Origin of the sequence: Pseudomonas tohonis, assembly GCF_012767755.2 — a bacterium.
GTDB lineage: Bacteria > Pseudomonadota > Gammaproteobacteria > Pseudomonadales > Pseudomonadaceae > Metapseudomonas > Metapseudomonas tohonis.
In genome coordinates, this window is the sequence record NZ_AP023189.1 from 2257433 (window position 1) to 2313987 (window position 56555).

Sequence of the window (56555 nt, forward strand, 5' to 3'; positions counted from 1 at the left end):
GGCGCTGGCTCTGCAGGTCGATCACCTGCTTGAGCTCCTTCTTGCTGGTGGAGAACTGCGTCTTGGCTTCCTTGATCAGCGCCGGGTCGTCGCTCTTGCGCGGCTCCGGCAGGGCCTTGACCACCTTGCCCTCGGGGTTGCACAGCTCCAGCTTGAGCGCGGCATCGAGGCGCGCGGTGAACAGGCGCTCGCCGTACTGCAGGGCGAGCACGCCGTTTTCGTCGAAGCCGGCGCTGGGGATGGTGCGGTCGGCCAGTTCGTCGGCGCTCCAGCCGTTGCGCTGGGCGATCTGCTCCACCAGCTCGCGGGCGCGTGTCTGTACCGAGGCGGTGCGGTGGCGGCGGGCGATGGACAGCAGCAACTGGATCACCAGCGGCTCGTTGCTGTTGGCGGCGGCGCTGAGCATGGCTTCGATCTGCGAGCGGCGCGGGTAGTGGTCGCGCATGTAGGCCTGGATCAGGCTCACCTGCTCGTGGCCGGTGGTGTGCCAGGTGAGGGCGAGGATGCCCTTGTCGGCGATGGCGCTGCCCAGGTAGGTGCCCAGGTGCTCGCGCTTGAGCGATTCGAAGGCCTGTTCCTGGGTGATGTCGGCGTACTCGGGCGAGTACTTCGCCCAGGCCTGGTAGTTCTGCATCTGCCGCGCGACATTGGCCTGGGCGTAGGCGATGGCCTCTTCCAGGGTCGGGTTGCGGGTGTCCTGGGCGATGAAGGCCAGCAGCAGGCTCTTGCCCAGGGCGTTGCGGCTGGCAGGGGCGAGGCGCTCCAGGTAGCGGTTGAGCAGGCCGTTGCCGGCGGGCTCCTTGAGCTTGCAGGCGAGGATCACCCACCAGCGCAGGATGGCCGGCTCCACCGGGGTGCCGTCGAGCCACTGGCAGGCGGGCAGGTGGTCCAGGTCGAGCCAGGCGAGGCTGGCGGGCGGCTTGGCCTGCAGGCCTTTGTGCGCCTCGGCCAGCAGCACGTCCGGGGCCAGGTGGCCGGAGATGTCTTCGCCGAGGCTTTCCAGGGTGGTGAGCAGGGCGGCGCGCACGGTTTCGCGCTTTTCCTTGGCCAGGGTCGCCTTCAGCGCGGGAATCGCCTCGCGGTAGCCCAGGCGCTGCAGCCATTCGGCGGCCAGGGTACGGATCTCCTGCTTGCTCGAGGCCAGGGCTTCCACGGCGCGGTCGCCGATGTCCGGCAGGGTCTCCAGCAGTTGCTGGGCTTCGGCGCGGTTGGTCTTGCTGCTGCCCAGGGCCAGCTCCAGCAGCACGGGGATGAAGCGCACCGGCAGGACGGGGAACTGCTCGAGCAGGGTCAACGTGGTGGCCACGCTGTAGCTGTAGCGGCCCGGAGCGGGGCGCAGGCCGAAGGCCTCTTCGATAAATTCGGGGTGCTCGGCGAAGAAGGGCCAGACGCGCTCGGGGTCGATCTGCCCGAGAGGCGAGTTCCAGGCGAAGCAGATATCCGCCGTGGCCCGGGCGGGGTCGTCGTGGCCGCAGCGCTGCAAGGCGTCTTCCAGGGTGCGCAGGTCCAGGCGTTGCAGGGCGTCGCCCTTCAGCCAGTCGGCCACCTGGTACCAGTTGAAGTGGCGGTTGCTCGGGGCGCGGAGGACATGCAGCAGGTTGACCTCGGCGTTGGCGGCCAGGCGCCCCTTGTACTGCAGCACCGCGTCGATGCCGGCCGGGGTCTTGCCGCGCGCGCCGCCGTTGAGGCGTTCCAGGGCGTCACGCAGGTCGGACTCGCCGAGTGCCTGGAGCGACTTGTAGGTCTTCTGCCGCCAGTCCCACTTGCGCTTGTGCTCGAGGTTCTGGCGCACCTCCTCCTCGGCGGCGAGGCGGCTTTCCTCCAGCAGCTCGGCGAGGTTCTGCCGCAGCAGCTGGAGGACGGCATCGCCGAGCCGGACTTCGGGGCAGCGCTCGAAGTCGCCGGCCTCGGGCAGCTCTTCCTGCTGGGCGCGGGTCTGGCTGTCCAGGCGTGCCAGGGCATTGGCCAGTGCCTGTTGCACGGGCTTGGAGCTCTCCACCTCCAGGCGGGCCTGCAGCAGGGGGCGGGCTTCTTCGCCTGCGCGGGCGAGCATGTCGGCGGCCTGGGCGCGTTCGGCGTTGTTGCCTGCTTCCAGCAGCTGCTGCAGGTGGGTGAGCTTGACCTGCAGCGGCAGTGTCTCCACCTGGGGCGCGGCTTCGGCGCGGACGCTCTTGGCGGCGCTCACTGCCAGGCGCACCAGTACGTCGGCGTAGGCGTCGGCGAGGGTGCGCTGGCTGCCGAGCAGCTTCACCAGGGTCAGGCAACCGCTCGCCGACAGCCGCGAGGGCAGGGCGCGGGTGCTGGAGGGGTGCTGCAGCAGGTATTCGCCGGTGCCGGGCAGGTTGGGCAGCCCGGCGAGGTCGCGCCAGTGGTATTCGTTGAGGTCGCGGCGGTCGAGGATCAGCAGCAGGGCGTCGTCGGCCGGCAGGTCGTCCACCGCCAGCAGGCGTACCAGCAGGTCGAGGTTCCAGTGCTTGCGCAATTCATCGCCGTGCTTGTTGCCGAGGTTCTTCAGGGTCGTATGCAGGGCATCGACCACCAGGTAGATGAGCCAGTCGGGCACCTTGGCGACGCGCACCAGGTTGGCGCCCTGGCAAGCGGCTTCGAGCACCTTGCCGAAGCGGGCGAGGGCGAGCACGTCGGTCCCGGGGGTTACGACATAGAGCCGGGCGCGGGCGTTGACGGCGGCGTTGATGCGCTTCTTGTGCTTCTGCGCGTCGTTGCGCAGGTTGCCGGAGGGGTGCCACCAGCCCAGCGTGGCGGGCATGTCGAGGAGCACGACGGCCTCCTCGGCCGGCACCTTGCGCAGGTCGAGCAGGACGCCTTCGTCCTGGCCGCTGAGCACGTGGGTGGCGGCGCGCTCGGCCAGGCCGGGCACCAGGATGTCGAGCACCTCGAGGCTTTCGACGACGTGCTTGGCAAAGGGCGTGGCCGGGGTGGAGGCGGTGGAAAGGCCGATTTTTTCCAGCAGCTTCTGAAACATGGTGAACCTGTCCTTGGCGATGCGGTGCCCGATGGTAATTCATCGGGGCGGTTCAAGGCCTCTGCCACGGGCGGTCCAATGTGCATTTCTGTTGCTCAGCTCATGTTTTTCCGGCGCGGGGCCATCCTGGGGATGTGCGAGGTCGATGGGGTGGCTTGAGAGGTTGTCGGTCCTGGTCTTAACTCGTGGACGTAGCGCCCATAACCACAACAAGGGGATGCCATGAGCGATCACACCGAGCAATCCAGTTCTGACAGCGGCATCGACGCCGTCGCCATCTTCTGCCTGATCCTGATCGCGGTGGCCACCGCGGTGTTCTGGGTCAGCCACCAGTAACCGACCCGCCGCCGCCCCCTCTGGCGGCCCGCCACGGAACCCCGCAGGGCGACGCCGTTCTGCGCGGGCTGCGGGCCGTAACCATGGGCTCCGTCTGTGTTGGCTGTTGCGGATTCAACAAGCTCAAGCACGGCGCCCTGCCACGGCCACCGCGTGGGTTTCGCTTCGCTCTACGCCACCCTACGGATGCGGCGCGCGCGCATCGATGACGACCCTGGTCAGGCGTGAGGGCTCCCGATGCAGTCGGTCGGGGCGTCAGAGCCCGGCGAGGTGCAGCACCAGCTTGACCACGCCGAACAGCGTCAGCGCGAAGACCAGGGTGAAGAGCACCCCGAGGATGATGAAGTGGCTGGGCTTGCCGCGGCTGAAGTCGCGCGAGCGATTCTTGCCGCTCTGTACCCCGAAGGCGGCGGCCGCGACGCTGTGCAGCATCTCGCGGAACGTCAGGGGGCGTTGGTTTTCGTCGTTGCTGTCGTCCATGGTGCACCTCCGTGGGGCACAAGCTTAGCTCGCCCCCGGCAGGCTGCCCGGATCAACGTGCGCGATGCAGCAACTGGCGGGTATCGAGCGTCCCGGCGCGGGCGCGCAGTTGGCCGCAGCCTCCGTCGATGTCCTGGCCGGCGGAGTTGCGCACCTTGGTCAGCACGCCACGGCTGTGCAGGTAGCGCACCAGTTCGACGATGCGTTCGCCGCCCGGGCGCTGGTAGTCGTCGGCTTCCAGGCTGTTGTAGGGAATGAGGTTCATCACCGCGAACTTGCCCTTGAGCAGGCGCAGGATGCCGTCCGCTTCCTCCAGGCTGTCGTTGATGCCGGCGAGCAGCGTCCACTGGTACTGGATGGGGTAGTCGGTGGTGCGGGCGTAGGCCTCGCCCAGCTCGACCAGTTCCTCGGGGCTGATGCGCGGGGCCTTGGGCAGCAGGCGCTCGCGCAGCTCGGCGCGGCTGCTGTGCAGCGACAGCGCCAGGGCCGGCTTCACCCGTTGCTGCGGCAGGCGCTCGAACACCCGCGGGTCGCCCACGGTGGAGAACACCAGGTTCTTGTGGCCGATGCCGCCGTCGGTGCCCAGCAGGTCGATGGCCTCCAGCACGTTGTCGAGGTTATGGGCCGGCTCGCCCATGCCCATGAACACCACCTTCTTCACCTTGCGATAGCGTCGCGCCAGTGCGACCTGGGCGACGATCTCCAGGCTGCCGACCTGGCGCAGCAGGCCGCTCTTGCCGGTCATGCAGAACACGCAGCCCACGGCGCAGCCGACCTGGCTGGAAACGCACAGGCCGTCGCGCGGCAACAGCACGCTTTCGACCATCTGGCCATCGGCCAGGCCTACCAGGAGGCGCGCCGAACCGTCGGCGGCGGGGTGTTCCGAGCGCAGCCGCGCCAGGTTGTCCAGCTCCTCGGCCAGGGCCGGCAGGCCTTCGCGCACGCTGATGGGCAAGAAGTCCTGGGCCTGCTGGCGCAGGGTGCAGGCGTCGAGGGGCTTGCCCTGCAGCCAGGCGCGTATCACCCGGCCCTGGTGGATGGGCTTGGCGCCGAGGGCGGCGAGGCGGTCGTGCAGGTCTTGGATGCGCATGGGGCGCGAATCCTACCACCGGCATCGGCGCTTAAGTAGGGGCGCCCCGCCGGCGCAGGCGCCCCTCCGTGCATGGCGGCCTTCAGCGGCCCCGGCTCAGCTCCGCCAGGCGCGTCGCCGACTGGCGCATCGCCTGGCCGAGGGCGTCGAGGTCGACGGCATCGCGGGCGTTCTCCTCGCTGGCCGAGTGGATGCGCACCGCCAGTTCGTTGATTTCCTGGGTCACGTGGCTCTGTTCCTGGGCGGCGACGGCGATCTGCTGGGCGCGCTGGGAAATGTCGTCGAAGCTCTGCACCGTGGTCGACAGCGCCGCGGCGGCGCCTTCGGCTTCCTCCACTGCGTGGCGGGTGCGTGCCTCGCCGGCCTGCATCGCCTGTACCGCCTGGCGCGAAGCCTGCTGCAGGTTGGCGATCATGCCGCTGATCTCGTTGGCCGAACTCTGGGTCTTGGCCGCCAGGGAGCGCACCTCGTCGGCCACCACGGCGAAGCCGCGCCCCTGCTCGCCGGCCCGCGCGGCCTCGATGGCGGCGTTGAGGGCCAACAGGTTGGTCTGCTCGGAGATGGCCTTGATCACGTCCAGCACGGCGCCGACCTGCTGGCTGTCCTGCTCCAGGCGGGCGATCACCGTGGCGGCCGCCGCCATTTCGCTGGACAGCGACTGGATGGAGCGGCTGTTGGAGGCGACCTTCTGCTGGCCGTCGTTGACCACGGCCTGGGAGCGTCGCGCGGTGTCGGCGCAGTCGTTGGTGTTCTGCGCCACTTCGTTGGCACTGGAGGACATCTCGGTGATGGCCGCCGCCAGCTGGGTGTTCTCCTGGCGCTGCTGTTCGGCGCGCTGGAGCAGGGCGCCGCTGAGGCGGCCCAGGCTGGTGGCTTCGTCCTGCAGGCGCCGGGATTCGTCGGCGATCACCTGGAGCATGCCCTGCAGCCGGCCGGCGTACTGGTTGACCGAACGGCGCAGGCCGCCGATCTCGTCGTCGCGGAGGATGGTCAGTGCGCCGCCATGGCCCTGGCCGCTGCCGAGTGCGTCGATCTGTGCGGTGGTCTCGCCCAGTTGCTCGAGGATCTTGCGCCCGGCCAGCCAGACGAAGAACAGCAGCAGGCCGAGCAGAGGCAGGAGGAAGGCCAGCAGTTCATAGGTGAGCGCCTGGGCGAGCCCGGTGACCCGTGCCCTGGGCGTGACCAGGCCGACGGTCCAGTGGGTTTGCGGCATGACGAAGAGATTGGCCTGGCTGGCTTCGCCGAGCACCGCGTCGTCATCCAGGGTCACGGCGGCGGTGCCACCGGAGCCGAGCTTGCGGCGGGCTTCAGCCAATGGCGCCAGCCAGGCCTCGCGACCGGCGAGTTCGTCGAACTTCTGCATGCTGGCTTCGGCGGCGCTGCCCGGCAGGGGGAAGAACAGGATGTTGCCGGCCGGGTCGAGGGCGAAGGCGTAGCCCCCGGTGACCTTGCCCTGGTCGCGGAGGAAGGCGGCCAGGTCGTCGAGGCGCAGGTCGATGGTGCTGACTCCGGCGAAGCGGCCCTGCAGCTTGTACGGCACGCTGCAGGTGACCATGGGCACCTTGCTCACCGGGTCCTGGTAGGCCTCGGACCAGACGCAGGCATTGCCGGCTGCGCTGCGCGCGCCGGTGTACCAGGCGTCGTTGTGGTAGCCGGGGCCGTCGGGCTTGTTGTAGTCGTCGGAGTATTCCAGCGCGCCACCGGCGCCACGGGCCCAGAAGAAGCTGCGGCGGTCGGTGCCGTCGGCGAAGGCGTTCGGCTCCGGCCAGATGCCGCCGCCGGCGATGGCCGCATCGCCGCCGTTGTCGATCAGGTTGGGGAAGTTGTCGCGGTACAGCGCCTCTTCCCGGGGCAGGACCTCGGCCAGGTGCGCCATGCCGACGGCCAGGCCTTCGATGCCGGCCAGCTTGAGGCCGAGCTGGCGGACGATGGCGCTGCCCGTCTGCTCGATCAGGGCGTTGCTTTCCGCCACCACCCGCGGCTGGCCGCGGAACACCATGATGGCGAAGACGGCGAGTGCGGTGAGCAGCAGGAGAAAGATCGCGCCCAGGGTCAGGCGGCTGGAGATGCGGTCAGGCAGCAGAGACATTCGGTACTCCTCGATTCCCGAGCTGGAAGGCGGCACACGGCAGAGGCGCGGCAGGCTCTTCTTATGCAATAGCAGTGCCCGCGCGGTTGCGCCTCTAGAAGGCGTGTCGGCAGATGTCGGGGTTCCTGCAGCGATTTCGGAGGAGCGGTCGTTTCTGGGGGCGTTCAGGGAGTGGTCGAGCGTGCCTTTGGCATCGCGGTGATGGGTTTCGCTTCGCTCGCGGAACGCCGCCCGACCCATCCTTGTATCTCGACTAATACCTCCACAGGGGTAATAGTCCCCGACTGATCATCGGGGGAGGGGCTGGAAGTCGTATCCATCCTTAGGCCACGAGCCTGCAACGTAGATAGTGCTCCGCCCCTCCACACTCACTCGAACAGCCCGAACGGTATCCAGAGCCTCGAGCTCGCATCTACAAGGTTGGGTCGGGTGCAGTGATGATCGCGTCTGAACGGATCGAGAGGAGAATCCATGCCCAGCGTCATCGGCATCGACATCGCCAAACACACCTTTGACCTCGCCACCCTGCAGCCCAACGGCAAGTACCGCACCAAGGCCAAGCTGGCCAACGACAAAGCGGGCTTCGCCGTCTTGCGCGACTGGCTGAACAAACACAGCGAACCCGGAGCCTGGGTCGTGATGGAGGCCACCGGCATCCACCATGAAGCCCTGGCCGAATGGCTGTTGGAGCAAGGCTATCGGGTCTGTGTCCTCAACCCGGCACAAATCGCCCACTACGCCCGTAGTCAGTTGCAGCGGGTGAAGACCGACAAGGTCGACGCCAAGCTGATCGCCGAATACGGCGAGCGCCATCAGGACAGTCTGCGTCCCTGGCAACCCGAGCCCCGTGCCGTGCGGCGTTTGAAAGCCCTGGTACGGCGCCTGGAGGACCTGCGCGAAATCGAGCAGATGGAGCGCAACCGCCTGGAAGTGGCCGATGCCAGCGTCCAGGCCTCGATCCAGTCGGTGCTGGAACATATCGGTCAGGAGATCGAAGAGACCCTCAAGGCGATCGACGACCACATCGACAACGACCCGGATCTGCGCGGCAAGCGCGACCTGCTGACCAGCATTGACGGGATCGCCGACAAGACCGCCGCCCTGCTCCTGGCGGAGCTGGGCGACCCACTGCGCTTTGCCAACAGCCGCGCCGTCACTGCCTTTGCCGGGCTCAATCCGCGGCTGCAGGAGTCCGGGAACCACCGGGGACAGACACGTATCTCCAAGACGGGCTCATCGCGCCTGCGGGCCGGCTTGTTCATGCCCGCGATCAGTGCCCTGACGTACAACGAGGCTGTCAGGGCCCTGAGCGAACGATTGAGGGCGAAGGGCAAGACCGGCAAGCAGATCGTCTGCGCCGCCATGCGCAAGCTGCTGAGCATCGCCTACGGCGTCTTGAAATCAGGCCGGCCATTTGACGCAAAACTGGCCCTTGCTCACTAGAAATCAAGACGGTATCTACGAAGAGCGCCAAGCCGCGCGGACTGGGCACCCGTGGGGTGGCTAGAGCCCCGCGAAACCCATCGTTGCGCCGCTGGGCGCCAGAAAGAACCGGGCCCGCATTGCGCGGGCCCGTTCGTGATCAGTAGTCGTAGCCGAGGTTAGGCGCCAGCCAGCGTTCGCTCACGGCCTGGTCCTGGCCCTTGCGCTTGCTGTAGCTCTCCACCTGGTCGCGTTCGATCTTGCCGACGGCGAAGTACTGCGCCTCGGGGTGGGCGAAGTACCAGCCGCTGACGGCCGCCGCCGGGAACATGGCGTAATGCTCGGTGAGGAACACGCCGCTCAGGCCGGCCTTGTCGAAGCTGGCGCTCGGGTCCAGCAGGTCGAACAGGGTGCCCTTCTCGGTGTGGTCCGGGCAGGCCGGGTAGCCGGGGGCGGGGCGGATGCCGTTGTACTGCTCCTTGATCAACGCCTCGTTGTCCAGGTGCTCGTCGGCGGCGTAGCCCCAGTACTCCTTGCGCACGCGCTCGTGAAGCCACTCGGCGCAGGCTTCGGCCAGGCGGTCGGCGAGGGCCTTGACCATGATCGAGTTGTAGTCGTCGCCCTTGGCCTCATAGGCCTTGGCCACTTCCTCGGCACCGATGCCGGCGGTGGTGATGAAGCCACCGACGTAGTCGACCACGCCGCTCTCCTTGGGCGCGACGAAGTCGGCCAGGCACAGGTTCGGCTTGCCGTCGGGCTTGATGGTCTGCTGGCGCAGGTGGTGCAGGGTGGCCAGCGGCTTGCCCTGGTCGTCGCGCACTTCGATGTCGTCGTGGTTGACCTGGTTGGCCGGCCAGAAGCCGAACACGGCGCGGGCCTTGATCAGTTTCTCGTCGATCAGTTTCTTCAGCATCGCCTGGGCGTCGGCGAACAGCGCGGTGGCGGCTTCACCCACCACCTCGTCGGTGAGGATGCGCGGGTATTTGCCGGCCAGGTCCCAGGAGATGAAGAAGGGCGTCCAGTCGATGTATTCGGCCAGCACGGCCAGGTCGATGTCTTCCAGCACGCGCACGCCGGTGAAGCTGGGCTTGGGCGCGCGGTAGCCGGCCCAGTCGAAGTCCGGCTTGTTGGCGATGGCGTCGGCGTAGGCCAGGCGCTCGGTGCGGGCGGCGCGGTTGGCGGTGCGCTCGCGGGTTTCGACGTAGTCGGCGCGGGTGCGCTCGACGAAGCCGGCCTTGAGCTCCTTGGACAGCAGCTGGGTGGCCACGCCCACGGCGCGCGAGGCGTCGGTGACGTAGACCACGGCGTCATTGCTGTACTGCGGGTCGATCTTCACCGCGGTGTGGGCCTTGGAGGTGGTGGCGCCGCCGATCATCAGCGGCAGGTTGAAGCCCTGGCGCTGCATCTCGCGGGCGACGTGGACCATTTCGTCCAGCGACGGGGTGATCAGGCCGGAGAGGCCGATGATGTCGCACTTCTCGTCGCGGGCGGTCTGCAGGATCTTCTCCGCCGGGACCATCACGCCGAGGTCGACGATGTCGTAGCCGTTGCAGCCGAGCACCACGCCGACGATGTTCTTGCCGATGTCGTGGACGTCGCCCTTGACGGTGGCCATGAGGATCTTGCCCTTGGCTTCGGGCTTGTCGCCCTTCTCCGCTTCGATGAAGGGGATCAGGTGGGCCACCGCCTGCTTCATCACGCGGGCGGACTTGACCACCTGCGGGAGGAACATCTTGCCCGAGCCGAACAGGTCGCCGACCACGTTCATGCCGGACATCAGCGGGCCTTCGATCACCTCGATCGGGCGCGCGCACTGCTGGCGGCACTCCTCGGTGTCTTCGACGATGAAGGCGGTGATGCCCTTCACCAGCGCGTGCTCCAGGCGCTTGTCGACCGGCAGCGAACGCCACTCCTCGTTCTCCACTTCCTTGGCCGCGCCATCGCCCCGGTACTTGTCGGCGATGGCCAGCAGGGCCTCGGTGGCGTTGGGGCTGCGGTTGAGCACCACGTCCTCGACGGCATCGCGCAGCTCTTTGGGGATCTCGTCGTAGATCTCCAGCTGGCCGGCGTTGACGATGCCCATGGTGAGGCCGTTCTGGATGGCGTAGTAGAGGAAGACCGAGTGGATCGCCTCGCGCACCGGGTTGTTGCCGCGGAAGGAGAACGACACGTTGGACACGCCGCCCGAGCTCAGGGCGTAGGGCAGGTTGTCGCGGATGTAGGCGCAGGCGTTGATGAAGTCGACCGCGTAGTTGTTGTGTTCCTCGATGCCGGTGGCCACGGCGAAGATGTTCGGGTCGAAGATGATGTCTTCGGGTGGGAAGCCCACTTCATTGACCAGGATGTCGTAGCTGCGCTGGCAGATTTCCGCCTTGCGCGCCTCGGTGTCGGCCTGGCCGGCCTCGTCGAAGGCCATCACCACCACGGCGGCGCCGTAGCGCTTGCACAGCTTGGCGTGGTGTTTGAACTGCTCGACGCCTTCCTTCATGGAGATGGAGTTGACGATGCCCTTGCCCTGGATGCATTTCAGGCCCGCCTCGATCACCTCCCACTTGGAGGAGTCGATCATGATCGGCACGCGGGAGATGTCCGGCTCGCCGGCGATGAGGTTGAGGAAGCGCACCATCGCCGCCTTGGAGTCGAGCATGCCCTCGTCCATGTTGATGTCGATGACCTGGGCGCCGGCTTCCACCTGCTGCAGGGCGACTTCCAGCGCCTCGGTGTAGTTCTCCTCGCGGATCAGCCTGGCGAACTTGGCGGAACCGGTGATGTTGGTGCGCTCGCCGACGTTCACGAACAGCGAGCTGCGGTCGATGGTGAAGGGCTCCAGGCCCGACAGGCGGCAGGCCTTGGGGATCTCCGGGATCACGCGTGGCGGGTGCTTGGCCACGGCCTTGGCGATGGCCTCGATGTGCCCCGGGGTGGTGCCGCAGCAGCCGCCGATGATGTTGAGGAAGCCGCTGGCGGCGAACTCCTCGACCACCACGGCCATCTCGGCCGGGGTCTCGTCGTACTCGCCGAAGGCGTTGGGCAGGCCGGCGTTGGGGTGGGCGGAGACGTGGGTGCCGGCCTTGCTCGCCAGCTCGGCGAGGTAGGGGCGCAGTTCCTTGGCGCCGAGGGCGCAGTTCAGGCCCACGGAGATCGGCTTGGCGTGGCTCACCGAGTTCCAGAAGGCTTCGGTGGTCTGGCCCGAGAGGGTGCGGCCGGAGGCGTCGGTGATGGTGCCGGAGATCATGATCGGCAGCTCGACGCCCAGTTCCTCGAACACGCCCTGCACGGCGAAGATCGCCGCCTTGGCGTTAAGGGTGTCGAAGATGGTTTCGATGAGGATGAGGTCGGCGCCGCCTTCCATCAGGCCACGGGTGGCCTCGGTGTAGTTCTCCACCAGCTCGTCGAAGGTGACGTTGCGGTAGCCCGGGTCGTTGACGTCGGGGGAGATGGAGCAGGTGCGGCTGGTCGGGCCGAGGACGCCGGCGACGAAGCGCGGCTTGTCCGGGGTTTCCAGGGTCTTGGCGTCGGCCACTTCACGGGCCAGGCGCGCGCCCTCGACGTTCAGCTCGTACACCAGGGACTCCATGCCGTAGTCGGCCTGGGACACCTGGGTGGCGTTGAAGGTGTTGGTCTCGAGGATGTCCGCGCCGGCGTCCAGGTAGGCCTTCTCGATGGCCTGGATCACGTCCGGGCGCGACAGCAGCAGCAGGTCGTTGTTGCCCTTGACGTCGCTCGGCCAGTCGGCGAAGCGCGTGCCCCGGTAGTCCTCCTCCTGGAGCTTGTAGCTCTGGATCATGGTGCCCATGCCGCCGTCGAGGATCAGGATGCGTTCCTTGAGGGCTTTGTGAAGGGCGTGCAGGCGAGCGCTGCGATCGGTGAGCGGGCTGGACATGGAGGACCTGACTAGCTGGGCGGAAAAGGTCGCAAAGCATAGCAAAGATGAAGGGGATCGACCGCCCGCCGGCTGTTGCATGAATATGGCTCATGTTGCTGTGGGCCGAAGCCGGGCGGCGCCCTGGTGGGCATGGAGTGCGGGGATGCGGGCGGGGCGGGGGCGTGCGGGGAGCGCGGCCGTGGATGAGGCGGGGTCATCCACGGCGCGGGGGGATCAGCCGCGGCAGCTGGCCGTGGCGTAGACGAAGTACTTCACCAGGTCGCGGTCGGTGCGGTTCCAGACCTCGCCCACCGAGCGCAGGCCCTGGCTCTGACCGACCGCGCCGGCGATGCTGCCGCACCAGACGCGCGGGTACTTGCCGTGGTACAGGGTGCCGCCGATGACCACGGCGACGTGGCCGTTGTTGCGCGCCGGGTTGTGGTCGCTGCCCTTGATGCCGGCGATCACGAAGTAGCCCTGGGAGGCCTTCTGCGCGGCTTCGTCACCGCTGGCCAGTTCCTTCCAGCCGGTGGCCTGGGGCAGGCCGCCCATGATGGCGTCGGCGTTGCCGCCGGGAATCGGTACGCCGAGGGTGGCGGCCACCGATTGCAGGAAGCCGGAGCAGTTGTTCTTGTTCTGGGTACCGGCGATGAAGCTCTGGTCCCAGGCCGCGGTGCAGGCGTTGACGATGCAGGTGTCGAGGCTCATTGACTATCCCTATCAGGGTTTGCAGAAAGGCTGTACGGGTTGCTTTGCTTGGGTCTTGCAGCTGCCGCTGTCGTCGCAGTCGGCGCCGAGCACCAGCTCCTCGCCCTCGACGCTGGCGCGCTTGCCGGTGATGTCCTGGCGGTGCAGCACCTTGCAGGTGGCGGTGTCGTAGGCCACCAGTTCACCGTTGGAGCCGCTGAACTCGTAGGTCACCAGGCGCTTCTCGTCGCGGCTGAGGAACAGCGGGTCACGGGCCCAGATGCCCCCGTCCTCGATGTTGCAGCTCTTGCCGCTGGCCTTGTCCAGCAGCACCACCGGCGGCTCGGGGAAGGCGTCGGGTTCGGCGATGTCCGGGTTCTCGTTGACGAAGCGCACCTGCAGGCGCTGGCCGTCGCCAACGAATGTGCTGGGCGCTTCGGGGCTGGCCACCAGCTTGAGCGGGGCGAAGCCGCAATCGGAGGCCTGGGCGCAGGCGCTGAGGGTCAGGGCGGCGAGGGCGCCGGCGAGGGGTTTCATGGTCAGGATCTCCTGTGGCATGGCTGGGGCCGGCCCGAGGGGCGATCGGTTGCAGTCAGGAGGGGCGGGCGCGCCGGACGGCGGCCCTGGAGCACGTTCCCTGTAGCTGCGCCGACATCATCCCTGGTGGCCTGGCGTGGCGGCAGGATACGCCGGTGGCCCGCCACGGGGGATGACGGCGTTCACGTCTGCGCGGCTTGGCGGGCCCCGGCGGACGGACGGCGGCGCTGCGGAGTGAGGCCTGCGGGGTGCGGATTGTCGATGTGGGTCACGAAAGCCCGTTCCTGCGCTTCACAACGGGGGGGTGGCTGTTGCAGATTGATGGTGGCACCTCGCTAGTGCAGCAGGCGAGGCCCTCGACGTCGCGATTGACGTCCTCCCGCACGACAGACTGAACGCATACAAGGAAGCAGTTCGATGGAACACGCGAAGAAAGTGATGGAAATGGCCGGCTACTTTGCTGGACATGCGGTACAAGGCGTCGCCAGCGGCGAGATGCTGATCCCCATCGTCGGCTACCTGGGCACCGACCAGCAGACCAGCATGGTGCGGCTGCTATCGGACAGCTCCGTGGAGGCCATGCAGCAGGGCGAGGCGCGCATCACCAGCCTGGACGAGGACAAGCTGGGCGCGGTGTTCATCCGCGACGGCCTGGTCACCCTGCCCACCGGCAAGACCGACTGCCTGATCGTCGACATCCGCTTCGCCTCGGACAAGCAGCGCCATTTCCAGTGGCTGCTGCCCTACCGCAACGCCGGCCATGAAGCCGGCTTCGCCGTGCACAAACCCAAGGCCTCGGCTGGCGCGGGTTTCTCCAACGACCAGCTGCAGGAGCTGGCCGCAGCCTTCTTCGATGGCCTGGAGAACAACGAGGAAGCCCTGGAGGTGTGGAATAGCAACTTCGTCGAGCAGGCGGGCGAAAGCTCCGGGTTCCAGGGCCAGGAGAACACCCAGTTCACCGCCGAGGAGTTCCAGGCCCTGCGCCGGGCGCCCTTCATGGTGTTCCTGCTGGTGGCGGCCGCCGACGGCAAGCTCGACAACAAGGAGGCGCAGGCCTTCGTCAAGCAGCTGGGGGAGTCGGCCAAAAACGGCGGCCAGTTGTATTCGCGCATCATCACCAACGTCATCACCGACGTGCCGCAGCTGCTGACCGAACTGCTGACCACCCCCCTCAACCATGCCCAGGAGCTGCTGCGCATCCGCCTGATCGTCGAGACCAAGGTGGCGCCGGAGGAAGCGCAGGCGTTCAAGCAGGCGTTGCTGGGCCTGGGCAAGGCGGTGGCTTCGGCCTCCGGCGGCTTCCTCGGCTTCGGCAGCAAGATCAGCAAGGAAGAGAAGGCCACCCTGGAGCGCATCGCCGCCGGCCTGGGCCTGACCTACAGCTGAGCCGCCCCGGCGGCGGGGCGATGGGCTGCGCCGCGAGGGGCCGCCCATCACCACCCTGGCTGCCGCTTCGCTGCAGCGCAGCGCGGATGCCGGTAGAATCGGCCGATTCGTTCGCCAAGGAAAAGGTCCATGCCGTATCGCGCGTTGTTCGCCGCCGCCCTTCTATTCATGAGCGCTGCGGCGTATGCCGAGGGGATCTCCTACACCCGCGACATCCAGCCGATCTTCACCGAGAAATGCGTGGCCTGCCATGCGTGCTACGACTCGCCCTGCCAGCTCAACCTGGGCAGCGGCGAGGGTGCGGCGCGCGGGGCGACCAAGCTGCCGGTGTACGACGGCACGCGCACTCGCGCACAGGCCACCACGCGGCTGTTTTTCGACGCCCAGGGCGAGGCGGCATGGCGCGACAAGGGGTTCTACTCCGTGCTGCAGGGCCAGGCCCCGCAGGCAGCGCTGATGGCGCGCATGCTGGAGCTCGGGCACAGCGCGCCGCTCACGCCCAATGCCAAGCTGCCGGAAGACCTGGACATCGGCATCAATCGCCAGAACCAGTGCCCGACCCCGGACGAGTTCGACGACTATGCGAAGAAATTCGCCCACGCCGGCATGCCCTTCGCGGTGACCGGCCTGGACGACCAGCAATACCAGACGCTGCAGCGCTGGCTCGCCGCCGGTGCGCCGGTGGAGGCGAGCGCGGTGACGCCGACACAGGACGAGGCGCGGCAGATCGCCGAGTGGGAGGGGCTGCTCAACGCCCGGGGTGCCCGCGAGGTGCTGGTGGGGCGCTGGCTGTTCGAGCACCTGTTCCTTGCCCACCTGTACTTCGACGAGGGCAAGAGCGGGCATTTCTTCCAGCTGGTGCGTTCGCGCACGCCCAGCGGCAAGCCCATCGATCCGATCGCCACGCGCCGTCCCAACGATGACCCGGGCACCGATTTCTACTACCGCCTGTGGCCCATCCAGGGCGTGATCGTGCACAAGACGCACATCACCTACCCGCTGAGCGATTCCAGGCTGGCGCGGGTCAACGAGCTGTTCTTCGGCAGCGACTGGACCACCGACAAGGTGCCGGGCTACGGCGCGCAACGCCGGGCCAACCCGTTCGAGACCTTCGAGGCCATCCCGGCCCAGGCGCGCTACCAGTTCATGCTGGATAACGCCGAGTACTTCGTGCGCACCTTCATCCGTGGCCCGGTGTGCCGCGGGCAGATCGCCACCGACGTGATCCGTGACAACTTCTGGGCGCTGTTCCAGGACCCGCAGCACGACCTCTACGTCACCGATGCCGCCTACCGGGGCGAGGCGACGCCCTTGCTGGCGATGCCCGGGCAGTTCGACGAGATCGGCGGGTTGCTGAGCCTGTGGCACAGCTACCGCGACAAGCGCAACGCCTACGAGGAGCTGCGGCGCGACGCCTACGCCGATGCCCCGGTGCCCACCTGGGCGGATATCTGGAGCGGCAACGACAACGCCCTGCTGTCCATCTATCGCCAGTTCGACAGCGCCTTCGTGCGCAAGGGGCTGATCGGCGAGGTGCCGCAGACGATGTGGCTGCTGGACTACCCGCTGTTCGAGCGCACCTACTACCAGTTGGTGGTGAACTTCGACGTGTACGGCAACGTTTCGCACCAGGCGCAGACGCGGTTGTATTTCGACCTGATCCGCAATGGCGCCGAGGTCAACTTCCTGCGCCTGATGCCGGCCGAGTCGCGCACCGCGATCCTCGACGACTGGTACCAGAACAGCGGCAAATTGAAGATGTGGCTGGACTACGAGGACATCGACGACGACACGCCCACCGGGCTGTTCCTGCCGGTCGAGCGCGCCAAGGGCTCCTTCGCGGCGCAACTGCTCAAGCGCTACGCCGACCTCAATGCAAGGCCCGACCCGATCAACCGCTGCACCACCGGCAACTGCTACCGCCTGGGCATCGACCCGGCGCTGCAACAGGCCGAGCAGGCGCTGAGCCAACTGGTCAGCCGGCCGGCGGCGGGGCTCAAGGTGATCGACCAGATGCCGGAGGCGACGCTGTTGCGCGTCGAGCTGGCGGACGGGCACCGCGAGGTCTACAGCGTGCTGCGCAACCGCGCGCACAGCAACGTGGCCTTCATGATGGGCGAGGAACTGCGCTACCAGCCCGGGCTGGACACCCTGACCATCTACCCCGGCGTGCTGACCAGCTACCCCAATTTCATGTTCAACCTGCGCGCCGAGGAGGTGCCGGCGTTCGTCGCCGCGCTCGGGCAGGTGAAGGACACGCCGGCCTTCGACAAGGTGGTGGAGCGCTGGGGTATCCGTCGCAGCCATCCGCAGTTCTGGCGTTACTTCCACGACCTCTCGGCCTACATCCACGAGACCGACCCGGTGGAGGCGGCCGTGCTGGACATGAACCGCTATCAGAACTTCTGAGGATTTGTCGCGAATTATTCCTACTAAAACACTAGGACTTTATCCGTAGGACCTGATTGGCGTACACTGCGCCCCATGTTTGCGAGGAGTTGCCATGAGCGCCATCACCATTACCCAGGCAGCCGAAGACTATCTGGCTGACCTGCTGTCGAAGCAGAACACCAGCGGTATCGGTATCCGTGTCTTCATCACCCAGCCGGGCACCCAGTACGCCGAAACCTGCATCGCCTACTGCAAGCCGGGCGAGCAGAAGCCCGAGGACACCCCGCTGGCCCTCGCGTCCTTCACCGCGTGGATCGACGGCCTGAGCGAACCCTTCCTCGAGGACGCCGTGGTCGACTACGCCACCGACCGCATGGGCGGCCAGCTGACCATCAAGGCCCCGAACGCCAAGGTGCCGATGGTCAACGAGGACAGCCCGCTGAATGAACGCATCAACTACTACCTGCAGACCGAGATCAACCCCGGCCTCGCCAGCCACGGCGGCCAGGTGAGCCTGGTGGACGTGGTCGACGAAGGCATCGCCGTGCTGCAGTTCGGCGGCGGCTGCCAGGGCTGCGGCCAGGTCGACCTGACCCTCAAGGACGGCGTCGAGCGCACCCTGCTCGAGCGCATCCCCGAGCTGAAGGGCGTGCGTGACGTGACCGACCACAGCAACCGTGAGAACGCCTACTACTGAGGCGTTGAAGCGGTAAGGAAAAGGCAGCCCCCGGGCTGCCTTTTTCATGTCCGCAATTCCCCCCCGTAGGGTGGCGTAGAGCGCAGCGAAACCCATGTTGCCCGACGCCCGGGGACGCACCGGATCGATGGGATTCGCAGGGCTCATCCAATCCTGCGATCGGTCATTTCCCGGGCTGAAGCCTGGGCGGGGGTCGGTCTTGCGGGGGTAGAGCTTCGCGAGCAGAGCTCGCTCCTACGGGGAAGTGCCGTGATGTGGGGCGGCGATCACGGTGCCGCTTCTGCCTGGGCGGCCCTGCCGCGACGCACCATGAACAGCGCCAGCAGGACCACCGCCACCAGCGGCAGCATGCCGAGGTTCACCGCGCTCCAGCCGAGCCCGGTGATCAGGGCGCCGGAGGCGAAGGAGGCGCAGGCGGCCACCAGGCTGTTGCACAGCTCCATCAGCGCCTGGGCTTGGCCGCGCTCCTCGGTGGCGTGCCCTTCCGCCAGCAGCGTGGTGCCGGCCACCAGCATCAGGTTCCAGCCCAGCCCGAGCAGGAACGAGCTCATCAGGAAATACGCCATGCCCAGCCCGGCCAGGGCGATGCCGGCGCTGAAGAGCAGCAGCACGGCGCCCGACAGGGCCACGCGGCGGCTGCCGAAGCGGTCCACCAACGGGCCGGCGGCGAAGGCGGGGAGGAACATGCCGAGCATGTGCCAGCGGATCACCTCCGACCCGGCTTCCAGCGGCAGGCCGCAGAAGCTCATGGCCAGGGGCGTCGCGTTCATCACCAGGATCATCAGCCCGTGGCCGATGGCGGTGGTGGCGATGGCGGCGCGGACCAGCGGGCGCTTGAGCAGGGCCTGGGTGGCCGCCCAGCCGGCCTTGGGCGGCCTGGGTGCCTGGCCTTCACGCAGCAGGCGCAGCAGCGCGAGGGCGACCAGCGCCAGGGCGGCGATGGCGAGGTAGGCGCCGACGAAGGGCGTTTCCAGGGCGTTGCGCGACCAGAGCGCCAGGCTCGGCGCCAGCAGCGCGGCACAGATGCCGCCACCGACCACATAGGCGGTGGCGCGGCCCTTGTGCCTGTCGTCCACGGCTTCCTGGGCGGCGAAGCGGTAGTACATGGCCGAGGCCTGGTAGGCGCCGATCGGCAGGGCGCCCAGGCACAGCAGGATGAAGTCGCCAAGCCAGACGCCCAGGGCGCTGACCAGGCCGCCGAGCACGCCGGCGGCGGCGCCGAGCATCAGCCCCGGGCGGCGACCGTGGCGCTGCATGAACAGTGACAGCGGCTGCACCGCCAGCAGGTTGCCCAGTACCAGCAGCGCCAGCGGCAGGGTGGCCAGGGCGTTGAGCGGCGCCAGTTGCAGCCCCACCAGCGAGGTGAGGGTGATGCCGATCATCGAGCAGCTCCAGTACAGCGCCTGGCCGGCGAACAGCAGGCGGATGCTCGGGTTGCGCAGCAGCATGGGGACCTCGGCGGCTTACCAGTATTTGGGGTAGCGGGCCTCGCGGCTCGCGTTGTTGTAGACCAGCGCCACCAGCACCAGCAGCAGGGCGCCGCTGAGGGTGGGGTAGAGCAGGAAGTCCCAGCCCGGCTGCAGGAGGAAGACGATCACCGGATTGGAGCCGGCCGGCGGGTGCACGGTCCGGGTCAGCATCATCAGGGCGATCGCGCTGCCCACCGCCAGTGCCACGGCCCACCAGTGCGGGCCGCAGACATACAGGAAGGCCAGGCCCGTGAAGGTGCTCAGCAAGTGGCCGAAGACGACGTTGCGCGGCTGCGAGAAGGGCACGTCGGGGAAGCCGAAGACCAGCACGCAGGAGGCGCCGAAGGAGCCGAGCAGCAGGCTCAGGGTCAGCGCGTCGCCCAGGCCGGCGATGCTGGCGATGGCGAGGACGCCGCCGAGCCAGGCGATGAACACCTGGCGCGTGGCGGGACGAGGGGGCAGGGCGACGGCGTCGCCACGGAATTTCTTCATCAGTTCGAGCATGGTCGTCTTCCGGGTTCAGGCGCGCTTGGCGCAGCCAGTGGGGTGGTGGATGCGCTGGCTCGATGGCGGATTGGCGGCGAGCTTGGCGGCGGGGCGGATGGGGCGCCCGACCAGCTTGCCGGCGCAGTTGGGGCAATGGCCGGCGAGGTGGGTTTCGACGCAATCGCGGCAGAAGGTGCACTCGAAGGAGCAGATCATCGCCTCGGCGGAGTCGGGCGGCAGGTCCTTGTCGCAGCATTCGCAGTTGGGGCGCAGTTCCAGCATGGCGGTTTCCTCAGGGCGTGGTGGGGCGTCCGAAGCGCTCCGCGTATTCCTGCGGGCTGATGGACAGGTGCTTGTGAAAGGTGCGCCGCAGGTTCTCGGGATGGCCGAAGCCGGTGAGGCGGGCCACGGTGGCGATGGAGGCCTGGGCGTCCTGGAGCAATGCGCGGGCCGCCTCCAGGCGCACCCGTTCGACGTACTTTCCGGGCCCCATGCCCAGCTCCTGGACGAAGGCCCGGGACAGGCTGCGTGGAGCCATGCGCGCCTGGGTGGCCAGTGCCTCCAGCGACAGGTCGCCACCGAGGTTGCCGGGGATCCACTCCAGCAATGCGGCCAGGCGCGGCGTGCGGCTGGGTTCGCAGTTGAGCAGCGCGCTGAACTGCGCCTGGCCGCCGGGGCGACGCAGGAACAGCACCAGCCGGCGCGCGACCGCCAGCGCCATGGTGCGGCCGAGGTCGGCTTCCACCAGGGCCAGCGCGAGGTCGATGCCGGCGGTGACCCCGGCGGACGTGAATACGTGCGGGTCGCCGTCGCGGCCGTCGGGGGCGTAGGTGTGCAGGCGATCGCCCTGCACGTCGATGTCGCAATAGCCGCCGAGGGCGGGCACGTCGGACCAATGGGTGGTGGCGCTGCGCCCGGCCAGGAGGCCGGCGGCGGCGAGGATCAGCGCGCCGGAGCAGATGGAGCCGAGCCGCCGCACCCGGGGCTCGGCCTCACGCAGCCAGGCCAGCAGGGGCGGGTTGCGGCACATGCGCTCGACGCCCATGCCGCCGGCCACCAGCAAGGTATCGAGGCTGGCCGGGTCGACTTCGTGATAGGCGGCCTCGGCGACCAGGGCGAAGCCGGCGGAGGTTTTCACCGCGCCGGCCTCGGTGCCGATCAGGCGGATCCGGTAGGCATCGGGGAGGCCCTGGCGCTGGCGTTCGACGTTGGCCGAGGCGAAGACCTGCAGCGGGCCGGTCACGTCCAGGCTCATCACATCGTCGAAGGCCAGGCAGGCAATGGTGCGCAGGGTGTCCATGGCGTATTCCATCAGGTTGATGGCGCCAGTCTGCGTCCTGCCGGGTTTGGCGACAATGACAATAACCCCACAGATATTGCCAAGGCGCTGGCCGGGTCGTTCAGCCCGCCGGGTCGGTGTGCAGCGCCTGGAGGAAGTTCATCAATGACGCTTCCTCGGCGCTGAGGCCCTTGCGCTTGCGGGCTTTCTTCAGGCCCTGCAGCTCGCCGGCGAGGAAGGCGTCGATGATGGCCGGGTGGACGTAGCACTTGCGGCAGACGGCGGGGGTGTTGCCCAGCTCGCGGGAGACCTGGCGGATCACCTCCACCAGGTGCTTCTTGGCGCTCGCCTCGTTCTGCCAGCGGTGCTTGCGCAAGTGCTCCAGGGCCAGGGCGCTGCCGGCCCAGGTGCGGTAGTCCTTGGCGGTGAAGTCCTCGCCGGCATGGCCGCGCAGGTAGTCGTTGATGTCGTGGGAGCTGATGGTGCGGCGTTCGGCCCCCTCGTCGAGGTACTGGAACAGGTGCTGGCCGGGCAGCTCCAGGCAGCGCCGGAGGATGCGCGCCAGTCGCGGATTGCTGAGCTTCACGCTGTGCTCGACGCCGCTCTTGCCCTTGAACTCGAAGCGGATGCTGCTGCCCTTCACGTCGACGTGGCGGGTGCGCAGGGTGGTGAGGCCGAAGGATTTGTTGTCCCGCGCGTAGCGGCTGTTGCCGATGCGGATCAGGGTGCGGTCGAGCAGGGCGACGACGGCGGCCATGACCTTGTCGCGGCCGAGGCCGGGCTCGTCCAGGTGCAGGTCGATCCGCCGGCGCAGGGTCGGCAGGGCCTGGCCGAAACGCAGCAGGCGCTCGTACTTGGCGGCGTCGCGTATCTCGATCCACAACGGGTGGTAGCGGTATTGCTTGCGCCGACGGGCATCCCGCGCGGTGGCCTGGATGTGGCCTTGTGGGTCGGCGCAGATCCACACCTCCTGGTAGGCGGGCGGGATGGCCAGTTTGTTGATGCGCTGGATCTCCAACTCGTCGCGGATGGGGCGGCCGGCGAGGTCGATGTAGACGAACTTGCCGCGCTGCAGGCGCCGGGCGAAGCCGGGCATGCTGTCTTCGACGTAGCGCAGTTGCGGCGGCAGGGCGGGGGGTGTCGCGGCTGTCATGCGTGCGCCTCCACGGGTGAGGCCTGGTGCTTGCGGCCCAGGGCGTGCGACCAGGCGTGGCCGTCGCAGCGGGGGCAATGGGCCTCCTGCCCGCGGGCGAGGCGCTGGGTGAACCCGCACCGGTTGCAGGCGTAGAGGCCGTCCTCGCTGGGGCGCTCCACGGTCTGGCGCAATTGGCGGGGTAGCACGGAGAGGCCTTCGCGCACCTCGCTGTCATCGAAGAAGTAGAGGCTGACGTCGCCATTCACTTCGAGTATGGCCAGCCGCACCTGGCCCAGGTGCTCGACGCTCTGGCGGCGCAGCTCCATGAAGAACTCGTCGCTGGAGATGTTGTGACGGGCCAGGGCGTCGATGTCGTAGAGGCCGTCGCGGATGATCACCACCGGTTCGCCCTCCAGCCAGGCGCCGAAGCGGCGGCTGTGCTCCATGGCGTAGGTGGTGACGCGGTACAGCACCAGCAGGGTGACGAAGACCACGAGGATCGGCAGCAGGGGCACGTCTTCGTAGAAGGAGACGTCGCCGGCGGCGGAGCCGAGGGTGAGGATCACCAGGACCTCGAACAGGGATATCTGCCGTACGCCGCGCCGTCCGGAAATCTTCAGGAACGCGAACACCACCATGAAGGCGAAGAGGGCGCGCAACGCGACTTCGGCGAGGAAGCCGAGGGGGAACTGATCGATGAGGATTCGCTGCCAATCGAATGGGCTCATGGCCTGTGTGCTCCTTGCGCGGGTCGAAACGAGGCGTCGCGGGCGGTTGCCGCGTGTGCTCGGGGCTGCAAGGTTATGGACAGCGAAGGCGGGGAAATTTCGTCAGTGACAGACGAGGCGGCGTCGCGATGACGCCAGGGCGGGCAGCCGGGAAGCTGCCCGCCGCGCAGTGGGCACAGCGCTGGAAGGTGTTACTCGGGCATTTTCCAGGGGTCGAGGCTGTAGCCCTTGCGGCTCAGCTCCTCGCGGGACTGCTTGAGGATGCTGGCCAGTTGTTGGGGGTCGCAGTAGGTGCTGCTGGCGATTTTCGAGCGGCCCAGCAGGCGCGTGCTGGTGCGGTCGATGACACTGAGGCTGAGCTCGCCGTTGCCATCCTGAGGGGCCCAGGCCACGCACTGGAAGGGTTGGAAGGCGCGGCCGGCGATGATCAGGGCTTCGTTGACGCGAAGTGTTGCGTTCATGGGGTGGGTCTCTCCGTATTGTGCCCAACGAGGTCGACGGGGCCGGTCGTATCGACCGTTGCCTGCCGTCGTGGATATGGATGGCGAAACCTGACCAGGAAGTCACAGCGGGTCGTGAATAAATAACTATTTGTCGCAGCAATGAATGGAATGGCGATAACGCTCTCGAAAAACCGTCATTTCCGTGCGCTCGACGACCCGGCTCGGGTTATACAGATGCGCCGTGTACCGGGCCATCCGCGCCGGTATGATTCCTTCCATGTCCGCCATGCACCTGTGAACCATCGGGGTAGATGCAGTGCCTATTCGCCGTAACCGATCCCTTGCCGGCTGTGCCGTGCTCGCGTTTTCCATCCTGCTGGCCGCCTGTTCCGCCCAGCCCACCTCGCCGGGGTTGCGTGGCCTGCCCGAGGCGGTCGAGCTGAGCAACGTGCCGTTCTTCGCCCAACACGCCTACCAGAGCGCGCCGGCGGCGCTGGCAGCGCTCTTCACCCTGCAGGGGGAGACGGTGACGCCTGGCATGGTGGAGAAGGAGTTGCGTCTGCCGGAACGCGAGGAGGCGCTGCAAGGGAACCTGGCCGATGTGGTGAACCGCCACGGGCTGCTGGTCTACCCGCTGGGCGACCAGGTGGAGGACCTGCTGGTGCAGGTGGCGGCGGGCAATCCGGTGCTGGTGCACCTGCGCCAGGGCTATGGCTGGTTGCCGTCGTGGCGATATGCGCTGGTGGTGGGCTATGACCGCCACAAGCAGGTGTTGCTGCTGCGGGCCGGCGGTGAGCGGCGCCTGCCGATGGGCTTCTCGGAGTTCGAGTCGGACTGGGAGGGGGCGGGCCACTGGGCGGTGCTGCTGCAGGCGCCGAACCAGCTCCCGGCGCAGGTCGATGCCGAGCGCTGGAAGCAGGCCGCCGATGCGCTGGCGGGTGCCGGCCAGGCCGATGCGGCGAATATCGCCAGAAAGCAGCTGCGTTGAATGCCCGCACAGGGCTTCTGCCCCAGTGAAAATCCACGCTCGTAGAACCTGGACTTGCGTTGGCCCCCTAGGTAAGAAGGGGCCAGCCAGACTTCGGGGTTTGGACGTAGGGTGTGCCACGCGCCTGGAGAGCCTGCCGGAAGCACCGTGCGGCGGTGCGCACGGCACGCCCTACAGAACGTGTCCATCCAGCGGGGGCTCTCAATTCATATCGTCACAGGCAGAGCCGATGACTCGTGACCACGCCCCAGGGACGTGGTTTCCCGCGTTCCAATGAAAAACGGCGCCCGAGGGCGCCGTTTTCATGTCGCGAGGATCAGATCCCCAGCTTGTCACGCAGGCTGTAGTACCAGGCACCGATGGCGCTGAACGGGACCTGGAACAGGCGGCCGCCCGGGAAGGGGTAGTGCGGCAGGCTGGCGAAGGCGTCGAAGCGTTCCGCCTGGCCGCGCAGGGCTTCGGCCAGGACCTTGCCTGCCAGGTGGGTGTAGGTGACGCCGTGGCCGCTGCAGCCCTGGGAGTAATAGATGTTGTCGCCGATGCGGCCGACCTGGGGCAGGCGCGAGAGGGTCAGCAGGAAGTTGCCGGTCCAGGCGTAGTCGATCTTCACGTCCTTGAGCTGCGGGAAGGTCTTGAGCATCTTCGGGCGGATGATCGCCTCGATGTTCGCCGGGTCACGCGCGCCGTAGACCACGCCACCGCCATAGATCAGGCGGCGGTCGCCGGAGAGGCGGTAGTAGTCCAGCAGGTAGTTGCAGTCCTCGACGCAGTAGTCCTGCGGCAACAGGCTCTTGGCCATTTCTTCCGACAGCGGTTCGGTAGTGATGACCTGGGTGCCGCAGGGCATGGACTTGGATGCCAGTTCGGGCAGCAGGTTGCCCAGGTAGGCGTTGCCGGCCACCACCACGAACTTGGCCTTCACCCGGCCTTTCGGGGTGTGCACGACCGGGTTGGCGCCACGCTCGACGCGGATGGCGGGAGATTGCTCATGGATGATGCCGCCGAGGGATTCCACCGCTGCCGCCTCGCCGAGGGCCAGGTTCAGCGGGTGGATGTGGCCGCCGCTCATGTCGAGCATGCCGCCGATGTAGTTCTCGGTCGATGCGACTTCACGGATGCGCTTGGCGTCCAGCAGTTCCAGCTGGGTATGGCCGTAGCGTTCCCACAGCTTCTTCTGGGCTTCCAGATGGCCCATCTGCTTGGGCGTGATGGCAGCGAACACGCCACCGTCCTTGAGGTCGCACTGGATGTCGTACTTGGCGATGCGCTCGCGGATGATGCGGCCACCCTCGAACGCCATCTGGCCGAGCAGTTGGGCATCCTTCGGATTGGTGGTGCGCTCGATCACGTCGATGTCGCGGCTATAGCTGTTGACGATCTGGCCGCCGTTGCGACCGGACGCGCCGAAGCCGACCTTGGCCGCCTCGACGATGGTGACCTTGAAGCCGTTCTCCAGCAGGAAGAGCGCGGTGGACAGGCCGGTGTAGCCGGCGCCGATGATGCAGATGTCGGTCTCGGTCTCGCCGACCAGCTCCGGGCGCTGCGGTACCGGATTGGCCGATGCTGCGTAATAGGATTGGGGGTAGGGAGTGTGCGTCATCTTGAATCTCTGTTTTTTATTTTTTACGGATGGCGTGATGCTACCCGAGTTGAAAATGGCCGGCTAGGGGCTGTGCAAGATATTTAACGCAGCGCCGAACAACAAAAACTTCACTTTTTCAGTCAGTTAGCGGAAAAAGTTGTTGACGCCGAAATGCATCGCTGTAGAATGCGCACCCATCGAAGGCACATAGCTCAGTTGGTTAGAGCACCACCTTGACATGGTGGGGGTCGTTGGTTCGAGTCCAATTGTGCCTACCAAATCGAAGCCGCTCAGGCGGTGCAAAGAAGGCGATCCGAAAGGGTCGCCTTTTTTGTTGCCCGCAAAAATTCAAGCATACGGCAGGGTGCAAGTCCTGCGTCCGACATCCTTCCGCTCCTCCTCCTCGCGCCGCCAGATGTCCATATATCGGAAACATGCTGCCGCTTCGCTTGGTTATGTCCGTGCGCTATCTAATCTTCATGGGCATTCACCAGCGAGGAGGCGGGTGTCATGGGGAATCGAGTCGGGTTCGTGCGCCGGGCGGCAATGGCGGCTGCCGGGGCGTTGCTGTTCTCGTCGGGTGGAGTCGCCCAGGCGGGTGATGTTGGTTTCGGAATCGGTGTCAGCTATGTCTTTGGCGGCGGCGTTGCGGCAGGGATAAAGGCATTCGGCGATGACGAGGACGCTATCGCGGTTGGCTCGGTCGGGCTCGACTATCTTTTCGCCTCGTCTGCCTTTCGGCCAAACATAGGGATGACCTACCAGGGCGAGGGGTATTTCAGTGGCGGTGATGTCGGCTACAACCTCATCACTGAACGGGTGGATTTTGCTGCGGGAGCAGGTTGGGCGGATGAGGATGATGCCCATGCCCTGTTCGCGTCGGAGGAGCCTGTCTTCCTTCCGTGATGCGTGCTCGGTCCGGCACGGTTCCGATGGATAAAAGAATGGGAGCAGTGCGGTATGCCCGCGCTGGCGAGGGTGTGGTGCGATGCGGTCGCCGGGTTCAGATATCGGCGATGAGCATGCCGTGCATTACACGGTAGAGGCCGTCGTTGATCCTGATTGTCAGTGGCTCCCGGCCGATGATCCGTGCCCCTTCCCTGAGCAGTTCATCGATGTGCGCACGCAATGCATGAAAGCTCCGTTGTTCCTTCACGGATTGGTCTCCCCTGGAGAAGATGCAAGCAGAATAGCAGTAGCTGTGACAGGGCTCGTATTCTGAAATTCCGTTGCGCTTCGAAGGTTTCAGCTATCGCGTGGAGGCATGGTGCGGAGATGGGCGCCAGTCATGACGGAGGGGGTGCCGGGCGTAACGCCCGGACTCGATCAGGCGGCTGCTGAGTGACTGATCAGCATCCCGCAGTTGACGCGATACAGATGGCCGCTGACCTTCAGGGTCAAGGGGTCGCGGCTGATAATGCGGGCTCCGTCCCTGAGCAACTCATCGATGTGAGCGCGAAGAGCAAGGAAAGTACGTTGTTCCTTCATCGTATGACTCCTTGGTCGATTTGCTCGGCGGAGCATATCAGTGCAACCGTGAACTGATCTGCATTCTTGTGTGATTGTTGTCACATTTCGGTGGTGGCAATTGAGTGTCAGCTCCGAACTGAGGTGCGCCCCGGCGGTGAGTCATGGGGCGACATTCGATGAGTATCGTGTCGAAGTGGTGCTGCTTGCTTCTAAGCCACTGATTCTTTTGTGCTAAAGTGCCGCGCTTCGCGGTTCTTCCTGCTCCTTCCGTGTTCTTCGCATCGCCAGCGTCAGTCGTCCTGCCTATATAAAGGCGTGCCGCTCGCATCCGCGCTTGTCACTGTCACGTGTTTCTGGAAGCATCCGCGGTTCTCGACACCTCCAGTGACCCTGGTTCGGCTCGGTTGGCCTTCGGGCTCTGTCATCGTGTGGCAGGCATACCACCGGATCAATTACTGGCTCATCCCAACCCATGTGGCCTTTGGTAGAGGTCACCACTAGGAGAGGAGGCGCCATGCCCATCATTACTCTTCCCGACGGCAGTCAGCGTTCGTTCGATCACCCCGTGTCCGTGCTCGAGGTGGCGCAATCCATTGGCGCCGGCCTGGCCAAGGCCACCGTCGCCGGCAAGGTCGACGGCAAGCTCGTCGATGCCTGCGACCTGATCGAAAACGACGCGACCCTGCAGATCATCACCCCCAAGGACGAGGCTGGAGTCGAGATCATTCGTCACTCCTGTGCTCACCTGGTCGGCCATGCCGTCAAGCAGCTCTATCCGACCGCCCGCATGGTGATCGGCCCGGTCATCGATGAAGGCTTCTATTACGACATCGCCTTCGAGCGTCCTTTCACGCCCGAGGACATGGCCGCCATCGAAAAGCGCATGGCCGAGCTGATCGACAAGGATTACGACGTCATCAAGAAGGTCACCCCGCGCGCCGAGGTGATCGAAGTGTTCAAGGCCCGTGGCGAGGACTACAAGCTGCGCCTGGTCGAGGACATGCCGGATGAGAAGGCCATGGGCCTGTACTTCCATGAGGAGTACGTGGACATGTGCCGGGGCCCGCATGTGCCCAACACCCGCTTCCTGAAAGCGTTCAAGCTCACCAAGATTTCCGGCGCCTACTGGCGCGGCGACTCGAAGAACGAGCAGCTGCAGCGTGTCTACGGCACCGCCTGGGCCGACAAGAAGCAGCTGGCCGCTTATGTCCAGCGCATCGAAGAGGCCGAGAAGCGCGATCATCGCCGCATCGGCAAGCAGCTCGACCTGTTCCACCTCCAGGAAGAAGCCCCGGGCATGGTGTTCTGGCACCCCAACGGCTGGACCCTGTACCAGGTGCTGGAGCAGTACATGCGCCAGGTGCAGCGCGAGCATGGCTACGTTGAAGTGCGTACGCCGCAGGTCGTGGATCGTATCCTCTGGGAGCGCTCGGGCCACTGGTCCAACTACGCCGAGAACATGTTCACCACGGCGTCCGAAAGCCGCGACTACGCCGTCAAGCCGATGAACTGCCCGTGCCACGTGCAGATCTTCAACCAGGGCCTGAAGTCCTATCGCGACCTGCCGCTGCGCCTGGCCGAGTTCGGTGCCTGCCACCGCAACGAGCCCTCCGGTGCCCTGCACGGCATCATGCGCGTGCGTGGCTTCACCCAGGACGACGCCCACATCTTCTGCACCGAAGAACAGGTGAAGAAAGAGGCGGCCGATTTCATCAAGCTGACCCTGCAAGTGTATGCGGACTTCGGCTTCAGCGATATTTCGATGAAATTGTCGACTCGCCCGGCCAAGCGCGTGGGATCCGACGAGCTGTGGGATCGCGCCGAAGGTGCCCTCGCGGACGCCCTGAACGAGTCCGGCCTGGCCTGGGAATACCAGCCGGGGGAGGGCGCTTTCTACGGTCCGAAGATTGAGTTCACCCTCAAGGACTGCCTCGGCCGTAACTGGCAGTGCGGCACCCTGCAGTACGATCCGAACCTTCCGGAGCGTCTGGATGCCAGCTATATCGCCGAAGATAACAGCCGTACGCGCCCGGTGATGTTGCACCGTGCCATCCTCGGCTCCTTCGAGCGCTTCATCGGCATGCTCATCGAGCACTACGCGGGCCTGTTCCCGGCGTGGCTCGCTCCGACCCAGGCGGTGATCATGAATATCACCGACAAGCAGGCCGATTTTGCCCTCGAAGTGGAAAAAACCCTCAACCAAAGCGGGTTCCGTGCCAAGTCCGACTTGAGAAACGAAAAAATCGGCTTTAAAATCCGCGAGCATACTTTGCTCAAGGTTCCCTATCTCCTGGTTATTGGAGATCGTGAGGTTGAGACACGATCCGTTGCTGTGCGAACCCGTGAAGGCGTCGATCTGGGCTCCATGCCCCTCGACCAATTCGTCACTACGCTTGCGCAGGCGGTTTCCCGGCGTGGTCGCCAAGAATTGGAGTAATCATTATTAAGCGTGAAATGAGACAAGATAAACGAGCTGCACCCAAGGCCCCGATTAACGAGAATATCTCGGCTCGAGAGGTGCGACTGATTGGTGCAGACGGCCAGCAAATTGGCGTCGTCTCGATTGATGAAGCGCTTCGCGCTGCTGAAGAAGCAAAGCTGGATCTGGTGGAGATTTCCGCTGATGCAGTGCCGCCCGTCTGCCGAATCATGGACTACGGCAAGCACCTGTTCGAGAAGAAGAAGCAGGCTGCTGCGGCGAAGAAGAATCAGCACCAGCAACAGATCAAAGAAATCAAGTTTCGTCCAGGGACGGAAGAAGGGGATTACCAGGTAAAACTACGCAACCTGGTACGTTTCCTTAATGAGGGAGACAAGGCCAAGGTATCGCTTCGATTCCGTGGTCGTGAGATGGCTCACCAGGAGCTGGGCATGGAGCTGTTGAAGCGGGTCGAAGCCGACCTCGCCGAACTCGGCACCGTTGAACAGCATCCTAAGCTGGAAGGACGCCAGCTGATGATGGTCATCGCTCCCAAAAAGAAAAAGTAACCACCAGGGCACTGGCAGGCCTTGCGGTTATGCGTAATCACTCAATGCGGAGTATCCGAACATGCCAAAGATGAAAACCAAGAGCGGTGCAGCCAAGCGTTTCCTCAAGACCGCTGCTGGCTACAAGCACAAACACGCTTTCAAGAGCCACATCCTGACCAAGATGTCCACCAAGCGTAAGCGTCAACTTCGCGGTAGCGAACTGATGCATCCGTCGGACAAGGCAAAAGTCGAGCGCATGCTGCGCGTTCGTTAATCGGTCAAGATTCTAGAGGAAATTACTCATGGCTCGTGTAAAGCGCGGCGTCATCGCTCGCAAGCGTCACAAAAAGATTCTGAAACTCGCCAAAGGCTACTACGGCGCACGCAGCCGCGTGTTCCGCGTTGCCAAGCAGGCGGTGATCAAGGCTGGCCAATACGCCTACCGTGACCGTCGTCAGCGCAAACGTCAGTTCCGCGCTCTGTGGATCGCTCGTATCAACGCTGGTGCTCGTCTGAACGGTCTGTCCTACAGCCGTCTGATCGCTGGCCTGAAAAAAGCGGCCATCGAGATCGATCGTAAGGTTCTGGCCGATCTGGCAGTGAACGAAAAAGCGGCGTTTGCTGCGATTGTCGAGAAAGCGAAAGCCGTACTGGCTTAAGTCCCCGACAATCACCGGGCCATCCCGGTGCTGAACGTCACCAATAGGGGAAGAGCCTTGCGCTCTTCCCCTATTTCGTATCTGGAGTCTGTACATGGAAAATCTGGATGCGCTGGTCTCTCAAGCGCTTGAGGCAGTGCAACAAACCGAAGACGTGAACGCCCTCGAGCAGATTCGCGTCCATTACCTTGGCAAGAAAGGCGAACTGACTCAGGTGATGAAGACCCTGGGCGACTTGCCGGCCGAGGAACGCCCCAAAGTCGGCGCGCTGATCAATACCGCCAAAGAGCGCGTTCAGGATGCCCTGAATTCCCGCAAGGACTCGCTTGAGCAGGCCGCCCTCGGCGCCAAGCTCGCGGCCGAGCGTATCGACGTAACTCTGCCTGGCCGTGGCCAGGTCTCCGGCGGCCTGCATCCGGTCACCCGCACCCTGGAGCGCGTCGAGCAGTTCTTCACCCATATCGGCTACGGCATCGCCGAAGGCCCCGAGGTCGAAGACGACTACCACAACTTCGAAGCGCTCAACATCCCAGGCCATCACCCGGCCCGCGCGATGCATGACACCTTCTACTTCAACGCCAACATGCTGCTGCGTACCCACACCTCGCCGGTCCAGGTACGCACCATGGAATCCCAGCAACCGCCGATCCGCATCGTCTGCCCGGGTCGTGTCTATCGTTGCGACTCGGATATCACCCACTCGCCGATGTTCCACCAGGTCGAAGGCCTGCTGGTCGACGAGGGCATCAGCTTCGCCGACCTCAAGGGCACCATCGAGGAATTCCTCCGCGTGTTCTTCGAGAAGGACCTGGGCGTGCGCTTCCGTCCCTCATTCTTCCCCTTCACCGAGCCGTCGGCCGAAGTCGACATGCAATGCGTCATGTGCTCCGGCAAGGGCTGCCGCGTGTGCAAGCAGACCGGCTGGCTGGAAGTGATGGGCTGCGGCATGGTGCACCCCAACGTGCTGCGCATGTCCGGCATCGACCCGGAGAAATACCAGGGCTTCGCCTTCGGTATGGGTGTCGAGCGTCTGGCCATGCTCCGTTATGGCGTCAACGACTTGCGTCTGTTCTTCGATAACGACCTGCGGTTCCTCGCGCAATTCCGCTAGGCCCGCCGTCAGAAACGCGACCCTTGCCCGCATCGGCGTCGCGCAGTTCAGTTGAGTGACCCCCGCCCATGCGGGGTGACGTTGACCAGGCCCGCCATCGGGCTTTCCGTCACCCCCCGCGATGCGGGCCCGCTGAACCGCCGACCACCGATGCACGCAAGGCCGAAACGAATCCTTAGGAGAGCTGGATGAAATTCAGTGAACAGTGGCTGCGGAGCTGGGTAAGCCCGCAGGTATCCCGCGACGAGCTGGTGGCCCGTCTATCGATGGCCGGCCTGGAAGTGGACAGCGTCACCCCCGTTGCCGGCGCCTTCAGCGGCGTGGTGGTGGGCGAGGTGCTGAGCACCGAACAGCACCCCGACGCCGACAAGCTGCGCGTATGCCAGGTGAGCAACGGCAGTGAGACCTTCCAGGTCGTGTGCGGCGCCCCCAACGTGCGCCCCGGCCTGAAGATCCCCTTCGCCATGATCGGCGCCGAGCTGCCGGGCGACTTCAAGATCAAGAAAGCCAAGCTGCGCGGCGTCGAATCCTTCGGCATGCTCTGCTCGGCCAACGAACTGCAGATCAGCGAAGACCACGGCGGCCTCATGGAACTCGCCGCCGATGCGCCGGTGGGTGAAGACTTCCGCCGCTACCTGGAGCTGGACGACGTCGTCATCGAACTGGGCCTCACCCCCAACCGTGGCGACTGCCTCAACCTCTCCGGCCTCGCCCGCGAAGTCGGCGCGCTGTACGACGCCCCGGTCACCCGCCTGGCCATCGCCCCGGTTGCTGCATCCCACGACGAAGTGCGCCCGGTCGAAGTCCTCGCGCCCAAGGCCTGCCCGCGCTACCTCGGCCGCGTCGTGCGTAACGTCGACCTCTCCAAGCCCACCCCGCTGTGGATGGTCGAGCGCCTGCGTCGTGCCGACGTACGCAGCATCGACGCCGCCGTCGACATCACCAACTACGTGATGCTCGAACTCGGCCAGCCCATGCACGCCTTCGACCTCGCCGAAATCAACGGCGGCATCCGCGTGCGCATGGCGGAGGAGGGCGAGAAGCTCGTCCTGCTCGACGGCCAGGAAGTCAGCCTGCGTGCCGACACCCTCGTCATCGCTGACCACACTCGTGCCCTGGCCATCGCTGGCGTGATGGGTGGCGAGCACAGCGGTGTCAGCGACAAGACCCGCGACCTGTTCCTCGAAGCCGCCTTCTTCGACACCATCGCCGTGGCCGGCAAGGCCCGCTCCTATGGCCTGCATACCGACTCCTCGCACCGCTTCGAGCGGGGCGTGGACTGGCAACTCGCCCGCGAAGCCATGGAGCGCGCCACTGCGCTGCTGCTGGAAATCGTCGGTGGCGAAGCCGGCCCCATCATCGAGAGCGTGAGCGAAGCCGACCTGCCGAGCATCGCCCCCATCACCCTGCGCGCCGAGCGCATCGCCCAGATGCTGGGCATGGAGATGGACGCCGCCGAAGTCGAGCGCCTGCTCACCGCGCTGGGCCTGGGCGTCACCTCCGTCGGCCAGGGCCAGTGGAAGGTGGAAGTCCCCAGCCACCGCTTCGACATCAGCCTGGAAGTGGACCTGATCGAAGAGCTCGGCCGCCTCTACGGCTACAACCGCCTGCCGGTCCGCTACCCGCAAGCGCGCCTGGCGCCCAAGGCCCGTGCCGAATCCGCCGTCGAACTGCCGGCCCTGCGTCGCCTGCTGGTTGCCCGTGGCTACCAGGAAGCGATCACCTACAGCTTCATCGATCCCAAGCTGTTCGAGCTGTTCAACCCCGGCGTGCAGCCGCTCATGCTGGCCAACCCCATCTCCGCCGACATGGCTGCCATGCGCTCCTCCCTGTGGCCGGGCCTGGTCAAGGCGCTGCAGCACAACCTCAACCGCCAGCAGAGCCGCGTCCGCCTGTTCGAAAGCGGCCTGCGTTTCGTCGGCCAACTGGAAGGGCTCAAGCAGGAAGCCATGCTCGCCGGCGTCGTCTGCGGCAAACGCCTGCCCGAAGCCTGGGCCCACGGCCGTGACGGCGTGGACTTCTATGACGTGAAGGCCGATGTCGAAGCGCTGCTCGGTGCCGCCGGCGCGCTGGACAACTTCGACTTCGTGCCCGGCGAACACAACGCCCTGCACCCGGGCCAGACCGCCCGCATCGAGCGTGACGGCCAACTGGTCGGCTACCTCGGCGCCATCCACCCGGAGCTGGCCAAGGCCCTGGACCTGGATCAGCCGGTCTACCTGTTCGAACTGGTGCTGGCCGAAGTCATGCGCGGTCGCCTGCCCAAGTTCCGCGAGCTTTCGCGCTTCCCCGAAGTGCGTCGCGACCTGGCCCTGCTGGTGGATCGTGAAGTGGCCGCCGAGGCCGTACTCGACACCATCCGCGAGGCGGCAGGCGAGTGGCTGACGGACCTCAGGCTATTTGACGTCTATCACGGTAAAGGCATTGATCCGCTTAGAAAAAGCCTGGCCGTCGGCTTGACCTGGCAGCATCCATCGCGCACTCTTAACGACGATGAGGTGAACACCACAACGCAAAACATCGTCACCTCGCTGGAAGAAAGGTTCAACGCCACGTTAAGGAAGTAGCGTATGGGGGCTCTGACGAAAGCTGAGATGGCTGAACGTCTGTACGAAGAGCTTGGCCTGAATAAACGGGAAGCCAAGGAACTGGTGGAGCTGTTTTTCGAGGAAATCCGTCAGGCGCTGGAGCATAACGAGCAGGTGAAGTTGTCGGGTTTCGGCAACTTCGATCTGCGGGATAAGCGTCAGCGTCCGGGGCGGAACCCGAAGACAGGAGAGGAAATCCCGATCACGGCTCGCCGTGTCGTGACGTTCCGTCCGGGGCAGAAACTGAAAGCCAGAGTCGAAGCTTATGCTGGAACCAAGTCATAACGACGAATTGCCGACAATACCCGGCAAGCGTTACTTCACCATTGGCGAGGTCAGCGAGCTCTGCGCAGTCAAGCCCCACGTGCTGCGTTACTGGGAGCAGGAATTTCCCCAGCTCAACCCGGTAAAGCGGCGCGGCAACCGGCGCTACTACCAGCGCCAGGATGTGCTGATGATTCGGCAGATCCGGGCGCTGCTTTACGATCAGGGCTTTACCATCGGCGGTGCGCGCCAGCGCCTCTCCGGCGACGAAGCGAAGGACGACACCACCCAATACAAGCAGCTCATCCGGCAAATGATCGCCGAGCTTGAAGACGTCCTCCTGGTTCTGCGTAAGTAAAAAAAACTGAAAAAAACCTTCCACAATTCAAAAGCTTAAAGTATAGTTCGCTCCGTTCCGCAAAGCGGGGCAAGCAACAAAGTCGGGGCGTAGCGCAGCCTGGTAGCGCACTTGCATGGGGTGCAAGGGGTCGAGTGTTCGAATCACTCCGTCCCGACCAAAAAACCCTAGAAAATCCAGCCACTTAACGGTGACTGGATTTTTTTATGCCTGTAGGTTTTTGATGCTAGTGCTATTTTTATCTTTCTGGTTGCCAATTGGTTGCCAATTGAGATTGGCTAGGCTGTGAGGGCTTCCGGCAACCTGACGTGCTTGGCGCTACTGGAGCGGGGGACGCCATCCGAGCATTGGTTTGGCTTGGCGAGGCAAGCGCGGGGGATGCAGTTTCCAAACTTCATGAGCTGCTACCCGAGAGCGAATGGGGTGCTCTTGTGTCAGCTCACCGCTCGTTACCTATCTGGATGGCGAATGCAATCTGCGCTCAGTCGAGTTGCACCTGCACCCACCCTGTCAAGTTGGGCTAGCGGTTAGCTGTAGCCTACTTACCGCCAGACCGGCATTATCTGGGATGGGGCAATTCGATGTGAAAGCCCGTGAGGCTAGCCGCTGAGGTGCACCAGATGCGGCCTTTGTGAGCCTCAATGATGGATCGGGTGATTGCAAGCCCGAGCCCGGCGTTGCTCGGGCTGCCCTCCCGCCGAGCGGGGTCAACCCGGTAAAAGCGGTCGAAGAGCTTCTCTAGATGCTCTGAGCTGATTGTGTCCCCTGGGTTCTCGATACTGAAGGTAGTGGAGTCCTCTGTCTCGCGGATCAGAACCGAAATTGTCTGTCCCGCCGGCGTGTAGCGCAGCGCATTGGACAGCAAGTTGGATAGCGCGCGATCAAGCATCAGCCGATCTCCCAGCACTTGGCCTTTGCCTGTGAGCGATAGCTCAATGCCGCGCTCTTCGGCCAGAAGGTGGTAGTAGTCAAACAGCTTGAAGACTACGTCAGCCAGTTCGATCCTGGCCTGCTCGGGGATGATCAGGCCATTATCAGCCTTGGCCAAGAACAGCATGTCATCAATCATCCGAGACATGCGCTTCAAGTCCTCCAGGTTGGAGTACAGATTCTCCTCATAGGCATTGATATCGCGTTTTTTACTCAGCACGACCTCGGTGTGGGTCATCAGATTGCTGACTGGAGTTCGTAGCTCGTGGGCAATGTCGGCCGAAAAATTGGAGAGCCTAACGAAGGCATCCTCTAGCCGAGCCAACATCGCATTGAAGGAGAGAACCAGTTGCTGAAGTTCCCGCGGCACTGGTTCGAGAGGGATTCGCTCCTGTAACGAGCGAGCGGACATCCCGGAGGCCACATGAGTGACTTGCCGCAGAGGCCTAAGGCCGCTGCGAGCAACCACCCAGCCGAGTGTGGCACTGAACAGGGCGCTGATGACCAATCCAATCCAAAACCATCGTTGCAGCGTGTCGAAAAAGTGTGTGTGATCGGTGACGTCAAGAATCAGCAACGCAGTGAGCGGCTCAGCCTGATCGGCTACCGAGATTTGCTCCGTCATGCCACGGTACATGTGTTGGCCGTTCTGCCACTCCCACATGCTCTGCTCATTTGCACGTCTGAAACGCTCAGGTACTTCGACTGCTCTGGGGTCGGAAAACAGTACAGAACCGTCACTGGCCAGGATAGTGGCGGCCAGATCCTGATGGGCTCCCAGCAAAGCTCGCAACTGCGGTAATTCTTCCGAAAGGCTCGCTTCACCGCGAGCATTGTTGAGGATATGTTTGGCGGATTCGAGTTTCTCCACCAGGGCCTGCCGATCCAGCATCTTGAAGTGGTGCTGGCTGAGCATATTGAAACTCAGCCCTGCTACCGTCAGGACTGCAATTACCGCGGACATGAACATCAGGCTCATGCGTGCGGTCAGCGAAAGGTGCTTCATATTCACTCCGGAGCATCCATCATGTATCCCATGCCGCGGGCGGTATGAATCAGCTTGAGATCGAAATCGTCATCGATTTTTGCGCGTAGCCGGCGTACCGCAACCTCAATAACATTGGTGTCGCTGTCGAAATTCATGTCCCAAACCTGAGAGGCAATCAGCGACTTCGGGAGCACCTCGCCGCGCCGGCGCAGTAGCAGTTCCAGCAGTGAAAACTCCTTCGCGGTCAGGTCAATTCGTTTACCGCCGCGGATGGCGCGACGCTTCATCAGATCGACTTCCAGATCGGCAATTTTCATCGTTGTTTGCGTGGGTGAGCCATTGCCTCTACGCAGCAGCGTTCTGACCCTGGCCAGAAGTTCAGAGAAAGCAAATGGCTTGATCAGGTAGTCGTCCGCGCCCAGCTCCAACCCTTTAACGCGGTCCTCCACACCATCGCGTGCCGTCAAGAACAATACGGGGACGTCTTTTCCTGCGGCGCGCACCATGCGCAGCACTTCCCACCCGTCCAGCCCAGGCATCATCACATCCAGGATCAGGAGGTCATAGGACTCACTCAGAGCGTGCTGTAGAGCATCTGTACCGGTCATAACCCGGTCGACATTGAAGCCCGCTTCACTGAGGCCTTGCTGCAGGTATGCACCGGTTCTGGGTTCATCTTCAGCTACCAGTAGTTTCATGCGAGCAGACTCCAAATATCGGGTGGCCTGAGTTTGCAGGCAAACCGCGGCCCCAACCAGAAGCTTACGAAAATGTAATTCTGGCTTCAGCTCGCTGACAGGGTGGCTTGTCTAAGGTGCAAGCATGAGCACTAGGTTGTGCTCTCGGCCCTCGACAGACCAAAAGCAGAGGTGCCGGCCATAGTTTGCACTGATGGAGACTGTCCCATGAAATCGCTGAAACCTTTGCTTCTGGTTGGCTCGCTACTGCTCTCTTCTATGGCTTGGGCCGAGGGGGGCAGCGACCGTGTATTCGAGCGCATCCAGCAGATGCGCGACAAAGCAGAAGTCGTGCTGAACCAGGCGGAGAAGGCCCCGGTCGGCGAGCGGCATGTGCACATGAAGGCGCATATGAACATGCTCGAAGACATCATGAGCCAGCTGCACAACGAGCATCCCGCGCCGAACATGTCTGCCGAAGAGCATCTGGCCTGGATGGAAAAGCATGACAAGTTGGTAGACGACGTGCTGGGTCAAATGATTCGAGAGCACAAGTTGATGATGGCCGATAAGGAATGCCATCAGTAAAGATTTCCCCCATCTTCCAGGCCTTTCGTGATTGCTCCTTTGGCCTAGCGGCGCCTTTGTGGCGCCGTGCTTTTTCCCAGCTGACGCAATTGTAGTTCTGGGGTCAGCGGCCTGGCAGCAAGCGGGGAATAGCATGAGATTTCCAGCACCCATCGCGAGGTCTCACCATGAAACGCTTACCCCTTAAACTGCTGATCAGCACTCTGTTCATCAGCACCACCTTTCCGGCATTTGCCGAGGTCGGCGGCAGTAGCAATGGCATTGGGCAGCAGGCCCAGGCGACGCCAGCGACTCGTACCATCTTGGTAAAGATGGACGACATCAACTACAGCCAGAAAACGATCGATGTGAAGCCAGGTGAAACCGTGCGCTTTGTTCTGAAGAACGAGGGCGCGTTGATGCACGAGTTCAACATCGGGCAGGCAGCGTCCCAGCTGGAGCACCAGCGCAAGATGGCGTCCTTGTTCAAGGACGGCACACTGACCCCGACCGGCATGGCCGAGCGCATTGTCTGGCATGAGCGTTATGGCACGGGAGACTCCAACCCTCCAGGCTATCCGGAAGTCATCAAAGCCAAGCATGACGACCCGAACGCGGTTCTCGTCGAGCCCGGCACAACTAAAGAGTTCGTGTGGACCTTCCCTCAGGCGGGCAGTTTGAGCTTCGCCTGTACATTGCCTGGGCATTACCAGGCGGGAATGGTCGGTGAGTTTGCTCTGCGTTAGTCCGGCACCGGTGCTACCCGTTGGCCGCGGGCTGGGTAGCACCGATCTGACGAACCTTACTGCGATGTAGTTTTCGCGTCAGCGTACCGCCAGTTGCACCTCATTAGCATCGGGACTCATCCCTCCTCAACACCTCAGAGGCACACCATGAAACTCAGACCCGCTTTCATAATCACCACCCTTGGTTTACTGCTCAGTGCTGCCAATGCGCTGGCCAGCCCGGGCCACAAGAAAGACAGTATCGGGCAACCGGGAGACAGTCAGGCAGTAGATCGCACCATCGAAGTCCGGATGGGGGACATCTTCTTTGAACCCAAGGCAATGGAAATCAAGGCGGGCGAGACGGTTCGCTTCGTACTGCTGAACGAGGGAGCCCTGCTGCACGAGTTCAACCTTGGCAAAGCGGCATCCCATGCTGCGCATCAGAAAGAGATGGCTGCGATGTTTCAGAACGGCACGCTGTCCCCGACTGCAGCGCATGACATGAGCAAAATGGACCACGCCATGGGCGGCATGAAGATGGTCGGCATGGAGCACGACGATCCCAACAGCGTTCTGGTCGAGCCAGGTGCACGCGAAGAGCTGATCTGGACCTTCTCCGACGCTACTGATCTGGAGTTCGCCTGCAATGTTCCTGGACATTATCAGTCGGGAATGGTCGGTAAGGTGACCGTACGCTGAACTCCATTGATACGCGTCAACTCTGCCTGGCTAGAGCAACCTATGCTGATTCTATGGTCATTGAACCGAGGCTATTGTCATGGATCACACGCACCACACTGGCACTACGGAACCACCTTTTTGGAAGAGCAAGATTGGCATCGCACTGATCATGCTGGCCGTAATCGGCATCTTCTATGTCGCGCGCGAGCATTACGGTCATCTTTCGCAGGCTTTGCCATACCTCATCCTGCTGCTATGCCCGCTGATGCATCTGTTTGGCCACAATCATGGCGGGCACTCCCACTCCAGCGGAGCCGCAGTTTCCAAGGACGAGGATAGGAAGTAACTCGAATGCAAAAGACCTCCTGCCATCATGACCAGGGCCATGCACATCACTCGCACGGCCATCCAGAGAGCCCACGCGATCCGGTGTGTGGCATGGAGGTCAAATCTGATAGTCCTTACCAGGAGAACTTTGAGGGAAGGGCCTATCGGTTCTGCAGTACAAAATGCCAGGAGAAGTTCCAGGCAGCCCCTCATCAGTACATGAGCCATCAATCGCATGCCGGGCACCACCAGCATGCCGCTCGGCCAGAGTACTCAACTCAGGCAGGACTGGGGGCTGAATACACCTGCCCGATGCATCCCGAGATTCGCCAACCGAGCCCTGGCAACTGCCCGATCTGTGGGATGACGCTCGAACCCGTCATTCCAGAGCTGGAGGACGAAGAAAATCCGGAGCTGAAAGACTTTTCGCGACGGTTCTGGTGGACCCTGCCATTGACCGTCATCGTGACCGTGCTGGCGATGGCTGGTCATTCCTTGCAGCTGTTCCATGGAACATCCCAGAACTGGGTTGAGCTGGTTCTGGCAACGCCCGTGACGCTTTGGGGTGGCTGGGTATTTTTCACTCGCGGAATAGACTCCATCCGGCAACGCAGCCCTAATATGTGGACCCTGATCGGATTAGGAACTGCAGCCGCCTACCTCTACAGCGTGGCAGCCACCCTGGTGCCGCAGTGGTTCCCGGCGGCCTTCGTTCAGGATGGACGCATCGGCGTCTACTTCGAGGCCGCCGCGGTGATCATCTCGCTCACGCTGTTGGGCCAGATGCTCGAACTCAAAGCCCGCTCGCAGACCTCTGCCGCCATTAAGTCACTGCTGGGATTGGCCCCCAAGACTGCCCGGCGCATCAGGCCTGACGGCCAGGAAGAAGATATTCCGCTGACCCACGTCCATCAGGGTGACCACTTGCGTGTCCGGCCGGGCGAAAAAGTCCCGGTGGATGGCACCGTGCTGGAGGGCGAGAGCGCTGTCGACGAGTCGATGCTCACCGGCGAGCCGGTGCCCGTCACCAAGCGGGCAGGGGATACCCTCATCGGTGCCACCCTGAACACCCACGGCAGCCTGGTGATGGAAGCGCAGAAGGTGGGCGCCGAAACCATGTTGTCGCAGATCGTCCAGATGGTGGCTAAGGCCCAGCGTTCCAAGGCGCCCATGCAGCGTATGGCCGATGCCGTGGCAGGGTACTTCGTGGTGGGGGTGATCCTGATCGCGATCCTGACATTTTTTGGCTGGGGGGTGTTCGGGCCGGAATCAGGTTGGGTATTTGGCCTGATCAACGCTGTGGCCGTACTGATCATTGCCTGCCCATGCGCCCTGGGCTTGGCAACGCCGATGTCGGTCATGGTCGCGACCGGCAAGGCCGCCAGCAGCGGTGTGTTGTTCCGCGATGCCAGCGCTATCGAGAACCTCTGCAAAATCGACACCTTGATCGTCGACAAGACCGGGACACTGACGCAGGGGCGGCCGGCCTTTCATAGTGCAGAGGGAACCGGGCCGTTCGACTCGGTCGAGGTTCTGCGCTTGGCCGCAAGCCTGGACCAGGGCAGCGAGCATCCGCTGGCGCATGCCATTGTCGATCATGCGCGTGAACAGGGTCTTGCCCTGGTGAAACCGGAGACCTTCGAATCTGGCTCAGGTATTGGTGTACGCGGACAGGTCGATGGCCATCAACTGCAGCTTGGGAACACAGCGTTGATGGAGGAGGCGGGCGTCGATATTACTCCGCTGCGTAACCGTGCAGAGCAACTGCGCCTGGAGGGCATCAGCATCATCTATCTGGCCGTCGATGGTCGCCTGGCGGGTCTCCTGGCCGTTTCCGATCCAATCAAACCGACCTCCCAACAGGCTGTTGCTCAACTCCAGAACGCTGACGTGAAGGTCATCATGGCCACTGGCGATGGCCTCACCACAGCAAGAGCCGTGGCGAAGCAGTTAGGCATCGAGGAGGTGCATGGCGAGGTGAAACCGCAGGACAAGGAGAAATTAGTCGCCGAACTGCAGAGCTATGGCCGGCGTGTTGCCATGGCGGGCGACGGCATCAACGATGCGCCGGCCTTGGCCAGGGCCGACGTAGGCATCGCTATGGGCACGGGCACCGACGTGGCGATGAACAGCGCCCAGGTGACCCTGGTCAAGGGAGACCTGATGGGCATCCTGCGGGCGCGCACCTTGTCGGTGGCCACGGTGAAGAACATGAGGCAGAACCTTGCCTTTGCATTCCTCTACAACGCGATGGGAATCCCGCTAGCGGCCGGGCTGCTGTATCCGCTGACAGGACATCTTCTGTCGCCCTTGATCGCTGCGCTGGCGATGAGTGTCAGCTCCGCGTCCGTGGTGTTTAACGCCTTACGGCTGCGGCAGTCACGGATCGATTAGACCTTGCGGTAGCTAACATCGTTTGCCTCGGTCGACGAAGGGCAAGCTGACGCCATTTCATCGTAGGGGCATTCCCCATCGCCCACGACATAGCAATCTAAGAGCCTCGCCATCAGGCGAGGCTCCTCTTGGGGCTAGCTCAGAGTATCGGCAGGCTGTAGCTGACGATCAGGCGGTTCTCGTCCTGGTCGGCGGCGCTGGTGTTGCCACGCAGGCTGGCGTTACGCCAGGAGAAACCGAGGCCTTTGAGGGCACCGTCCTGAAGCACGTAGTCGAGGCGGAAGTCGCGTTCCCATTCCTTCTTCTCGCCGTCGGCCGAATCGATGTTGTCGCCGGATAGATAGGTGACAGTGGCCTTCAGACCTGGTACGCCGGCCTTGGTGAAGTCGTAGCCGTACTCGGCCAGCCAGGTGCGCTCGCCGGCACTGGCGAACTTGCCGATCTGCCGGTCGGTGATCAGGTAGGCGGTGGCGCCGTCGCCCTGGTTCAGGTAGGGGAAGTTGCTGTCGCCGGAGACTTCCTGGTAGCCGGCGCTCAGCCCGTGGCCGCCGAGGCTGTAGGTGAACAGGGCGCTCCAGGTGTCGTTGTCCACTTCGCCCTTGGTGATCGCCTTGCCGGCCGCGTTCAGACCGTAGTAGCCAGTGCTGGCATAGCCTTTGGCCACCCCGGCGGCGCTGTCGTTCTTGCCGTCGGCGTCGCTCTTGAAGTAGCGCAGGTCGGATTTCAGCGCGCCCGGGCCGATGGCCAGGCTGTGGGTCAGGCCGAGGAAGTGCTGGCGGTAGAACTCGTTCAGCTCGCCGTAGTAGTACTGCGCCAGCAGGTCCTTGCCGATCTTGTAGTCGCCACCGGCGTAGTAGAACTTGTTGCTGAACTGGCCGGTCTTGGCGTTGTTGGCTCCGGAGATGGACAGGCCTTCGTTGTTGCTCGAACTGCGCCCCTTGGCGTGTTCCAGCTGGCCGCCGACCAGGGTCAGGTTGTCGATCTCGGCTGAAGTGATCTGGCCACCCTCGAAGGTCTGCGGTAGCAGGCGACCGTCGCTGAAGGTGACCACCGGCAGCTTGGGCTGCAGGGTACCGATGCGTGCCTCGGTCTTCGACAGACGCACCTTGCCGGTCAGCCCCAGGCTGCCGAAGTTGTCCACCGCGCGACCGTTCTCGTCGGTGGGGAACACGGTGCCGCCGTATTTGCTGGAGTCGGGGTTGTAATGGCGACCCTTGCCGGAATCCAGCTTGACGCCGAGCAGGCCGAGAGCGTCGACGCCGAAGCCGACGGTCCCCTCGGTGTAGCCGGAGATGTAGTTGAACTGGAAGCCCTGACCCCATTCTTCCTGGGTGGCGCCGTCCGCGTTGCGGGTGTCCTGGTTGATGTAGAAATTGCGCAGGCCGAGGCTGGCCTTGCTGTCTTCGATGAAGCCGGCGGCGTATACATGCTGGCTCAAAAGTCCCAGTGCTAGGGAGGCACTTATTTTTTTCATGGTGATGCTCCGGGGTAAAGGCGGCTCAGCCGTATGTGAGATCACAGCGGCTAAGGCGATAGAAGTCAGCTCAGCTGTCTTCTCTGCTTTCCGATTCCGGCACGCACCAGGCTCGTTGGAGTTTCTGGCGCGCGAGGGAACAACAATCGGAAAACGGTGTAGTTGCCCGGCACGCTGGACACATCGACGGTGCCTTGGTGCAGGCTCATGATGGAGCGCACGATGGCCAATCCCAGGCCCGTGCCTCCCTCTGCTCGGGATCTACTGGTATCTACTCTGTAGAAGCGCTCGAACAGATGAGGAATGTGCTGGGCTGGGATACCAATCCCTGGATTGCCAACAGACAGCGAGACCGTCTCATGCTGCTTTTCAATCAGCAGCGAGATGCTGCTGTTGCGGGGGCTGTGACGTATGGCGTTCGACAAGAGGTTCGAGACGGCCCTTTGGATCATCAATCGATCACCGAAGGTGTGGCCTGCCCCACTGATGTCTATCGCAATCTGCTTTTCCTCGGCGGAGATAGAGAAGAGGTCTACAACTCGCCGTGCTTCGTCGTCTAAATCAATTCGCTCGAAAGGCACCAACGAAGCGGGGTGACTTACCTGAGCGAGGAAGAGCATGTCCGAGACAATGCGTGTCACGCGCCCAAGCTCCTCGGTACAGCATTCAAGGACCGCCTTGTACTCTTCTGGTGGACGCTCTCGTGAAAGCGTTACTTGAGCCTTACCCATCAGATTGCTGATGGGGGAACGTAGCTCGTGGGCCAGGTCGTCAGAAAACTGCGAGAGCTGTTGAACGCCACTGTCCAGGCGATGGAGCATGAAGTTGATGCCGTGTGCCAGCTCGCTTAGCTCTTGAGGCAGTCGATCTATTGGTATGCGATGGGTCAGGTCCTGAGTGGAAACCTGTGACGCTATTTTTCTGAACTGGCGCAGCGGTGACAATCCGCGTTGGACAATCCACCAAGCTCCAACGCCAATGAAGAGCAGAAGAAAAGGCAAGGCGATCATGGTGGATCGCAGGTACGCCGTTAGCAGTGCGTCGTCTGCAGAGCGATCTATAGAGAGCTGGATCGTGACTTCATTGCCATCTTTCAAGCGCACATGCTTCGAGGCCGTCAGAAAACTGTGCTTGGTGCTATCCAGCCATTCGTGGAAGAAAACGCCCACGGCGCCTTCAGAATGCAGTTTCGGAGCGTTCGACCTGTTGCTAACGCTCAGCAGCTTCTTCCCTTCAGGCCCTCGCTCATAGATGGCAAGTTGTAGGTTGTCGTGGCCTACAACAAGGTCGAGCAGTCCATGCGGTTGCTTGGCGATGTCGGCACTCGATATCGAATCTTCTTTGAGTCGGTGCTGGATCTGCTCAAGCTTGCCGTTCAGGCTGCTTCGGGCCAGCGAGGCCAGCTCGTGCGTCAGCGAGAAGTAAGCAAGGGCGGCCAGGAGCACCACCAATGCGGCTCCCATCAGGGCGACAGATAGCCCTAATCGCATGGAGAGGCTGGCAGGTTTCATTCCCGCTCCTCGAGTACATAACCAACCCCTCTGAGGGTATGGATGAGCTTCCTTTCAAAGGCGTCATCGATTTTGGCGCGCAAGCGGCGGATGGAGACTTCGACCACATTGGTGTCGCAATCGAAGTTCATGTCCCACACCAACGAAATGATCTGAGTGCGTGAAAGCACCTCACCCGAACGCCTCATCAACAAGTGCAGCAGCGCAAACTCTTTGGTCGTCAGGTCTATCCGTTGCTCACCGCGGAAGGCTCGATGTCTGGCAGGGTCCAGCTCTAGGTCTGCTACACGTAGAGTTTCTGGTGCCGGAGCCTGCTCGCTGCGACGCAGAAGGGTGCGAACTCGGGCCAGCAGCTCAGGAAACTCAAAGGGCTTCACCAAGTAGTCATCCGCACCTAGGTCCAGGCCCTTGATCTTGTCTGCCAGCCTTCCTCTGGCGGTGAGCATCATGACCCTTGTGTTGTTATCACGGCGAAGGTTTTCTAATACGCCCCAGCCATCTATCTCTGGAAGGTTTACATCCAGAATGACCAAGTCGTAAGTGTGTTGGCGCACAAGATGAAGACCATCTAATCCAGTAGAGGCCTTGTCGACTACATAGCCACTCTCGGTCAGTCCTTGATGCAGATATTCGGCAGTTTTGGGCTCGTCCTCGACAACTAGGATTCGCATATTAAATTTACCCAGGCAGGCGGCATATTGTTGTTTATTGGGCCGCGTAAAGTTTCATAAATTAATAATGACGTGGCATGAAGAGGCTTTTAGCGCACGATAGGAGTAGACAATCCTAAAGCCTGTAGCGGCTACAGGGTCAATGCGCAAGCCTTGCTGTGACTGGCATTGCGACAAGCTGTCACATTTAGCGAGTATTTCAGGCAGATTTCCCTGGTGGGGTTACTGATTTCCCTAAAGGTTCCTTCGCTGACGCTATATTTGTATCAGCATGTAACTTCACAGGACTCTCTGATGGGGGCATCTTAATACAGCGAAATAGCCTGTAGGCCTTGATTACATATTTGTAATTTTCCAGTCACCTTGGCGATATGAACTGATATCTAAATTCTGCGGCTAACTCATTTCCTGTCTTCATCAGCTGACCGCTACTGCCGGGTCGAGCCGTTTTAGTCAGGGATGATCATTGGTTGCGGAGGATTAACCCTTGCTCTCTTGCGATGGTGGTGTTGCAGGTTTTTATCGGAAGTTGCTTCCGGTGTTACTGGTGTCCCTATGGGTGGTTGGCCGGCCAGCAGTCGCTGCGTCCTCGGAGCTGTCGCTGGCTGAAGCATTGCGCCAGGCGCAAGACAACAGTCCGACTCTCTCGGCTGCGAGCCGATTGGTAGACATCTCTTTGGGCGAGCGGCAGCAAGCCGGCCTGCTGCCAAACCCAGAGCTGTCATGGGAGGTGGAAGACACCCGCAGCAACACGCGGACCACTACCACCCAGATTACGCAGCCGATTGAGCTTGGGGGAAAGCGAGGGGCACGCATCGAGCTAGCGGAGAAGGGGCAGAGTGCGGCATCGGTCGAGCTAGAGCGCAGCCAGAATGAGCTGCGCGCCGATGTCATCCAGTCGTTCTACGACAACCTGCAAGCAAGGATGCGCGTCGAGCTGGCGGAGCAATCTCTCGCGCTGGCTGAGCGAGGAGTTCAGGGGGCCGAGGGGCGAGTCAAGGCGGGCAAGGTTTCACCAGTTGAGCTAACTCGGGCCCAGGTGCAGCTCTCTGAGGTCCGACTTGAGCTACGTCGAGCTCAACGGGATCAGGCTAGAGCCCATTCTCGACTGCAGGCTGTCATCGGTGGCAACGCAGACATCAGGGTTGTTGGGAGTGCGACCAGCATCCCAGAACCGCCAACAGTCAATCAGCTGTGGTCTGCCTTGGAGACAACCGCAGAAATGCGCCTAGCCCGGCTGTCTGTGGATCAGCAAGAGGCTTCATTCGAGCTGGAAAAGACCCAGCGCATTCCAGACCTGAATGTGAGCCTGGGCAGCCAATACAGCGCTGAAGATCGGGAGCGAGTCAACGTAGTTGGCCTATCGATGCCGATCCCTCTCTTCAATCGTAACCAGGGCAACATTCTCTCCGCTGCACGTCGCGCCGACCAAGCCCGCGACCTGCGCAACGCGACCGAGCTACGCCTCAGGGCAGATGTAGAGCAAGCCATGGATCAGTGGGTCGTTGCGAAGGAGGAGATCAACTCGTTCGACCAGACGATTCTCCCATCGGCCAAGAGCGCTGTTGATAGCGCTACCCGCGGATTTGAGATGGGCAAATTCGCTTTTCTCGATGTGCTGGATGCTCAGCGCACGTTGATTGGTGCCCGCACGCAGTATGTCGACGCCCTGGCCTCAGCCACCGCGGCATGGGTGCAGTTAGAGCGCGTGTATGGCGATGTATCAGCCATCCCCGCTGCACGTTGAGCCGCCGAGTTCCTACCGACCGTCTTGGTGACCCGCATCTGGAGTGCGGGTCGCTGCATTTCCTTTAGGAGTTGCTTATGAGCAAAAAATTACCCCTCGTACTCGCGATCATTGCGGGCATAGGGCTTATTGGTGGCGGAGTAACCCTCATGAATGAGGAGAAAGGCCATGAATCGGATGAGCACGCCGAGACAAGCAGCCATCAGGACACAGAGCACCATGGCGAAGAAGCAAAGCAGGGTCACGGCGATGCTGATGAACATGGAGATACCGAGCATCACTCTCGCGGTCCAAACGGAGGAACGCTGTTCAGTCAGGACAACTTCAGTGCCGAGCTAGTTGCGCCAGAGAGTCAGGATGGAAGTGCTCCCATGTCGCTGTATCTAGCACAGGAAGGGCAGCAGATTGTGCCCGGGGAGAATACCCGGGTGTCCATGGAGGTCAGACGTCCTTCAGGTGAAGTGAATACGCTCCGATTCGAGCCCAAGGGCGATGCCTTTGTCAGTGCCATGGGTATCGCCGAGCCGCACTACTTCGAGGCTCGCATTCTGATTGAGCGAGAAGGAAGGGCCTATCGTTTCAGCTACGCCAAAGAGGAGGGACTCATCGAGCTCAGCAACGAGCAAATCGATGCCGCCGGAATCCAGTTGGTGAAGGCTACTGCCGGAGCTATGAGCACTACCATCAGCCTTCCCGGTGAGATTCGCTTCGATGAGGACCATACGGCTCACGTGGTTCCTCGAACTGCTGGTGTCGTGGAAAGCGTCCAGGTCAACCTGGGAGAGTCAGTTAAGAAGGGGCAACTCCTGGCTGTTATCGCAAGCCAGCAAATATCAGATCAGCGTAGTGAGTTTGCTGCGGCCCAGCGCAGGGTCGAACTGGCCCGCACAACCTTTGAGCGAGAGCAGCAACTGTGGAAGGAGAAGATTTCTGCAGAACAGGATTACCTGCAGGCCCGCCAGGCGCTACAGGAGGCAGAAATTGCTCTCAGCAATGCTCGTCAGAAAATGGGAGCCCTGGGCGAAAACGTTGCTCTTGCGGGGGGGAACCGCTACGAGCTAAGGGCCCCGTTCGATGGCATCGTGGTGGAAAAGCACCTAGTGCTTGGCGAGGTTGTGAACGAGGCGAGCAACGCCTTCACCATTTCAGATCTCGGCCGTGTCTGGGCAACCTTCAGTGTTGCACCGCGGGACTTGGGCAAGGTCCAGGTCGGCAAGCCGGTCAAGATCAGTGCCCCGGAGCTGGAGGCTGAGGTTGTAGGCAACGTTTCGTACGTGGGTAACTTGCTTGGCGAGCAGACACGCACGGCTACTGCCCGCGCCACTCTCGAAAATCCAAATGGCGCATGGCGCCCAGGCCTCTTCGTATCCGTCGCGTTGTCAGCCGACTCCCGCCAGGCCAACGTCACCGTTCCAGTCCAGGCAATTCAGACCATCGAAGAGAAACCCACGGTTTTCGTTCGCGTGGACGATGGATTCGTGGCACTTCCCGTGGTACTAGGCGCCCGTAGCGAAGGGGCTGTGGAAATTACCCAAGGCTTGGCCGCCGGAGCGCAGGTCGCGACAGAAGGGAGCTTCATCCTCAAGTCCGAGCTGGGCAAAGGCTCCGCCGACCACGCCCACTGACCTGCCATTGACGGAAAATTCGTATGTTCGAACGCATAATTCAGTTCGCCATCGAGCAGCGCATCATCGTGATGCTCGCCGTACTGGCGATGGCTGGCTTAGGTATTGCCAGCTACCAGAAGCTCCCCATAGATGCTGTACCTGATATCACCAACGTTCAGGTACAGATCAATACCGCAGCAGCAGGCTTCTCACCTCTAGAAACCGAGCAGCGTATTACCTTTCCGATCGAGACGGCCATGGCCGGCTTACCGCACCTCAAACAGACCAGATCGCTATCGCGCTCTGGTTTGTCGCAGGTGACCGTAATTTTCGAAGACGGCACGGATCTCTACTTTGCCCGCCAGCTCGTCAATGAGCGCCTGCAGGTTGCCCGCGAACAACTGCCAGATGGAGCAGAGGCAATCATGGGCCCAATCTCGACAGGATTGGGTGAGATCTTCTTGTGGACGGTTGAAGCTAGAGAGGGGGCGTTGAAGGAAGACGGTACGCCATACACGCCCACCGACCTTCGGGTAATCCAGGATTGGATCATCAAGCCTCAGCTGCGCAATGTTCCAGGCGTGGCCGAGATTAACACCATCGGTGGCTTCGCGAAGGAATACCAGATCGCGCCGGACCCCAAGCGCTTGGCCGCCTATAAGCTCACCTTGGGAGACCTGGTCACTGCGCTTGAACGCAACAATGCCAACGTTGGTGCTGGTTATATCGAGCGCAGTGGCGAGCAGCTGCTGATTCGGGCTCCCGGTCAGGTTGCCACTGCAGCGGACATCGCCAACATTGTCATTAGCAACGTCGACGGGACCTCCATTCGGGTCAGCCATATTGCGGATGTGCAGATTGGCCGAGAGCTGCGTACTGGAGCTGCCACCGAGAACGGTCGCGAAGTTGTTCTCGGCACGGTGTTCATGCTCATTGGCGAGAACAGTCGCAGCGTCTCGCAGGCAGTTGCCGCCAAGCTGGAGCAGATCAATCGATCGCTCCCTGATGGGGTAGTAGCCATCACGGTCTACGATCGAACCGATCTGGTGGACAAGGCCATCGCCACGGTTAAGAAGAACCTCATCGAGGGCGCGATCCTGGTAATCGCCATCCTCTTCCTGTTCCTCGGCAATATTCGCGCAGCGATCATCACCGCGATGGTGATCCCGCTGTCGATGCTCTTTACCTTCACTGGAATGTTCACCAACAAGGTGAGCGCTAACCTGATGAGCCTCGGTGCTTTGGACTTCGGCATCATCGTTGATGGCGCGGTGGTCATTGTCGAGAACGCCATTCGCCGATTGGCTCATGCGCAACAGCACCATGGCCGGATGCTTACCCGTTCCGAACGTTTGCATGAAGTGTTTGCCGCCTCGCGAGAGGCGCGCAGGGCCCTGATCTTCGGCCAACTGATCATCATGGTGGTCTACCTTCCGATCTTTGCGCTGACAGGGGTCGAAGGGAAGATGTTCCACCCCATGGCGTTCACAGTGGTGATTGCTCTGTTCGGGGCGATGATTCTTTCCGTGACCTTTGTTCCAGCTGCAATTGCGCTCTTCATCACCGGCAAGGTCAAAGAGGAAGAGAACTTCGTTATGCGTGCCGCCCGCAAAGGCTACGAGCCGGTGCTGGGTTGGGTCATGGGCAACCGAACAGCAGTATTTGCCGGCGCAGTTACCTTGGTGGTGTTGTCCGGTGTACTGGCAGGTCGCATGGGCAGCGAGTTCATTCCTAGCCTCAGCGAGGGGGACTTTGCTTTGCAGGCGTTGCGCGTACCAGGAACTAGCCTGACGCAGTCGGTGGAGATGCAGGCGCGCTTGGAAAAGAGACTGGTAGAGAAGGTGCCGGAGATCGAGAGGGTATTTGCCCGGACCGGTACCGCTGAGATCGCCTCTGACCCAATGCCGCCGAACATCTCGGATGCCTACGTCATGCTCAAGCCCAAGGACCAGTGGCCTGATCCGGACAAGTCGCGAGAAGAGTTGATAGCTGACCTGCAGCGTGTGAGTGCGGAAGTTCCAGGTAGCAACTACGAGCTTTCTCAACCCATCCAGTTGCGCTTCAACGAGCTGATTTCAGGTGTGCGCAGTGACGTCGCGGTGAAGGTGTTTGGTGACGATATGGGTGTGCTCAACAGCACTGCTGCTGAGATTGCGGAAACCTTGGAGAAAGTAGATGGCTCTTCCGAGGTAAAGGTGGAGCAAACCACTGGGCTGCCCGTGCTGACCATCAACATTGATCGTGACAAGGCTGCTCGCTTTGGCCTGAACGTAGGCGATGTTCAAGACACTATCGCTTTCGCGGTAGGAGGCCAGCGTGCAGGCACCTTGTTCGATGGCGACCGCCGCTTTGACATGGTGGTGCGGCTATCGGATCGGCTGCGTACGGATATCGAGGGCCTTTCGCGCCTGCTGATTCCTGTTCCTGCGCCATCAGGCGGAGCGGCAGAGCAGATATCGTTCATCTCACTATCTGAAGTCGCCAGCCTCGACCTGATACTTGGCCCCAACCAAGTCAGCCGTGAGAACGGCAAACGCCTGGTGGTGGTCAGTGCCAACGTGCGAGGGCGGGATATCGGATCCTTTGTTCAAGAGGCCAGCGATCGCCTGCTGCAGGATGTGAAGGTTCCGGCTGGATATTGGACCACCTGGGGTGGCCAGTTTGAGCAGCTGCAGTCAGCAGCCAAGCGGCTTCAGATCGTAGTCCCGGTCGCTCTGCTCTTGGTCTTCACCTTGCTGTTCATGATGTTCAATAACGTCAAGGATGGCCTGGTGGTGTTCACTGGCATTCCCTTCGCGTTGACTGGTGGTGTACTCGCCCTTTGGCTGCGAGATATTCCCCTGTCCATCTCGGCTGGCGTCGGCTTCATTGCCTTGTCGGGCGTCGCGGTTCTGAACGGCTTGGTGATGATTTCCTTCATCCGTAATCTGCGTGAGGAAGGAAGGACGCTGCACGAGGCAATCATTGAAGGCGCTCTGACTCGCTTGCGGCCGGTCTTGATGACAGCGTTGGTGGCGTCGCTGGGCTTTGTGCCAATGGCGCTAGCGACAGGTACCGGGGCCGAAGTGCAGCGACCTCTGGCATCAGTCGTTATCGGAGGGATTCTATCCTCCACGACTCTCACGCTCTTGGTACTGCCAGTGCTGTATCAGTGGGTGCACCGACGAGACGAGGAAGAGGAAGAGGATTCTGAGTCGGAAACCGATGGAGATGTAGCCTTGCACAAGGGCTGACGTTACTCGAATGAACCAGGTGGTCCGTACCCCAGAGAGTATCGGACCATCACATGGTCAACCCACCTTCGCTTTCGCAATCTCATCGAGAGCCATTTTGCGCAGGACTTCTGGGCCGAACTCCTGCAGCGGCTAGCCGTTCACGAAGAGCGCGGGCGGACCTGAAACACCGATCCCTGATACAGCCTGCAATCGGCTTCGAGCTTTTCATCGATGCCAGGTGAACTCATCTCAGCCGCGGTCAGCTCCACATCAAGGCCCGCTGTAACTGCCCAAGTCTTCTAGCATCGGATCGCCAGGCCTACCAGGTTGGGCTGCCAAGGCAGCTTCAAACATCTCTGGGTATGCATCTGCCCCCATCTATTGCACCCAGCGCAAGGTGTAACGTCAGACTCCTAGCGTCGATCGGCAGCAGCAACCGCGAGGATTACCGTCATAAAGGCGCGTTGAATCAGCCAGAATCGCAATGGGCTACCCCCGCTCCTGGCCAACAGCAAAGCCAACTGCTGGAATGGCTTATTGGGGCTTCGCCTCCGCAGCGGCTGGATCTGAGATCGCGTGATGAGTTACGTGATGCGCACTGACGCCATAGCAAAGCCGCTGAACTCGGTTTTTGAGCATGAGGGCTGTAGCTAAGAGGTAGGCAAAGAGGCGAGTTTCTGTCCAGCCGGGGATGGCAGAGCTCAGCGGAGACAGGGATAAAAAAAGCGCCCTAGTAGGGCGCTTAGGGTACACCTCTTTCCAAAGGAGCTCGTGGAGCTTCTAGAGGTGGACTCGGTAGGGGAAAAACAATTAGCCTTCGTTGGTTGTGTTGTTGCCTTTGGCAGCGTCTTTTTCAGTAGCTCCGCTTTTCTGGCTTTCTACTTGAACCGCCTTATTGTCTTTCCCGTGAATTTTTTCTTGGTTTTCTCGAAATTTTTTCACCGCCTCCAAAGAGCGTCCGTAGCCATCTTCTGCAAGTGCAGAAGTAGCGGTGCCGAGTGCGAGAATTCCAATAAGTGCAATATTTGCAATCTTCATAAGTTAGGCCTCGTTCAGTTGCAATGAGCTATTTATTTACGCTCTGTGAAGATGCCTAGATCTTACGAAGGTGAAGCTAACGGGAGCATGAGCTCAAAATTACAATATTGACATGCAGCGCTAGAGAGAGCGGGCAAGTAGTTGCCCGCTCCACTTTCTAGTCAGAGCACTTCCAGTGGGTACTCAACAATCAGACGAACTTCATCCAGGTCGGACTCGTAGTCGGTAGCGCGAGTGGTCATTTGGCGAACACGGAAAGACATATCTTTCAGCGAGCCAGACTGCACTACGTACTTCGCTTCGATGTTTCGCTCCCAGCGTTTCTGATCGGTCAGCGGGTTGCCGTTTTCATCACGGCGCATGTAGACGTTGTTCGCATCGGAGTAGTCGGCATCGGTACCAAAGGCGTAGCGGGTCATGAAGCTCAGGCCAGGGACGCCAAAGGTTGCCATGTCGAGATCGTAGCGAAGCATCCAGGAGCGCTCATTCGGGGAGTTGAAGTCGCTGTACTGGATCGAGTTGTCGAGGAAGATCGAGTCGGACTGACGCAGGTAGTCGAAGTCATCATCGCCGTTGTTGCGCTGGTGGGATAGGGCCAGGGAGTGGGCACCGAACTTCACACCGACCTTGCCGCTGTAGATGTCGTTGTCGAACTCGCCCAGCAGCTTCTGCCCCTGGTCAACGGCCTTGTAGTAGTTCAGACCGCCGAACAGCGAGACGTTCTCAGAGAGCGAGTGGCTCCAGGACATGCCGGCATAGTGCTGATTCCAGGCATCTTCCAGGCGGCTGGTGTAGAGGCTGAACGCCAGGTTGTCATTCAGGGTGTAGTCGCCACCAAAGTAGGCTGCCCACGGCGCATCCACGCCGCCGGCGTAGAAGGTGGCGAAGTCTTCGCTCATGCCGCTCTGCTGCGGTTGGCTCATCGCATGAACTCGACCACCCTGCAGGGTCAGACCATCAACGCTGTTATTGACGACGGTGACGCCCTTGAAGCTTTCCGGAAGGAGGCGAGAGTCGCCATAGTGAAGAACCGGGGTCATCGGGAACACATCGCCGGCCTTGATGACCGTATCGAAGAGCTGAGCTTTTACGGCTCCGCCCAGCTTGGAGTACTCGTCTTCCGCTTCCCCATCGCTGTTCACGGGAAGCAGGTTGATGCTGCCGCCTGGGCCAAAGCGACCATCACCGGTATCCAGTTTGATGCCTAGCATGGCGAACGCATCGATACCCACACCGACGGTCCCCTCGGTAAAGCCGGACTCAAAGTTCACCATGACGCCATGCGCCCATGCCTCGGAATAGCCATTTCCAGTTGAGCTGGACTGACCATTGCGGAAGTCACGGTTCATGTAGAAATTTCGATTGAGGATATTAAGGCTGCTTCCTTCTACGAAACCTTCGCCTTTTGTTTCCTCAGCAGTGGCCACCATGGGGCTGATTCCAATGATTGCCGAAAATACTGCAAGAGATAATTTGGTCTTGCTCATTAATTGCTCCTTTATTCTTGGCAGAATTGGATATTTGCCATGACTGTTCTTGTAGGTATGGAGCCCCGGTGCGAGAGCAGCCAGAGGCGGTCGCACCTATCGTTGCAAGCCGTAGATAACTTGAAGATGATTGGAAAATTACAATTTTGTAATCTTCGAAAAGATGAGGGAGGGGGCTACTTAATTTGACATTTTTTGCACAAACGACGCCCAGCGGCGCACGCGAATGGTGCGCATGGCCGAGGGCATCAGTTCTGGTTTAGTTATCGTTTGCGAGGAGCTGCTGCAGATCTTCTGGGACGGGCATGGGGAGGAATGCGCTAACTCGTGCACGCCCAGTATTGCCAATGGGAACCCAGATGCGTGAGAAAAGTAGTGCAGCCACTATGCGAGGTATTTGCCCAAGGACCTCCCGATAGTCCTTGGTCTGCAGGCCCAGGCGTAGCATCAGCCAATGTGACTTTGCATGCAGGTAGGGATGCCGTTGAGTCAGGATGTGGGCGCGCTCTAACCACTCGAATGCTCTGCCAGGCTGCTTCAGCCGCAGGTTTGTATCGGCTTGCGCAAAGGCCTCTGCAATTGCTGATTTCAGTTGAGATTGCATGGCTACCTCCCATTACTGTCTGAGCAGCCTCAGGCCGTTAAACACCACGAGCAGGCTGACGCCCATGTCAGCGAAGACAGCCATCCACATGGTGGCGCCTCCTGTGATGGCCATGCCCAGGAAGATCGCCTTGATGCCAAGTGCCAGGGCGATGTTCTGCTTGAGGATGGCAGCGGTACTACGGGATAAACGGACGAACGTAGCGACCTTGCGCAAGTCATCATCCATCAGTGCAACGTCCGCGGTTTCTATCGCCGTGTCGGTCCCTGCACTACCCATGGCAAAGCCAATCTGAGCTTTTGCCAGCGCTGGGGCATCGTTAATGCCGTCTCCCACCATGCCAACCGTTAAACCTTGGGCCTGCATTTCAGCGATGACTGTGAGCTTGTCTGCCGGCAACAGGTTGCCACGAGCCT

General features: G+C 62.5%; 48 protein-coding genes, 2 tRNA genes and 1 pseudogene (2 of these 51 running past the window's edge). 24 read left to right on the forward strand and 27 right to left on the reverse strand.

Annotated elements, in window-relative coordinates:
* The 5 genes and pseudogenes from HSX14_RS10385 to HSX14_RS31580 form a co-directional block, all read right to left on the reverse strand.
* On the reverse strand, positions 1–2983 hold the 5' portion of the coding sequence (locus HSX14_RS10385; RefSeq protein WP_173178787.1) for a DUF4132 domain-containing protein. The gene continues 734 nt to the left of window position 1, outside the view; only the first 2983 of its 3717 coding nucleotides appear in the window; it begins with the start codon at positions 2981–2983; the stop codon falls past the left edge of the window.
* Between the two features lie 591 nt (positions 2984–3574).
* Complete coding sequence (locus tag HSX14_RS10390; protein ID WP_111261356.1) at positions 3575–3799, reverse strand: DUF2970 domain-containing protein; 225 nt, start codon at positions 3797–3799, stop codon at positions 3575–3577.
* Between the two features lie 52 nt (positions 3800–3851).
* Complete coding sequence (locus tag HSX14_RS10395) at positions 3852–4889, reverse strand: RNA methyltransferase (RefSeq protein WP_173178786.1); 1038 nt, start codon at positions 4887–4889, stop codon at positions 3852–3854.
* Positions 4890–4971: 82 nt separating this feature from the next.
* On the reverse strand, positions 4972–6444 hold the full coding sequence (locus HSX14_RS10400) for a methyl-accepting chemotaxis protein (RefSeq protein ID WP_420803757.1): 1473 nt from the start codon (positions 6442–6444) through the stop codon (positions 4972–4974).
* Positions 6421–7218, reverse strand: a pseudogene (locus HSX14_RS31580) (cache domain-containing protein); the annotation flags it as partial. The pseudogene HSX14_RS31580 and the gene HSX14_RS10400, both read right to left, overlap by 24 nt.
* Positions 7219–7449: 231 nt before the next feature.
* On the opposite strand from HSX14_RS31580, the gene HSX14_RS10405 reads away from it, so the two are divergent.
* Positions 7450–8421 carry an IS110 family RNA-guided transposase gene (locus tag HSX14_RS10405; RefSeq protein ID WP_116858044.1) on the forward strand — a complete coding sequence of 324 codons (972 nt, stop codon included), beginning with the start codon at positions 7450–7452 and terminating at the stop codon, positions 8419–8421.
* Positions 8422–8560: 139 nt separating this feature from the next.
* Here the strand turns inward: HSX14_RS10405 and metH are convergent, their stop codons facing one another.
* The 3 genes from metH to HSX14_RS10420 form a co-directional block, all read right to left on the reverse strand.
* Entirely contained in the window at positions 8561–12283 is a 3723-nt protein-coding gene (metH, locus tag HSX14_RS10410) for a methionine synthase (RefSeq protein ID WP_173178417.1), read from the reverse strand.
* 216 nt (positions 12284–12499) lie between these two features.
* Positions 12500–12973: a hypothetical protein gene (locus tag HSX14_RS10415; protein WP_173178418.1), complete on the reverse strand. Its 474-nt coding sequence runs from the start codon at positions 12971–12973 to the stop codon at positions 12500–12502.
* A 12-nt stretch (positions 12974–12985) separates the two neighbouring features.
* Positions 12986–13489, reverse strand: a complete 504-nt coding sequence (locus tag HSX14_RS10420) for a hypothetical protein (protein ID WP_173178419.1) — start codon at positions 13487–13489, stop codon at positions 12986–12988.
* A gap of 417 nt (positions 13490–13906) precedes the next feature.
* Here HSX14_RS10420 and HSX14_RS10425 point away from each other — a divergent pair, with 417 nt between their 5' ends.
* From HSX14_RS10425 to nfuA, 3 genes are all read left to right on the forward strand, one after another.
* Positions 13907–14875, forward strand: a complete 969-nt coding sequence (locus HSX14_RS10425; protein WP_173178420.1) for a hypothetical protein — start codon at positions 13907–13909, stop codon at positions 14873–14875.
* 129 nt (positions 14876–15004) lie between these two features.
* On the forward strand, positions 15005–17284 hold the full coding sequence (locus HSX14_RS10430; RefSeq protein ID WP_173178421.1) for a fatty acid cis/trans isomerase: 2280 nt from the start codon (positions 15005–15007) through the stop codon (positions 17282–17284).
* Between the two features lie 94 nt (positions 17285–17378).
* Positions 17379–17963 carry a Fe-S biogenesis protein NfuA gene (gene nfuA / locus HSX14_RS10435; protein WP_111263776.1) on the forward strand — a complete coding sequence of 195 codons (585 nt, stop codon included), beginning with the start codon at positions 17379–17381 and terminating at the stop codon, positions 17961–17963.
* Between the two features lie 266 nt (positions 17964–18229).
* Here the strand turns inward: nfuA and HSX14_RS10440 are convergent, their stop codons facing one another.
* The 7 genes from HSX14_RS10440 to HSX14_RS10470 all read right to left on the reverse strand — a co-directional run bounded on the left by HSX14_RS10440 (position 18230) and on the right by HSX14_RS10470 (position 23521).
* Positions 18230–19411, reverse strand: a complete 1182-nt coding sequence (locus HSX14_RS10440) for an MFS transporter (protein ID WP_173178422.1) — start codon at positions 19409–19411, stop codon at positions 18230–18232.
* 15 nt (positions 19412–19426) lie between these two features.
* Entirely contained in the window at positions 19427–19936 is a 510-nt protein-coding gene (locus tag HSX14_RS10445; RefSeq protein WP_173178423.1) for an HPP family protein, read from the reverse strand.
* A 15-nt stretch (positions 19937–19951) separates the two neighbouring features.
* The gene (locus HSX14_RS10450) at positions 19952–20200 is read right to left on the reverse strand and encodes a DUF1272 domain-containing protein (protein WP_173178424.1); all 249 of its coding nucleotides are present in this window, start codon (positions 20198–20200) and stop codon (positions 19952–19954) included.
* A gap of 10 nt (positions 20201–20210) precedes the next feature.
* Positions 20211–21218: a GlxA family transcriptional regulator gene (locus tag HSX14_RS10455; RefSeq protein ID WP_173178425.1), complete on the reverse strand. Its 1008-nt coding sequence runs from the start codon at positions 21216–21218 to the stop codon at positions 20211–20213.
* A gap of 100 nt (positions 21219–21318) precedes the next feature.
* Complete coding sequence (locus HSX14_RS10460) at positions 21319–22350, reverse strand: DNA topoisomerase IB (protein ID WP_173178426.1); 1032 nt, start codon at positions 22348–22350, stop codon at positions 21319–21321.
* Positions 22347–23060 (reverse strand): YetF domain-containing protein, encoded by a 714-nt coding sequence (locus HSX14_RS10465; RefSeq protein ID WP_173178427.1) that lies wholly within the window; start codon positions 23058–23060, stop codon positions 22347–22349. Before HSX14_RS10465 ends, HSX14_RS10460 begins: the two co-directional genes overlap by 4 nt.
* A 191-nt stretch (positions 23061–23251) precedes the next feature.
* The gene (locus HSX14_RS10470) at positions 23252–23521 is read right to left on the reverse strand and encodes a hypothetical protein (RefSeq protein WP_111263782.1); all 270 of its coding nucleotides are present in this window, start codon (positions 23519–23521) and stop codon (positions 23252–23254) included.
* A 337-nt stretch (positions 23522–23858) separates the two neighbouring features.
* On the opposite strand from HSX14_RS10470, the gene HSX14_RS10475 reads away from it, so the two are divergent.
* The gene (locus tag HSX14_RS10475; RefSeq protein ID WP_228723568.1) at positions 23859–24491 is read left to right on the forward strand and encodes a PA2778 family cysteine peptidase; all 633 of its coding nucleotides are present in this window, start codon (positions 23859–23861) and stop codon (positions 24489–24491) included.
* 316 nt (positions 24492–24807) lie between these two features.
* Here HSX14_RS10475 and HSX14_RS10480 read toward each other — a convergent pair whose 3' ends face one another.
* Positions 24808–26091: an NAD(P)/FAD-dependent oxidoreductase gene (locus HSX14_RS10480; protein ID WP_173178428.1), complete on the reverse strand. Its 1284-nt coding sequence runs from the start codon at positions 26089–26091 to the stop codon at positions 24808–24810.
* A gap of 183 nt (positions 26092–26274) precedes the next feature.
* Between HSX14_RS10480 and HSX14_RS10485 the strand changes: the two genes are divergently transcribed.
* Positions 26275–26351, forward strand: a tRNA-Val gene (locus HSX14_RS10485).
* 232 nt (positions 26352–26583) lie between these two features.
* Positions 26584–26979 (forward strand): hypothetical protein, encoded by a 396-nt coding sequence (locus HSX14_RS10490; protein ID WP_173178429.1) that lies wholly within the window; start codon positions 26584–26586, stop codon positions 26977–26979.
* Between the two features lie 97 nt (positions 26980–27076).
* On the opposite strand, the gene HSX14_RS10495 is transcribed toward HSX14_RS10490, so the two are convergent.
* Together HSX14_RS10495 and HSX14_RS10500 are read right to left on the reverse strand one after the other, a co-directional pair.
* A complete protein-coding gene (locus HSX14_RS10495) occupies positions 27077–27229 on the reverse strand; it encodes a hypothetical protein (RefSeq protein ID WP_173178430.1) in 153 nt (50 codons plus the stop codon).
* Between the two features lie 170 nt (positions 27230–27399).
* On the reverse strand, positions 27400–27561 hold the full coding sequence (locus HSX14_RS10500; RefSeq protein WP_173178431.1) for a hypothetical protein: 162 nt from the start codon (positions 27559–27561) through the stop codon (positions 27400–27402).
* Between the two features lie 496 nt (positions 27562–28057).
* Here HSX14_RS10500 and thrS point away from each other — a divergent pair, with 496 nt between their 5' ends.
* The 9 genes from thrS to HSX14_RS10545 all read left to right on the forward strand — a co-directional run bounded on the left by thrS (position 28058) and on the right by HSX14_RS10545 (position 35653).
* Entirely contained in the window at positions 28058–29980 is a 1923-nt protein-coding gene (thrS, locus tag HSX14_RS10505) for a threonine--tRNA ligase (RefSeq protein WP_111263786.1), read from the forward strand.
* Positions 29980–30531 carry a translation initiation factor IF-3 gene (gene infC / locus HSX14_RS10510; protein WP_173178453.1) on the forward strand — a complete coding sequence of 184 codons (552 nt, stop codon included), beginning with the start codon at positions 29980–29982 and terminating at the stop codon, positions 30529–30531. The genes thrS and infC overlap by 1 nt, the downstream gene beginning before the upstream one ends.
* Positions 30532–30592: 61 nt before the next feature.
* Entirely contained in the window at positions 30593–30787 is a 195-nt protein-coding gene (gene rpmI, locus HSX14_RS10515; RefSeq protein WP_021701550.1) for a 50S ribosomal protein L35, read from the forward strand.
* 28 nt (positions 30788–30815) lie between these two features.
* Positions 30816–31172, forward strand: a complete 357-nt coding sequence (gene rplT, locus HSX14_RS10520; protein ID WP_004422590.1) for a 50S ribosomal protein L20 — start codon at positions 30816–30818, stop codon at positions 31170–31172.
* A 94-nt stretch (positions 31173–31266) separates the two neighbouring features.
* Positions 31267–32283 (forward strand): phenylalanine--tRNA ligase subunit alpha, encoded by a 1017-nt coding sequence (pheS, locus tag HSX14_RS10525; RefSeq protein ID WP_111263788.1) that lies wholly within the window; start codon positions 31267–31269, stop codon positions 32281–32283.
* Between the two features lie 188 nt (positions 32284–32471).
* Positions 32472–34850 carry a phenylalanine--tRNA ligase subunit beta gene (gene pheT / locus HSX14_RS10530; protein ID WP_173178432.1) on the forward strand — a complete coding sequence of 793 codons (2379 nt, stop codon included), beginning with the start codon at positions 32472–32474 and terminating at the stop codon, positions 34848–34850.
* A gap of 3 nt (positions 34851–34853) precedes the next feature.
* A complete protein-coding gene (gene ihfA / locus HSX14_RS10535; protein ID WP_003282572.1) occupies positions 34854–35156 on the forward strand; it encodes an integration host factor subunit alpha in 303 nt (100 codons plus the stop codon).
* Positions 35137–35493, forward strand: coding sequence for a MerR family transcriptional regulator (locus tag HSX14_RS10540; protein ID WP_111263790.1), 357 nt, complete (start codon positions 35137–35139; stop codon positions 35491–35493). The genes ihfA and HSX14_RS10540 overlap by 20 nt, the downstream gene beginning before the upstream one ends.
* Positions 35494–35576: 83 nt before the next feature.
* Positions 35577–35653: transfer RNA gene (locus tag HSX14_RS10545), tRNA-Pro, on the forward strand.
* Positions 35654–36052: 399 nt separating this feature from the next.
* Here the strand turns inward: HSX14_RS10545 and HSX14_RS10550 are convergent.
* Both HSX14_RS10550 and HSX14_RS10555 read right to left on the reverse strand, forming a co-directional pair.
* On the reverse strand, positions 36053–37429 hold the full coding sequence (locus HSX14_RS10550) for a heavy metal sensor histidine kinase (protein ID WP_021221950.1): 1377 nt from the start codon (positions 37427–37429) through the stop codon (positions 36053–36055).
* 2 nt (positions 37430–37431) lie between these two features.
* Positions 37432–38109, reverse strand: coding sequence for a heavy metal response regulator transcription factor (locus HSX14_RS10555; RefSeq protein WP_074974251.1), 678 nt, complete (start codon positions 38107–38109; stop codon positions 37432–37434).
* Between the two features lie 207 nt (positions 38110–38316).
* Here HSX14_RS10555 and HSX14_RS10560 point away from each other — a divergent pair, with 207 nt between their 5' ends.
* From HSX14_RS10560 to HSX14_RS10580, 5 genes are all read left to right on the forward strand, one after another.
* Entirely contained in the window at positions 38317–38676 is a 360-nt protein-coding gene (locus HSX14_RS10560) for a co-regulatory protein PtrA N-terminal domain-containing protein (RefSeq protein ID WP_009686140.1), read from the forward strand.
* Between the two features lie 167 nt (positions 38677–38843).
* The gene (locus HSX14_RS10565; protein WP_021221949.1) at positions 38844–39401 is read left to right on the forward strand and encodes a cupredoxin domain-containing protein; all 558 of its coding nucleotides are present in this window, start codon (positions 38844–38846) and stop codon (positions 39399–39401) included.
* A 147-nt stretch (positions 39402–39548) separates the two neighbouring features.
* Positions 39549–40082, forward strand: coding sequence for a cupredoxin domain-containing protein (locus HSX14_RS10570; RefSeq protein ID WP_021221948.1), 534 nt, complete (start codon positions 39549–39551; stop codon positions 40080–40082).
* Between the two features lie 79 nt (positions 40083–40161).
* Entirely contained in the window at positions 40162–40410 is a 249-nt protein-coding gene (locus HSX14_RS10575) for a DUF2933 domain-containing protein (RefSeq protein WP_009686142.1), read from the forward strand.
* Between the two features lie 5 nt (positions 40411–40415).
* Entirely contained in the window at positions 40416–42785 is a 2370-nt protein-coding gene (locus tag HSX14_RS10580) for a heavy metal translocating P-type ATPase (RefSeq protein ID WP_095938458.1), read from the forward strand.
* 139 nt (positions 42786–42924) lie between these two features.
* On the opposite strand, the gene HSX14_RS10585 is transcribed toward HSX14_RS10580, so the two are convergent.
* From HSX14_RS10585 to HSX14_RS10595, 3 genes are all read right to left on the reverse strand, one after another.
* A complete protein-coding gene (locus HSX14_RS10585; RefSeq protein WP_021703182.1) occupies positions 42925–44259 on the reverse strand; it encodes an OprD family porin in 1335 nt (444 codons plus the stop codon).
* Positions 44260–44324: 65 nt separating this feature from the next.
* Positions 44325–45770: a heavy metal sensor histidine kinase gene (locus HSX14_RS10590; protein ID WP_090432324.1), complete on the reverse strand. Its 1446-nt coding sequence runs from the start codon at positions 45768–45770 to the stop codon at positions 44325–44327.
* A complete protein-coding gene (locus HSX14_RS10595) occupies positions 45767–46441 on the reverse strand; it encodes a heavy metal response regulator transcription factor (RefSeq protein ID WP_173178433.1) in 675 nt (224 codons plus the stop codon). Before HSX14_RS10595 ends, HSX14_RS10590 begins: the two co-directional genes overlap by 4 nt.
* 538 nt (positions 46442–46979) lie before the next feature.
* Between HSX14_RS10595 and HSX14_RS10600 the strand changes: the two genes are divergently transcribed.
* From HSX14_RS10600 to HSX14_RS10610, 3 genes are all read left to right on the forward strand, one after another.
* A complete protein-coding gene (locus HSX14_RS10600; protein ID WP_228723613.1) occupies positions 46980–48188 on the forward strand; it encodes a TolC family protein in 1209 nt (402 codons plus the stop codon).
* 149 nt (positions 48189–48337) lie between these two features.
* Positions 48338–49813: an efflux RND transporter periplasmic adaptor subunit gene (locus HSX14_RS10605; protein WP_081694045.1), complete on the forward strand. Its 1476-nt coding sequence runs from the start codon at positions 48338–48340 to the stop codon at positions 49811–49813.
* A gap of 23 nt (positions 49814–49836) precedes the next feature.
* On the forward strand, positions 49837–53028 hold the full coding sequence (locus HSX14_RS10610) for a CusA/CzcA family heavy metal efflux RND transporter (protein WP_173178434.1): 3192 nt from the start codon (positions 49837–49839) through the stop codon (positions 53026–53028).
* Positions 53029–53820: 792 nt separating this feature from the next.
* On the opposite strand, the gene HSX14_RS10615 is transcribed toward HSX14_RS10610, so the two are convergent.
* The 4 genes from HSX14_RS10615 to HSX14_RS10630 form a co-directional block, all read right to left on the reverse strand.
* Entirely contained in the window at positions 53821–54048 is a 228-nt protein-coding gene (locus tag HSX14_RS10615) for a hypothetical protein (RefSeq protein WP_141248858.1), read from the reverse strand.
* A gap of 161 nt (positions 54049–54209) precedes the next feature.
* Positions 54210–55478 (reverse strand): OprD family porin, encoded by a 1269-nt coding sequence (locus HSX14_RS10620; RefSeq protein ID WP_228723615.1) that lies wholly within the window; start codon positions 55476–55478, stop codon positions 54210–54212.
* Between the two features lie 316 nt (positions 55479–55794).
* On the reverse strand, positions 55795–56139 hold the full coding sequence (locus tag HSX14_RS10625) for a DUF3703 domain-containing protein (RefSeq protein ID WP_095938464.1): 345 nt from the start codon (positions 56137–56139) through the stop codon (positions 55795–55797).
* Positions 56140–56151: 12 nt separating this feature from the next.
* Positions 56152–56555: the final stretch of a heavy metal translocating P-type ATPase gene (locus tag HSX14_RS10630; RefSeq protein ID WP_173178454.1), read on the reverse strand. It continues 1873 nt past the right edge of the window; the window shows 404 of its 2277 coding nt (coding positions 1874–2277); its start codon lies off the right edge, out of view; its stop codon occupies positions 56152–56154.

What these genes read in the sequence shown, in the direction of transcription:
- HSX14_RS10445 (WP_173178423.1), bottom strand. Translation starts at nt 19,936, where the DNA reads ATGCTCGAACTGATGAAGAAATTCCGTGGCGACGCCGTCGCCCTGCCC.
- ihfA (WP_003282572.1), top strand. Translation starts at nt 34,854, where the DNA reads ATGGGGGCTCTGACGAAAGCTGAGATGGCTGAACGTCTGTACGAAGAG.
- HSX14_RS10590 (WP_090432324.1), bottom strand. Translation starts at nt 45,770, where the DNA reads ATGAAACCTGCCAGCCTCTCCATGCGATTAGGGCTATCTGTCGCCCTG.
- HSX14_RS10415 (WP_173178418.1), bottom strand. Translation starts at nt 12,973, where the DNA reads ATGAGCCTCGACACCTGCATCGTCAACGCCTGCACCGCGGCCTGGGAC.
- HSX14_RS10610 (WP_173178434.1), top strand. Translation starts at nt 49,837, where the DNA reads ATGTTCGAACGCATAATTCAGTTCGCCATCGAGCAGCGCATCATCGTG.
- HSX14_RS10560 (WP_009686140.1), top strand. Translation starts at nt 38,317, where the DNA reads ATGAAATCGCTGAAACCTTTGCTTCTGGTTGGCTCGCTACTGCTCTCT.
- HSX14_RS10420 (WP_173178419.1), bottom strand. Translation starts at nt 13,489, where the DNA reads ATGAAACCCCTCGCCGGCGCCCTCGCCGCCCTGACCCTCAGCGCCTGC.
- HSX14_RS10565 (WP_021221949.1), top strand. Translation starts at nt 38,844, where the DNA reads ATGAAACGCTTACCCCTTAAACTGCTGATCAGCACTCTGTTCATCAGC.
- HSX14_RS10450 (WP_173178424.1), bottom strand. Translation starts at nt 20,200, where the DNA reads ATGCTGGAACTGCGCCCCAACTGCGAATGCTGCGACAAGGACCTGCCG.
- pheS (WP_111263788.1), top strand. Translation starts at nt 31,267, where the DNA reads ATGGAAAATCTGGATGCGCTGGTCTCTCAAGCGCTTGAGGCAGTGCAA.
- HSX14_RS10540 (WP_111263790.1), top strand. Translation starts at nt 35,137, where the DNA reads ATGCTGGAACCAAGTCATAACGACGAATTGCCGACAATACCCGGCAAG.
- pheT (WP_173178432.1), top strand. Translation starts at nt 32,472, where the DNA reads ATGAAATTCAGTGAACAGTGGCTGCGGAGCTGGGTAAGCCCGCAGGTA.
- HSX14_RS10460 (WP_173178426.1), bottom strand. Translation starts at nt 22,350, where the DNA reads ATGACAGCCGCGACACCCCCCGCCCTGCCGCCGCAACTGCGCTACGTC.
- HSX14_RS10470 (WP_111263782.1), bottom strand. Translation starts at nt 23,521, where the DNA reads ATGAACGCAACACTTCGCGTCAACGAAGCCCTGATCATCGCCGGCCGC.
- thrS (WP_111263786.1), top strand. Translation starts at nt 28,058, where the DNA reads ATGCCCATCATTACTCTTCCCGACGGCAGTCAGCGTTCGTTCGATCAC.
- HSX14_RS10595 (WP_173178433.1), bottom strand. Translation starts at nt 46,441, where the DNA reads ATGCGAATCCTAGTTGTCGAGGACGAGCCCAAAACTGCCGAATATCTG.
- HSX14_RS10405 (WP_116858044.1), top strand. Translation starts at nt 7,450, where the DNA reads ATGCCCAGCGTCATCGGCATCGACATCGCCAAACACACCTTTGACCTC.
- HSX14_RS10570 (WP_021221948.1), top strand. Translation starts at nt 39,549, where the DNA reads ATGAAACTCAGACCCGCTTTCATAATCACCACCCTTGGTTTACTGCTC.
- HSX14_RS10555 (WP_074974251.1), bottom strand. Translation starts at nt 38,109, where the DNA reads ATGAAACTACTGGTAGCTGAAGATGAACCCAGAACCGGTGCATACCTG.
- HSX14_RS10620 (WP_228723615.1), bottom strand. Translation starts at nt 55,478, where the DNA reads ATGGTGGCCACTGCTGAGGAAACAAAAGGCGAAGGTTTCGTAGAAGGA.
- HSX14_RS10575 (WP_009686142.1), top strand. Translation starts at nt 40,162, where the DNA reads ATGGATCACACGCACCACACTGGCACTACGGAACCACCTTTTTGGAAG.
- HSX14_RS10490 (WP_173178429.1), top strand. Translation starts at nt 26,584, where the DNA reads ATGGGGAATCGAGTCGGGTTCGTGCGCCGGGCGGCAATGGCGGCTGCC.
- HSX14_RS10585 (WP_021703182.1), bottom strand. Translation starts at nt 44,259, where the DNA reads ATGAAAAAAATAAGTGCCTCCCTAGCACTGGGACTTTTGAGCCAGCAT.
- HSX14_RS10605 (WP_081694045.1), top strand. Translation starts at nt 48,338, where the DNA reads ATGAATGAGGAGAAAGGCCATGAATCGGATGAGCACGCCGAGACAAGC.
- HSX14_RS10615 (WP_141248858.1), bottom strand. Translation starts at nt 54,048, where the DNA reads ATGAAGATTGCAAATATTGCACTTATTGGAATTCTCGCACTCGGCACC.
- rpmI (WP_021701550.1), top strand. Translation starts at nt 30,593, where the DNA reads ATGCCAAAGATGAAAACCAAGAGCGGTGCAGCCAAGCGTTTCCTCAAG.
- HSX14_RS10455 (WP_173178425.1), bottom strand. Translation starts at nt 21,218, where the DNA reads ATGGACACCCTGCGCACCATTGCCTGCCTGGCCTTCGACGATGTGATG.
- HSX14_RS10425 (WP_173178420.1), top strand. Translation starts at nt 13,907, where the DNA reads ATGGAACACGCGAAGAAAGTGATGGAAATGGCCGGCTACTTTGCTGGA.
- HSX14_RS10500 (WP_173178431.1), bottom strand. Translation starts at nt 27,561, where the DNA reads ATGAAGGAACAACGTACTTTCCTTGCTCTTCGCGCTCACATCGATGAG.
- HSX14_RS10400 (WP_420803757.1), bottom strand. Translation starts at nt 6,444, where the DNA reads ATGGTCACCTGCAGCGTGCCGTACAAGCTGCAGGGCCGCTTCGCCGGA.
- HSX14_RS10625 (WP_095938464.1), bottom strand. Translation starts at nt 56,139, where the DNA reads ATGCAATCTCAACTGAAATCAGCAATTGCAGAGGCCTTTGCGCAAGCC.
- HSX14_RS10580 (WP_095938458.1), top strand. Translation starts at nt 40,416, where the DNA reads ATGCAAAAGACCTCCTGCCATCATGACCAGGGCCATGCACATCACTCG.
- HSX14_RS10390 (WP_111261356.1), bottom strand. Translation starts at nt 3,799, where the DNA reads ATGGACGACAGCAACGACGAAAACCAACGCCCCCTGACGTTCCGCGAG.
- HSX14_RS10465 (WP_173178427.1), bottom strand. Translation starts at nt 23,060, where the DNA reads ATGAGCCCATTCGATTGGCAGCGAATCCTCATCGATCAGTTCCCCCTC.
- HSX14_RS10440 (WP_173178422.1), bottom strand. Translation starts at nt 19,411, where the DNA reads ATGCTGCTGCGCAACCCGAGCATCCGCCTGCTGTTCGCCGGCCAGGCG.
- HSX14_RS10395 (WP_173178786.1), bottom strand. Translation starts at nt 4,889, where the DNA reads ATGCGCATCCAAGACCTGCACGACCGCCTCGCCGCCCTCGGCGCCAAG.
- nfuA (WP_111263776.1), top strand. Translation starts at nt 17,379, where the DNA reads ATGAGCGCCATCACCATTACCCAGGCAGCCGAAGACTATCTGGCTGAC.
- rplT (WP_004422590.1), top strand. Translation starts at nt 30,816, where the DNA reads ATGGCTCGTGTAAAGCGCGGCGTCATCGCTCGCAAGCGTCACAAAAAG.
- metH (WP_173178417.1), bottom strand. Translation starts at nt 12,283, where the DNA reads ATGTCCAGCCCGCTCACCGATCGCAGCGCTCGCCTGCACGCCCTTCAC.
- HSX14_RS10480 (WP_173178428.1), bottom strand. Translation starts at nt 26,091, where the DNA reads ATGACGCACACTCCCTACCCCCAATCCTATTACGCAGCATCGGCCAAT.
- HSX14_RS10550 (WP_021221950.1), bottom strand. Translation starts at nt 37,429, where the DNA reads ATGAAGCACCTTTCGCTGACCGCACGCATGAGCCTGATGTTCATGTCC.
- HSX14_RS10430 (WP_173178421.1), top strand. Translation starts at nt 15,005, where the DNA reads ATGCCGTATCGCGCGTTGTTCGCCGCCGCCCTTCTATTCATGAGCGCT.